Raw genomic sequence first — 56,878 nt, 5'->3', positions numbered from 1 at the left:
TCTGGACGCCCTGGCGCGTGCCGCGCTGTCCGTGCGGCAGGGCACCGACACGGTCGTCTGCGGGGCGACGGAGGCGCCGCTGGCCCCGTACTCGATCGTCTGCCAGTTGGGCTATCCGGAGCTGAGCCGGGCGACGGAACCGGACCACGCGTACCGTCCGTTCACCAGTGCCGCCTGCGGCTTCGTTCCCGCCGAGGGCGGGGCCGTGCTGGTGGTGGAGGCCGAGGAGACGGCGCGGGAGCGTGGGGCCGAGGCGCGGGCGACGGTGGCCGGGCACGCGGCGACGTTCACCGGCGCCTCCCGCTGGGAGGAGTCCCGGGCCGGGCTGGCCCGGGCGATCGAGGGGGCGCTGGCGGAGGCCGGCTGCCGGCCCGAGGACGTGGACGTCGTGTTCGCCGACGCCCTCGGCGTCCCGGAGGCGGACCGCGCCGAGGCCCTCGCACTGGCGGACGCGCTCGGCCCGCACGCGCGGCGGGTGCCCGTCACCGCGCCCAAGACCGGGACCGGACGGGCGTACTGCGCGGCGCCGGTGCTCGACGTGGCGACCGCGGTGCTCGCGATGGAGCACGGACTGATCCCGCCCACGCCGCACGTGTTCGACGTGTGCCACGACCTCGACCTGGTGGCCGGCCGGGCACGGCCGGCCGAGCCGCGCACCGCCCTGGTCCTCAGCCGAGGACTCATGGGCTTCAACTCGGCGCTCGTCCTGCGACGGGGCGCCGCGCCATCCCCCGAGTGAAGGAGCACATCCGCATGACCGACCAAGTGGACTACCAGCTGACCGTCGAGGATCTGTCGACGCTGATGAAGCGGACCGCGGGGGTGCACGTCGACCCGATCACCCTGCAGCGGCAGGCCGAGGCCACCTTCGACACCTTCGGTCTGGACTCGCTCGGCCTGCTGGGCATCGTGGCCGAGCTGGAGAAGCGGTACGGCTTCGGCCTGCCCGAGCAGGCGGAGCGCTGCAAGACGCCCGCGGATTTCCTCGCGCTGGTCAACGGCGCCCTGAAGACAGGAGTATGACATGGCCGGACACACCGACAACGAGATCACCATCGCCGCGCCTCTGGAGCTGGTCTGGGACATGACCAACGACATCGAGGGCTGGCCGCGGCTGTTCAGCGAGTACGCCTCGGTGGACGTGCTCGAACGGGACGGCGACAGCGTCACGTTCCGGCTCACCATGCACCCGGACGAGCAGGGCAAGGTGTGGAGCTGGGTCTCCCGGCGCGTCGCCGACCCGGTGACCCGCACCGTCCGCGCCCACCGGGTCGAGACCGGTCCCTTCGAGTACATGAACATCGTCTGGGAGTACGCCGAGACCGCGGAGGGTACCCGGATGCGTTGGGTGCAGGACTTCGCGATGAAGCCGGACGCGCCCGTCGACGACGCCTGGATGCAGGACAACATCAACCGCAACTCGCGTACGCAGATGGCCCTGATCCGGGACCGGATCGAGCAGGCCGCGGGCGAGCGGCGGACCGCCGCGGCACTCGCCGACTGACCACGACCGAAGGACGGCCTCCCCATGCACCACACCCTGATCGTGGCCCGTATGGCACCCGACTCGGCACCCGCCATCGCGAAGGTGTTCGCCGAGTCCGACCGTGGCGAACTGCCCCACCTGGTGGGCGTCACCGGGCGCAGTCTCTTCCAGTTCGGTGATGTGTACCTGCACCTCATCGAGAGCGAGAGCGACCCTGCCTCCACCATCGCGGGACTCACCGGCCACCCCGAGTTCCGCGACGTCAGCGAGCGGCTCTCCCCGTACGTCTCCGCGTACGACCCGGAGACCTGGCGCAGCCCGAAGGACGCGATGGCGCGCTGCTTCTACCGCTGGGAACGCACTCCCGTCGGCTGACGGCCGGTTCACCCACGTCGGGGCTGCCCACTTGTCACGGGCAGCCCCGACGGGCGTATGGCGACGGCTCGCGGACGGCCGCATCGGCCAATGCCTGGCCGTACGGTGGTGCGAGGGGTGATGATCCTGCCATGACCACCACACCGTCCTTCGACCCCCGCGCGCTGCTGGCGCAGAGCCGGCTCGGCGTCCTCGCGACCATCAAGGCGGACGGCCGCCCCCAGCTCTCCCCCGTCATGCCCGCCTACGACCCCGAGGCCGGCGTCATCCGCATCTCCACGCGGGAGGGGCTGGCCAAGACGGCCAACCTGCGCCGGGATCCCCGGGCCACGCTGGAGGTGACCGCCCCCGACGGCAGGTCCTGGGCCACCGCCGAGGGCGTCGCGACCCTCACCGGACCGGGCACGGACCCCCACGGCCCGGAGGTCGAGGCGCTGGTGGAGTACTACCGGGCCGCGGCCGGAGAGCACCCGGACTGGGAGGAGTACCGGTCGGTGATGGTGTCCGACCGCAGGGTGCTGGTCACGATGACGGTGGACCGCGTGTACGGGGCCGACCTCGGCTGACCGGGAGCGGCCGCGGCCGGGCGGGTCGCCCCGAGGGGCTTCCAGGCGCTTCGTGGCGGCCCGGGACGCAGGTTTTACCCGGGGGCGGTGACTGATCCGTGCGCCTCCTGCGTACCTCCTGGCGTACGAGTCGACCGCGTCGCCCCTGGAGGCATCATGCGCCTGTCCCGCAGCAGGATCGGAGTCGTCGTCCTGTTCGCTGCGATGACCCTGACCCTCACCGCGCTGGCCTTCCCGGCCGTGCTCGGCCTGGACGAGGCGGACGGCGACCAGAACCGGGTGATCGCCGGTACCAAGTACGGGCCGGTGACCGAGGCCGACCGGGACTTCGTGGTCAAGGTCCGCGCCGCCGGGCTGTGGGAGTACCCGCTGGGCGAGATGGCCATGGCGCGCGGTACGACGAAGGAGATGAAGGAGGCCGGCGAGCACCTGGTCGTGGGGCACGCCGGGCTCGACGCGATGTGCCGCGAGATCGCCCCCGAGCTGGGCATCACGCTGCCCAACAAGGCGTCCCCGCAGCAGGAGGGCTTCGTTGCGACCGTGGACTCCAAGAGCGGCCGGGAGTTCGACTCGGCGGCGGTCAACATCATGCGCGTGACCCACGGGCAGATCTTCCCGGCCATCGCCAAGATCCGGGCGACCACCAAGAACACCCTGGTGCGGCAGCTGGCCGACCTGGCCAACGACACCGTCCTGGACCACATCACGGTCCTGGAGAAGACCGGACTGGTCGACTACGACCGGGTCACCTTCCAGCAGACCGGGCCGGCGAAGCTCCCGAAGGAGAAGGTCACGCCGCCTCCGCCCCGGCCCGGGGAGCGCGTTCTCGTTCTCAAGCCGCGCCCCGACCTGGACGTGAACACGGCCACGCCGACACCGACCCCGGCGCCCACCGCACGCTGACCCGGGCTCCTCACGCTCCGTAGTCCAGGACCGCCACCTCCGGCTCCCCGGCCGACGCCCGCGCCACGACCTCCGGCTCCCCCGGCCTCGCGTGCCGGCTCCCGCCGGTGAGCCGCAGCAGGGGCTCACGGCGACCGGCGGGGGTTGGTCCGCCGGTCGGCCGGCCTGGACGGTTCGGTGGCGCCCCGGGTGGAAATCACCGCCGGCACGGGAACCTCGGCGGCGCCGGCGTCGTCCATCCCCCCGACAGGGGTCTCACGCCCCGGCGTCCCGTCGTCCTCCACCGCGCCCACCAGGCGGTTCCCGCTCCGGAGCCCGCCCCGCCGGCCGCGCGGGCCGAGGTCCCGGGGCCCGGGGGTTTCGGCCACGCGTGTAGATTCCGTGAGCGCCGGCAGGGGCGGAAGAGTGGTGCCTGGTGATCTCTTCGCGCACCGAGCGATGATCCGGCGGGGCGTCAGGACCGCACCGCCGGCCGAAGGCGCGAGAGCGTGAGAGCGCGAGAGGAAGAGAGGACCGTGACCACTCCCTGGCCGGGCAGCGGCGGAACACCGGAAGAGCCGGACGGCGCGCCCGCCGTCCCCGAGGCGGTGTGGCAGAAGTTCCTCGCGGACAGCGAGTGCGCCATCCGGGCCTCCGCTCCCCGTGAGCCCGCGGCACGGGAGCGGACGCCGGACTGGCGCCCCGAGCCGCCGGTCACCGGCGGGACGGAGGCGGTCGGCGAGCTCTGGCAGGCCGAGGACGTGTGGACCGGCCCGGCGTGGCGCGATCTGGACGGCCGCGCCCGGCTCCGGCGCGTGGGCCGGGTGATCGGTACGGCCGCGGCGGTGACCCTGGCACTGACGGCCTGGTCGCGGTTGTCCACCGACTCGGTCGTCCCGGCCGACGGGCCGGGCGAAACGATCGGGCAACAGCTGGAGGAGGCCCCCGTCGACCTGCCCGCGACGGCCTCCCCTTCGCCCGTCGCCTCCGTGGGCCCCGGCTCGTCCGGGCCGGCGAGCCCCGCCGTCTTCGAGCCCCCGCGGCCCGCCGGCGGGTCCGCCGCCTCGTGGACGATCGACTGACCACGCGGTCCGCGGACGGACCGGTTCCCCCCGGCCCCGCACCGCCGCTGCGGGCCGGACTCAGGCGCTGCGCCTGCGGGACGCCGTCTTCTTCGTGGTGCTCTTGGACCCCGTGCTCTTGGCCGCCGACTTCTTGGCGGTGCCCTTGGCCGCCGACTTCTTCCCGGACTGGTCCGACTTCGCCGTCGACTTCTTCGCCGACGCCGCGGTCTTCTTCGCCGCCGTCTTCTTCGCGGCCGTCGACGTCGACTTCTTCCCGCCGGTCTCCTTCGGGGTTCCCCGGGAGGCCGTCTTGCGTGGCGGAAGCGTTCTGACCTCGGCCTCCTCGGCCGGTTCCTCGCCGCGGGACTCCCGTGCCGCGCGGACGCTGTTCTCCAGGGCCGCCATCAGGTCCAGCACCTTGCCGGGGGCGGACGGCTCCGGTGTCTCGGGCGGCGCCTCACCGGCGGCCTTGGCGGCGATGACCTCCTCCAGCGCCTCGCGGTACTCGTCGTGCAGGTCGTCCAGGTCGATCTCGCCGAGCGTGTCCATCAGGGCGTCCGCCAGGTCGAGCTCCTGGTCGCGGACCGTGACGCCGGCGTCCGGGGCGACGCCCTCGGGGGCGCGCACCTCGTCCGGCCAGAGCAGGCCGTGCATGGCGATGGCGTCGCCCACCACCCGCAGCATGCCCAGCCGCTCGCGGCCGCGCAGCGCGTACTTGGCGATGGCGACCCGGTTGCTGCGCTTGAGCGCCTCGCGCAGCAGCGTGTACGGCTTGGCCGCGGGGGCGCCGCTCGCCGCGAGGTAGTACGCGGCGCCCATCTGGAGCGGGTCGATGCGCTCCTCCGGCACGAAGGCCACGATCTCGATGGTGCGCGCGGTGGGGATCGGCAGGTGGGAGAGGTCGTCGTCGGTGATCGGGATGATCGTGCCGTCGGCGTCCTCGTAGCCCTTGCCGATCTCGCCCTGGGTGACCTCGCGGTCCTCCAGTTCGCAGACCTTGCGGTAGCGGATCCGGCCGCCGTCCTCCGTGTGGATCTGACGGAAGGAGATCGAGTGGCTCTCGGTCGCGTTCACCAGCTTGATCGGGATGCTGACCAGGCCGAACGAGATGGCGCCGTTCCAGATGGATCGCACGTGGAGCACCTTTCCGGTCGATTGCCACCCAGGGCGATTCGTCCTGTTTCGCGAGTTTCGTGCGATTCTCATCGTATGGCGCCCATCACAGAGGTGGAGGGGCGACGGGTGGCCCTCAGCAACCTGGAGAAGGTGCTGTATCCCGCGACCGGTTTCACCAAGGCCGAGCTGTTGCACTACTACGCGACGACCGCCGAGGTGCTGCTGCCGCATCTGCGGGACCGTCCGCTGTCCTTCCTGCGGTACCCGGACGGACCGGACGGCCAGCTGTTCTTCACCAAGAACGTGCCGCCGGGTACGCCCGAGTGGGTCACCACGGCCGAGGTGCCCCGGTCGGAGGGGCCGGCGCGGATGGTGCTGGTGCAGGACCTGGCCAGCCTGATGTGGGCGGCGAACCTGGTGACCGAGTTCCACACGCACCAGTGGGTCGCCGTCGACCCCGGCGAGGCCGACCGCCTGGTGTTCGACCTCGACCCGGGGCCGCCCGCCACCGTCGTGCACTGCTGCGAGGTCGCCCTGTGGCTGCGGGAGCGGCTGGCGGCGGACGGCTTCGAGGCGTTCGCCAAGACGTCCGGCGCCAAGGGGCTGCATCTGCTGGCCGGGGTGCGGGGGTCGTCGTCCGAGCGGGTGTCGGAGTACGCGAAGGCGCTGGCCGTGGAGGCGGAGCGGGCCATGCCGAAGCTCGTGGTGCACCGGATGACGCGCAGCCTGCGGCCGGGCAAGGTGTTCGTGGACTGGAGCCAGAACGCCGCGCGCAAGACGACGGCCGCTCCGTACACGATCCGGGCCCGGGCCGAGCCGGCCGTCTCCACGCCGGTGACGTGGGAGGAGGTGGAACGGTGCCGGCGGGCGGACCAGCTGGTCTTCCGGGCGGGGGACGTCGGACCGCGCGTGCAGGACCACGGCGACCTGCTGGCACCCCTGTTCGAACGACGCCGGGCGGCGACCCTGCCCTGAACCGCCCGGCCCCGGCCTCACCGGACGGGCGCCGTCACACCCGCAGCCAGGTGTTGCGGTCCCGGGCCATCGCGTGCAGGGCCTCGACGTCCGCCGGTTTGAGCACGCCGCCCAGGCGGGCCAGCTCCGGCAGCTCCTCGTCGGTGAGGACGCGCACCTCCCGCGGCGGGGCCGCCAGGACCGTGTCCGCGGGCCCCACCAGGACCAGCACGGCGTGCACCTCGGCGGTCAGGGCGTAGGAGGCGCGGTCGGCGTCCGCGCGGACCCGGTGCAGCAGCGGCCGGGGTTCGCGGCGACCCAGCGTGACCAGGGGGCCGGCGATGCGGACCCGCTGTCTGCGGGCGGGCAGCACGTGCAGGGCGAAGAGGCCGCCGGGGCCGATCGCCAGGTGGTGGATGCGGTCACCGCCGGGGAGCGGGACGGAGTGCAGGGTGCGCCAGCCCGCGCCGTCGAGGCCGTCGAGGGCCCGCCCCGTCGTCTGTTCGGCGGCCAGCGCCCGCCGGCGCGGGTCGGGGCGCAGCCGGTGCGCCGGTGCGGGGTCGCGGTCCAGGGCGATCAGATGTGCCTCGCCGGGCCGGTTGGGGGCGAGGTCGTCGTCCGGGTGGAGGGAGAGCCGGGCCAGCTCGGCGGGGGTGGGGACGGGGGGCGGGCCCACGGCGACCGGGCCGGTGAGGAAGGGGGCCAGGGCTTCGAGCACGTCGTCCCGGCGGTCGTCGCCGAGGAGGTTGACCCGGGCTGCCTCACGGTCGTACCAGGCGATGTTCCTGCCGTCCGGGAGGCAGACGTAGAGCCGTTCCTGACCGTGCCGCCAGGTCGGTATGACGCGCAGTCCGCTCATGCACCATCACCCCATGACCATGGGAACAGGCGGGGTGCTCCGGGGGCAAGAACCGGGCTACCTTTGACAGGAGTTGGGTCTGCCCGACGGGCGGGGATCGTGGGGAGGCGCCGTTGCGCACGCGCGGGAAGGTACCCGACGTACCGGCCCCGGACAGGCCGTGGAGCGAGATCGTGCCCGGTCTGTGGATGGGCGGGCACGAGTTCCGGCGGCATGCCGGGCAGCTGGAGTTCGCCGTGGTGCGGGACGAGTTCGATCTCGTGCAGACCCTGCTGCGGCTGCCCGGGCACGGGCCCGACCCGGGCGTCGAGCACCATGTGTGGCCGATCCCCGACGGACCGCTCGACGGGACCCAGCTCGCGGGCGTGATCCGGCTGGCGGAGGCCGCGGTCGAGGCGCTGGACGAGGGCCGCAGGGTCCTCGTCCGCTGTTACCACGGGTACAACCGCTCCGGCCTGGTCATCGCGCACGCCCTGATGCGCCGGGGCGGCACGGCCGAGGAGGCGATCCGGCTGATCCGGTCCCGGCGGTCGCCGTGGGCCCTGCACAACGAGCTGTTCGTGGAGTACCTGCGCGCGGGCCTGCCCACGGCCCGGCTGCTGGAGGAGCTGGCCGACTAGGCGTGTCCGAAGTGCCGGCCACGAGCACGGCCGCGCCCCCCGCGCACGCAAAATGGACTTCCGTACGAATAGGGTGTGCAGGGCCACCGACGCCCCCCGAACCGCAGGAGTGCAGTGCTCCCCAGCCGCCGCGGGCGCGCAGCCCGCGTCACCGCCGCCCTCGCCGTGTTCCTGGTGACGGCGACGGCCGGTGCGGCCGTGGCCGGGTGCGGTGACACGGGCGGGCTGCGCAGCGCCGGCGCGACGCCGACCGCGGTGAGCCCGGCCCGGCTGTGGCCGGACCTGACGCCGGCGTCGAGCCCCGCCTACGACATCGGCGAGGTGGACCACGAGGTCGTCAAGGGCGTCGCCGTGCCCGGCGGGGACATCCGCAGGGCGGACGCCGTCGCCGCCGTACGGGCCGAGATCGCCGAGCACCCGGACGACTACGCGGGCGCGAAGGCGCCGTACCGCGAGACGGCCCGGCGGATGCCCGACTGCGGCCCGGAGGGGCAGCGCGGCCGGTGCCCGGTGCTCACGCCGTACTTCCGTGATCTGACCGGTGACGGGCACCCCGAGATGACGCTGGGGTTCCGGCTCCTGCCGGAGAACATGACCGCCGTGCGCGTCTACACCGTCGAGCGGGGCCGGCTCGTGCGGGTCATGTCCTACGAGGACGCCGTCAGCGCGGTCGAGCTGGCCGGGCGGTCGCTGATCGTCCGGTCGCCGTCGGAGGTGGCGGGGTACGAGTACCGCCTCCAGTGGACCTGGGACCCCGATCAGCGCGCGATGCTCCTCACGCACGACGAGATGCTGCGCACCGCCGGCGGGAAGCGGTCGAAGCGTCCCACCGCCCCGCCCTCGCCCTCACCCTCGGCCGCCCCGTCCGCGTCGGCGTCGGCGAGCGGGCCATGAGACTCGCGCTGCCGAGGTGGGCCGGCGCGCTCGCCGTGAAGGCCGCCGCCTTCATTACGGTGATGTGCTGCGCGCTGGCCGCGCTGCTCGGTGTCCTGGTGCACGTCTCGGTGACCGACCAGACCGTGGACCGGGCCCGCGAGGCCGCCCTCGCCCGGCTGCGGGAGGCGACGCAGGCGTACGAGGCCGGGGACCCGCTCGGGCCGGGCGCGGGCGTCGATCCGCCGGGGCTGCCCGGGGGGCTGCGGGAGCTGGCCGCCAGGGGTGAGCGCGGGACGACGGTCGCCGAGCACGACGGCCGGCCCATCATGTGGGCGGCGGGCCCCGCCGACGGGGGCCGGGTCCTCGCGGCCGAGGTCGACTACTCGCAGGGCAAGGGCACGATCGACGGGCTGGACCGGGCGATCGTGTGGTCGTCGGCGCTGGCGATCGGGGCGACGCTGCTGGTGGGCGCGTTCGCCGTGACGCGGGTGACCGGGCGGCTGCACGCGACGGCACGGGTGGCACGGCGGATCAGCGCGGGCGACCTCGACGCCCGGGTGGACGACCCCCGCGCGAAGGACCCGACGCGGCCGCAGGACGAGGTGGCCTCGGTCGCCGCCGCGCTGGACTCCATGGCGTCGTCGCTCCAGGGCAAGCTGCTCGCCGAGCAGCGCTTCACGGCGGACGTGGCGCACGAGCTGCGCACTCCGCTGACCGGACTGCACGCGGCGGCCGAGCTGCTGCCGCCGGGCCGCCCGACCGAGCTGGTGCGGGACCGGGTGGCCGCCCTGCGCACGCTCACCGAGGACCTGCTGGAGATCTCCCGGCTCGACACCGGGCGGGAACGGCTGGAGCTGGACGCCGAGGCGCTGGGCGCGCTGGCCGAGCGGGTGGTGCGGGGCTCCGGCACCGACACCCGGGTGGACGTCGTGCGGGACGCGTGCGTGGAGACCGACCGGCGGCGGCTGGAGCGGGTGCTCGGGAATCTGGTCGCGAACGCGCACCGGCACGGGCGGGCGCCGGTGGTGCTGACCGTGGACGGTCCGGTGGTCACCGTGCGGGACCACGGGGACGGGTATCCGGAGTACCTCCTCGCGCACGGGCCGCAGCGGTTCCGCACGGAGGGCGGGACGCGGGGGCACGGGCTCGGGCTGACGATCGCGCTCGGGCAGGCGGAGGTGCTGGGCGCGCGGCTGGAGTTCGCGAACGCCCCCGACGGCGGGGCACTGGCGACCCTGACCCTGCCGCATCAGCCCTGACGCCCGCCTGGCCACCCTGACGTCCCGTCAAGCCGCCCCGACACGCGGCCGGGCCGTTCCCCGATGGCGCAGTGCGGCGGGCGCACCCCGCCCGGCGCACCCTAATGTGGCGATTGGTCAGCTATGACGCGTTCGTCAGGTTGGAGGTACTCCCATGCCCCCGTACCCGTCGTTCCGCCGCCGTGGCGGGCGAAGCGCGGGGCGGGGACTCCGGCGCGCCGCGCTGATACCGACGCCGACGACCGGCAAGACGCACCATTTGGGTAAGTTCCGGACATGATGAAGGCCGGAACCGGAATCACCGTGGCAGCGGCGGACGCCCCCGCTCCCGTCGGCCGCCTCCCCCGGCGGCGCGGCATCGAACTGGCGCTCATCGTGGTGGCCGTCCTGCTGTCGGTGTACGGCTACTGCAACGTCGGCCTCGCCCAGCACGGCACCCTCCCGCCGGGCGCCGCCGGCTACGGCGCCGGTCTCGGGGTGCTCGCCCTCCTCGCCCATCTGGCGGTGCGGCTGCGCGCCCCGTGCGCCGACCCTCTGCTGCTGCCCATCGGCGTGCTGCTCAACGGCCTCGGCCTGGTGCTGATCTACCGGCTCGACCTGGAGACGCCGGGCGACCGGGCGGCCCCCACCCAGCTGGTGTGGTCGACGCTGGGCGTCGGGCTGTTCATCGTGGTCGTACTGCTCCTGCGCGACCACCGCGTCCTGGCGCGCTACGCCTACGTCTGCGTGGCCGCCGCGCTGGTCCTGCTCACACTGCCGATCCTGTTCCCGGCCGTGAACGGCGCCCGCATCTGGATCAGGGTGGCGGGCTTCTCCATCCAGCCGGGCGAGTTCGCGAAGGTGCTGCTGGCGGTGTTCTTCGCCGCCTACCTGGCGGCCAACCGCAGCGCACTGGCGTACGCGGGCCGGCAGGTGTGGCGCCTGCAGCTGCCCACCGGCCGGGTGCTCGGCCCGATCGTGGCGGTGTGGCTGGTCAGCGTCGGCGTCCTGGTCCTGGAACGGGACCTCGGGACCTCGCTGCTGTTCTTCGGCCTGTTCGTCGTCCTGCTGTACGTCGCCACCGGCCGCACCGGCTGGATCGCCGTCGGCCTGCTGCTGGCCTCGCTGGGCGCGGTCGCGGTGGGCTGGCTGGAACCGCACGTGCACGGCCGGGTGGAGGACTGGCTGCACCCCTTCGCGTCGATCGAGGCCGGTCAGGGGCCGAACCAGCTGGCCCAGTCGCTGTTCGCGTTCGCGGCGGGCGGCGTGACCGGGACGGGCCTCGGCCTCGGGCACTCCGTCCTCATCGGCTTCGCCACCAAGTCGGACTTCATCCTGGCCACGGCCGGGGAGGAACTGGGCTTCGTCGGTCTCTCCGCGATCTTCCTGCTGTACGCCCTGCTGGTCGAGCGCGGCTACCGGGCGGGCCTCGCCCTGCGCGACCCGTTCGGCCGGCTGCTCGCGGTGGGCCTGTCCTCGATCGTGGCGCTCCAGGTGTTCGTGATCGCGGGCGGGGTGACCGGGCTGATCCCGCTCACCGGGATGGCGATGCCGTTCCTGGCCCAGGGCGGCTCCTCGGTCGTGACCAACTGGGCGATCGTGGCGCTGCTGATCCGGGTCAGCGATGCGGCGCGCCGTCAGCACGACGGGCGGGGGCCGGCGTGAGGGACACGGCCGCGGGAGACGGGGAGGACACGTGACACGGCACATCCGGCACGCCGCCGCCTTCTGCGCCCTGCTGCTGGTCGCCCTGCTGGTGAACGCCGCCCGCGTGCAGATCGTCCAGGCTCCCGGCTACGACGCCAACCCCGCCAACCGCCGCCCCGACATCGCCCGCTACCAGCAGCCCCGCGGGGACATCCTGGTCGGCGGCGAGGCGGTCACCGGCTCCCGCGACACCGGTGAGCACCTGCGCTACGAACGGACCTACCGGGACGGCCCGATGTACGCGCCGGTCACCGGCTTCGCCTCCCAGGAGTACGGGACCACCCTGCTGGAGCACGCCGCGGACGGCCTGCTCTCCGGCGCGGACCCGGTGCTCGCGCCGCTGCCCCTGTGGAACGACGTCACCGGCGCCCGCAATCCGGGCGGCGACGTCGTGACGACGATCAACGGGGCCGCGCAGCGGGCGGCGTACGAGGGGCTCGGCTCGCACAAGGGGGCGGTGGCCGCGATCGAGCCGTCGACCGGCCGGATCCTGGCCCTGGTGTCCGCCCCGTCGTACGACCCCCAGCGGCTGTCCGGGAACGGCGCCGCCGCCACCCGGACCTGGCGGCGGCTGAACGAGGACCCGGACAAGCCGATGCTCAACCGGGCCGTGCGCCGGACCTATCCGCCGGGTTCGACCTTCAAGGTGGTCACCGCGGCGGCGGCGCTCGACGCCGGCGTGGTGCGGGATCTCGACGCGCCGACCCGCTCGCCCGACCCCTACAGGCTGCCCGGGACACGGACGTGGCTGACGAACGAGGGCGGGGGCTGCAGGAACGCCTCGCTGCGGCAGGCCTTCGAGTGGTCCTGCAACACGGTCTTCGCCAAGCTGGGCGTGGACGTGGGGCCGACGGACATGGCGGCCACCGCGGAGGCCTTCGGCTTCAACGACGACGGCCTGCGGATCCCCTTCTCCGTCTCGCGGAGCACCTTCGACACCTCGGTGGACAGGGCCCAGCTCGGGCTGTCGTCGATCGGGCAGTACAACACGCGGGCCACGCCGCTGCAGATGGCAATGGTGGCGGCGGCCGTGGCGAGCGGCGGGCAGCTGCGGATGCCGTACCTGGTGGAGCGGACGGTGCGGGCGGGCGGCAGCCTGGTGGCGGCGGCCGGGTCGAGCCCCACCCGGCAGGCGATGCGGCCGACGACGGCCGCGCTGCTGAAGGAGCTGATGACCGGCGTCGTGGAGAACGGCACCGGCTCGAAGGCGGCGATCCGCGGTGCCGTCGTGGGCGGCAAGACCGGCACCGCGCAGCACGGCCTCGGCAACTCGGGCACGCCGTACGCCTGGTTCGTCTCGTGGGCGCAGAGCGAGAGGGCCGCGGAGCCGGAGGTCGCGGTGGCCGTGGTGGTGGAGGGCTCGGCGGCGGACCGCGACCGGGTCAGCGGGGGCGGGCTGGCGGCGCCGATCGCGCGGGCGGTGATGGAGGCGGTGCTCGCTTCGTGAGGCTCGGGGGCAGGGCGGTGCCTTCCAGCCCTACGGCAGCTCCGGGGGAGGACCAACCGGCGGTCGGCGGTTGATGGCGGTGAGGTCGATGGTGATGGGGAACGGCGCGCTCACCTTCAGTCGGTCGTGGTGGATGCCGGTGCCGCTGTAGGTGTTCGTGGAAGGATCGAGCTCGTAGGTGTAGACCACGGGCAGTCCTTGGTTCTGCTCCACCCGCCAGAAAAACGGAATGCCCGCCGCTGCGTACTTGCGGGGCTTGACATCCCTGTCGCGCTCCTCGGAGTCGTCGGACACGACTTCGACGGCCAGGATGACGGAGTCCGAGTGATGCCACGTCTGCCCCGGTCCGGTGTCGGCATCCGCCCGGTACACCAGCAGATCGGGCTCCGGTCGGTTGCGCCGGTCGAGCTTGACGCTGAACTCCCGGTCGACGTCGTACGCATCGGGGACCTGACTGAGCAGGGCGTACTCCAACAACCGGATCGTGCGTAGGTGAAAACGGGTCTGCGGACTCACGAAGACAAGGCTCCCGTCGATCAGCTCCGTGTGCGGAGGGAGGTTCGGGAGTCGGTCCAGGTCATCGGCCGTCCAGCCGCCGTGCGGCGGACGGGGCCACTCGAAGTCCTCGTCCAGTCCGTACTCGCGTGCGGCGCTCATGATTGCTCCCATGCGGCGGAGTCTGCCTGGCAGAGTCAGCGTACTCAGCAAGAACGGCGACTCGACGCTCTGCCGAGTGATCCCCGAACGTGCCGTTGACACCCGCCTCCACCTTTACTCGCGGTCAACAAGTCGCGCGCAAGGGATTGACGAGCTTGCTGACAGGCAGTCTTATAAGAGCAGCGAGTGACCGCGGGTAACACGACGGTTCCGGACGCAATCCCGTACGACGAGGTGGGACAGCCATGACGACCCTGACGGAAGCCGACGCGCTCGACGGCCTGCGCGACGCGCTGGGCCTGCTCAAGGACAGGGAGCAGGTGGCCGAACGGCTGCTCGACTCTTCCGCCAAGCACTCCTTCGACCCGGACAAGGAACTGGACTGGGACGCGCCCTTCGAGGAGGGCAAGTGGTTCTGGCCGCCGGAGCTCGTGTCGCTGTACGACACCCCGATGTGGAAGCGGATGAGCGAGGAGCAGCGGATCCTGCTCTCCCAGCACGAGGCCGCGGCCCTCGCCTCGCTCGGCATCTGGTTCGAGCTGATCCTCATGCAGCTCCTGGTCCGGCACATCTACGACAAGTCGGCGACGAGCGCGCACGTGCGGTACGCGCTCACCGAGATCGAGGACGAGTGCCGGCACTCGAAGATGTTCGCCCGGCTGATATCGCGCGGTGAGACCCCGTGGTACCCGGTGAGCCCGGTCCACCAGCACCTGGGGCGTCTGTTCAAGACGATCTCCACCACGCCCGGCTCCTTCACCGCCACCCTGCTCGGCGAGGAGGTCCTGGACTGGATGCAGCGGCTGACCTTCCCCGACGAGCGGATCCAGCCGCTGATCCGGGGCGTCACGCGCATCCACGTCGTGGAGGAGGCCCGTCACGTGCGGTACGCGCGCGAGGAGCTGCGCCGGCAGATGGTGACGGCCCCGAAGTGGTCGCAGGAGTTCACCCGCATCACCTCCGGCGAGTTCGCCCGCGTCTTCTCCGTCGCCTTCATCAACCCCGAGGTCTACACGAACGTGGGACTGGACAAGCGGGAGGCCATGGCCCAGGTCAAGGCCAGCGGGCACCGCCGCGAGGTGATGCAGACCGGCGCCAAGCGCCTGACCGACTTCCTCGACGACATCGGCGTACTGCGGGGCGTGGGGCGCCGGCTGTGGAGGTCGTCGGGCCTGCTGGCCTAGGACCCGGCCGCGGGCGGTCGTACGCCGCCCGCCCCGCCGGCGTACGGGGTCACGGAACCGCACCGGTTACCCTGCGTTCCATGACCCCGCAGGCCCCCACCCCCGCCTACCGCCGGCTCAGCGTCGAGGAGCGCCGCGGTCAGCTGCTCGACGCCGCGCTCACCCTCTTCGCGCACCGGCCGCCGGAGGAGGTCTCCCTGGACGACGTGGCGGAGCAGGCCGGGGTCTCGCGCCCCCTGGTGTACCGGTACTTCCCGGGCGGCAAGCAGCAGCTGTACGAGGCGGCGCTCCGGTCGGCCGCCGACGAGCTGCGGCTGTGCTTCGACGAGGCCCACCACGGCCCCCTGACGGCCCGCCTGTCCCGGGCCCTGGACCGGTACCTGGCCTTCGTGGACCAGCACGACACCGGCTTCAGCGCCCTGCTGCGCGGCGGCAGCGTGGCCGCGACCTCGCGGACCACGTCCATCGTGGACGGCGTGCGCCGGGCCGCCGCCGAGCACATCATGAGCCACCTGGACGTCGACGAGCCCGGCCCCCGGCTGCGGATGACCGTCCGCATGTGGATCACGGCCGTGGAGGCGGCCTCGCTGATCTGGCTGGACGAGGACAAGCAGCCGCCGGCCGAGGAGCTGCGGGACTGGCTCGTGGAGCAGTTCGTGGCCGTGCTGTCGGTCACCGCGAAGCGCGACCCGCAGACCGAGGCGCTGGTCGAGGCGCTCGCGGCGGATGTCTGACACTGGTGCCGTGAAGAGCGAAGACACCCCCTTCGAGGGCGGCCCCATGGACGGGCGGGTGCTGCCGGTGCTGGTCGGGATGACCGGGCACCCGCCGAAGACGTACCGCATCCCGGTCCCGGCCCCCGACGGCGGGCCGCCCACGGTGCTCGTCTACCGCCGCGTCCCGCGCGACCGCGGCCGGGTCGGGATGGCCCGCTGGAAGTACGCGTACGACCCCACCGGGAAGAAGGGCGCCCGCCGGAAGTGGCCCTGGTCCAAGCCGGACAGCACGCCGGGCGGCAAGCCGGACGACGCGGACGGGTGACGCGCTTACGCCGAACCGCGCACACTCGGCACACGAAACCCGCCCATACGTCTGATGATCACCCTGCGGAGCGGACGGGCCGCCCCGCAGCGGAGGTGATGACGTGTCAGGAAGGCTTCTGCGTCTGGTGTGCACGGCGGCGGTGGCGGCCGGGATCGTCCTCGCACCCGTGTCCGCGGAGGCGGACCCCGAACCCGAAGAGCGCCCGGTGGCCGAGCTTCTGACCGATCTTCAGCGGCTGTACCGGGAGGCCGAGAAGGCCACCGAGACCTACAACGGCACCGAGGAGCGGCTGAAGAGGCAGCGGGCCGAGGTGCGGCGGCTGGACGCCGAGCTGGCCCGGACCCGGCTGTCCCTGCACGACAGCCGCAGCGCGGCGGGACGGCTGGCCCGGCAGCAGTACCAGAGCAGCACCGGCCTCTCCCCCTACGTACGGCTGCTGCTGGCCCGCGACCCGCAGCACGCCCTCGACCAGGGCCATGTGATCGGCCGGCTGGCCCGGGAGCGGGCCGAGACGGTGGGCCGGCTCACCGGTGACGAGAAGAAGGCCGACGAGGTGGCGCGGCGGGCCCGCAAGGCCCTCGACGCGCAGTTCGCCCTCGCCGAGCGGCAGAAGAAGGAACGGGACGCCGTGCAGGACCGGCTCCGGGACGTCGAAAAACTGCTCGCCTCGCTCACCCCCGAGAGGCTGGCCGAGCTCGCCGCGTTCGAGAAGAACGGCATCGCCACGGCACAGGAACGGTTCATCGCGTCCGGGGCGCTGGGCGCCGGCGGCAGGCCCTCCGCGCAGGGCGACCGGGCGGTGCGCTTCGCGGTGGAGCAGATCGGGAAGCCGTACCAGTGGGGCGCGGAGGGTCCGGCGTCGTACGACTGCTCGGGTCTGACGTCCCAGGCGTGGGCGCGGGCCGGCACGCCGATCCCGCGGACCAGCCAGGAGCAGTGGGCCCGGCTGAAGCGGGTCCCGCTGAACCAGCTGCGGCCGGGTGACCTGGTCGTCTACTTCCCCGAGGCCACGCACGTGGCGATGTACCTCGGCGACGGCATGGTCGTCCAGGCGCCCCGTCCCGGTGCCCGGGTCAAGGTGTCGCCGATCGCCGCCAACCCGGTGCTGGGGGCGGTGCGGCCCGACCCCGGCGGGGAGCCGGTGCGGCGGTACGTGCCGCCGAGGCTCCCCGCCGGGGCGACGGACGGATCCGACGAGGGCTACGCCTCCGCCGGCGCGCCGGCCGCGCCGGTGACCTCCGCCAAGTAGGCCTCGGTCTTCTGCGGCTCGTAGAAGAAGTTCTCGAAGTCGGCCGGGTTGTTGAAGCCGTTGGCGAAGCGGTCCGCGACCGGCTGGAGCTGCCCGGCGGCGCCGATCAGGTTCAGGACGTGCTCCGGCGGCGGGGCGAGCATGGCGTTCGTCCACTTGGTGACGTGCTGTGCCGTCTCCCAGTAGCGGTCGAAGGTCGCCTGCATCCACTCCTCGTCGAACGGCTTCTCGCCCTGCTCCAGGATCGAGGCGAGGTAGGAGGCGGCGCACTTGGAGGCGGAGTTCGAGCCCTGCCCGGTGATCGGGTCGTTGGCGACCACGACGTCGGCGACCCCGAGGACCAGGCCGCCGCCGGGCAGGCGCCCGATGGGGTGGCGGACGGTGGGGGCGTAACGGCCGGCGAGGGTGCCGCCGGCGTCGGTCAGTTCGACCTTGGTGGCCCGCGCGTACTCCCAGGGGAGGAATTTCTCCATGAGTTCCAGGGTCAGGGAGAGGTGCTCCGCCGGGTCCTTGACGTCCTTGAAGGCGTCGAGCGGGCCGCCGGGTATGCCCTCCCAGAACAGGATGTCGGCGCGGCCGGACGTGGTGTAGGTCGGCATGATGAACATCTCGCCGACGCCCGGGACCAGGTTGCAGCGGACGGCCTCGGTGTCCGGGTGCTCCGGGCGCGGGCCCAGCCCGTGGACGTAGGCCACCGCGAGCGCGCGCTGCGGCTCGCTGTACGGGGAGCGCGAGGCGTCCCGGCCGAACATCTGCACCAGCTCGCCCTTGCCGGCCGAGACCAGCACGAGGTCGTACGCGCGGGAGAAGTAGTCCAGGTCGCCGACGGCCGCGCCGTGGATGACCAGCTGGCCGCCGCGCTGCGCGAAGGTCTCCATCCAGCCGGCCATCTTCACCCGCTGGTCGACCGACTGCGCGAACCCGTCGAGCCGGCCCAGCCAGTCGATCGCCCGCTGCGAGGGACCCGGGTCGAAGGAGCCGGGGGCCGCCACCGAGACGCCGAGTCCTTCGATCTTCGGGGCCTGGGACTCCCAGAAGTTCAGCTGGAGATCGCGCTCGTGCTGGAGTGCCGTGTGGAACATGCACTGCGTCGACATGACCCGGCCCGTACGGATCTCGTCCGCGGTCCGGTTGGACATCAGGGTGACCTCGTACCCGTGCGACTGGAGGCCGAGGGCGAGCTGGAGACCGGACTGCCCGGCTCCGACGACGAGTATCTTCCGCATGCGGGGGACGCTCCTAAGGGGACTGCTCGGGGACTACTCGGGGGTTTCGTCGAGCGCGTGGCCCACGAGGGACAACAGGGTCTCGATGACCGAGATCCGACGGCGCGCATCCATGATCATTACAGGTATGTGCGCGGGGATGGTCAACGCCTCCCGCACGTCCTCCGCCTCGAACAGCTCGCTGCCGTCGAAGTGGTTCACCGCGACGACGTAGGGCAGTCCGCAGCTCTCGAAGTAGTCGAGCGCCGGGAAGCAGTCCTTCAGGCGGCGGGTGTCGGCCATCACCACGGCGCCGATCGCACCGCGCACCAGGTCGTCCCACATGAACCAGAACCGCTGCTGGCCCGGCGTGCCGAACAGGTAGAGCACCAGGTCGTCGTCGAGCGTGATGCGGCCGAAGTCCATGGCCACCGTGGTGGTGAGCTTGTCCGGCGTGGCGGTGAGGTCGTCGGTCTCCTCGCTCGCCTCGGTCATCAGCGCCTCGGTCTGCAGGGGCGTGATCTCCGAGACGGAGGTGACCAGCGTGGTCTTGCCGACACCGAATCCGCCCGCCACCACGATCTTGGTCGCGATCGGGGCGCGGGTGGCGTCCGTCTGCCAGGGCTGCACGGGCTCGTCGGGCTCGACGAGCGGGGAGACGCCGAAGGCGGCGGCGTCAGAGACGACGGAGTCCACTCAGCACCCTTTCCAGCAGAGCGCGGTCCGGACGGCCCGTGCCATGGCCGGTTCCGGTGCCGTATACACGGATCTTTCCCTGGTCCGCGAGGTCGCTGAGGAGCACGCGGACCACGCCGAGCGGCATCTTCAGCAGCGCGGCGATCTCGGCCACCGTACGCATACGGCGGCACAGCTCGACGATGGCCCGCATCTCCGGCATCACGCGGGAGGTGAGTCCACCGTTCGTCAGTTCCTTGCGCTCCTCGGCGGCTTCGAGCGCGGCGGTGGTCCCCACGAAGGTCTCGACGAGGAGCACGTGACCGAAGCGGGTACGGCCGCCGGTGAGCGAGTACGGGCGTACGCGGGCGGGTTTGCGGTCCGCGCCGCGTACGGGGAGGGTCTTCCTCGGGCTGCTGCTCATCGGGCGCTCCCCGTCGACTCGGACTCCAGTGACTTCCGCAGCTCGCTGCGGAGTTCGGGGGTCAGGACGTGGCCGGCGCGGCCGACGAACAGCGCCATGTGGTAGGCGACGACGCTCATGTCGCAGTCCGCGGAGCCGTGCACGCCGAGCAGCGAGCCGTCGCTGATCGACATGACGAACAGGCTGCCCTCGTCCATCGCGACCATCGTGTGCTTCACACCGCCGAAGTCCATCAGCCGGGCGGCGCCGACCGTCAGGCTGCCGACGCCGGAGACGATGGTGGCCAGGTCGGCGGCGGAGCCGCGCGGACCGGAGCGCCGCTCGGCCCGTACCTGCCGGGCCGCGTCGTTGTGTTCGGGATCGGAGGAGAGCAGCAGCAGTCCGTCGGAGGAGACCACCGCGACCGAGAGGATGCCGGGCACCTCCTCGACGAGGTTGGTCAGCAGCCAGTGCAGATTGCGGGCTTCACTGCTCAGTCCGAAGGTACTGGGCGCGGTCAACTGCTTGCCTCCTCGACAGTGCCCCCCGTGGCTTCCTCGGTTGTGCCTGTGGCGGTCGGCGCCTGGTGCTGAGCTGTCCGGTCGGCGATCTCCGCCTCGACGTCGCGCCGCCCGGCCTCCGCCCCCCGGCGGAAGCCGCCCAGGCGGCGGCGCAGTGCCTCGGCGTCGACGGAACCCGTGCGCGGGCGCGGCGTCGACGCGGGTGTGCTGAGCTTGGGGGTCCGCTTGGGCAGCCCCTTGTCGGTGACGGGTTCGGCCGGCTCGGCGGCCTCGTCCGGTGTGCGGTCGTGGGCGTCGGGGCCGATGGCGTAGGGGTCGGGTGCGGGCGCCGGCTCGGGCGCCGGGCCGGACCCGGATGCGGCTGCGGGCCCGGGTGCGGGTGCCGGTGCCGGCTCGGGTGCCGGAGCGGGTACGGGTGTCGGGCCGGACCCGGACCCCGACGCGGGCTCGGGTGCGGGTGTCGGTCCCGGCTCGGGTGCGGGGTCCGCGGCCCGGGCGGGATCCCGTTCCGTCGCCTGGGCCGGGATCAGCAGCTCCATCGTGGTCTCGTCCGGGAGACCGCCGGCGGCGGGCCCTCGCGTCCCGCGGGCCTCCGCGTCCTCGGCGGTCTTCGGGGCGGCCGACTCCTCCGCGGGCGCCTCGCCGTCCTCCGCGCGAGGCTCCGGAGCCATGTCTCCTTCCGCCGGCGGAGTCTGCGGCTCCGTGACGGCTTCGGCGTCCTGCTCGGCCCCGGCGTCATCCCGGGCCTCGGCGTCGGCCTCGGCCTCTGCGCGTCGTACGGCCCGCTCCGCCGAGGCGACCAGCGGGTCGACGCCCTTCTCCACACGGCCGTGCAGGACGTTGGAGTTGGCCTCCGCGTCGGCTCCCGGCAGGGAGAAGGTCTGGGTGCCGTCGCCCCTCGGCGTGGCGGACGCGGCGACGGCGGCCGGCGGTGCCGCCGCGAGCAGCGTCTTCGGCAGCACCACGACGGCCGCGACACCGCCCTGCTTCTGCTCCCTCAGCTGCACCCGGGCCCCGTGGCGGTGGGCGAGCCGGGCCACCACGTACAGGCCGAGACCGAGCCCGTCCTCGCCCTCCTGCTCGTAGGGCGCGTCCGGGTCGAAGTCGGTGAGGCGGGCGTTGAGCCGCTCCAGCCGCTCGCTGGTCGTGCCGATGCCCTCGTCCTGCACGGAGAGCATGACCTCGCCGTTCTCCAGCAGCCAGCCGGAGACCTCGACGGGCAGGTCCGGGGGCGAGAACGTGGTGGCGTTCTCCATCAGCTCGGCCAGCAGGTGGGAGAGGTCGTCCGCGGCGAACCCGGCCACGTGCGCGTGCGGCGGCAGCGCGGCGATGCGGACCCGCTCGTACCGCTCGATCTCGCTGACGGCGGCCCGCACGACGTCGACCAGCGGCACCGGTCCGGCGCTGTGCTGGACGTGTTCGGTGCCGGCCAGCACGAGAAGGTTCTCGCTGTGCCGGCGCATGACCGTGGCGAAGTGGTCGAGCTTGAACAGGGTGGACAGGCGCTCCGGGTCCTGCTCGCGCTCCTCCAGGCTCTCGATGACGGCCAGTTGCCGCTCCACCAGGCCGAGCGTGCGCAGCGCGAGGCTGACGAAGGTGCCGCCGATGCTCTTGCGCATGACCTCCAGCCGGGCGGCGGACTCGGCCAGTTCGGCGCGCAGTTCCTCGCGGGCGTCGGCCATCTTCTGCCGCTGGCCGACGAGGTGCTTGCGGTCGGCCTCCAGCGTGGTGACGCGCTCGGCGAGGCCGGCGGCGTGCGCGTGCAGGGCGTTGACCGAGCGGACGACCTGGGCGAACTCGTCGTTGCGGCCGGTGAAGGCGACGGGCTCTTCGGCGGCCGGGTCCTCCGCCCCGGCGAGCCGGGCCGAGCCGCGGCGCAGCACCGAGAGCGGACGGGTGAGGGTACGGGCCATGGCGGTGGCGATGCCGACGGCGATCAGCATCAGGGCGCCGAGGGCGGCGATCCGGATCTCCAGCGCCGTGACGTCGTCGTCGCGCAGCTGCTCCAGGTCCTTGGTGCGCTTGTCGTAGAGCGCGGACTCGGCGCCGCGCATCGCGTCGACGCGGGCGGAGAGCGCGGCGTCCAGCCGCTTGACGCTGGTGCGCAGGTCGTCGTCGGAGAGGGTGGACTCGTCGGTGAGGCCGGCCAGGTACTTCTCGGCGGAGTTGACCTCCGGGCCGGTGACCGCGGCGTCGTAGCGGTCCCGGGCCTCCTTCGGCGCGCCCTCGCGGAAGTCGGCGAGCGCGGCGTCGGAGCGCACCCGGGCCTGCTGGGCGGCGGCGGTGAGGGCGTCGCGCTGCTCGGCGTCGGCGTCCGAGGCCGTGGTCGTCTCCGTCGGCAGGCCGGTGATCGGGTCGATGACGGTCTGCGTGGTGCTCGGCACGTTGAGGGCGGCGAGCAGCAGGCCGCGGGTGGCGGCGGCCTGCTGGACGGCGGTGTCCAGCTCGGCGAGGGCGTAGGCCCCGGCGCCGGCGCGGGGCGGCAGCCGCTCGGCCAGTTCCTCGGCGAGCGCGTGGAGTTCGGTGATCGCCTCGGAGTACGCCTGGTGCGCTTCGAGGGCGGTGGACTTGCCGGTGAGGGCGGACCGGCGCAGCGACGCGATGGCGTCGAGGTCCTCGCGCAGGGAGGCCGGTGTGTCGGTGTCCGCGCGCAGCTCCTCCACCTGCCGGTCCACGCGTGCGCTGCGCTGCTCGGAGGGCGCCTTCGTCTTGGGGCGGCCGGCGGCGACGTAGGGGACGACCTCGTCCCGCTCGTCCGCGAGGGAGTGGGCGAGGGTGAGGGCGTCCTGGGTCCGCCCGGCGAGGGTCACCAGTTCCTGGGTGTCGCTCAGTTGCCCCGAGGCGGCGACGACCGAGGGGGCGCCGGCTCCGGCGATGGCGGCGGCCACGACGGCCACGGCGACGATCAGCCGGTTGCGCACATGGGTCGGGCGGCCCTTGCCGACCGGGGGCGCCGGTGTCGCCGGGGCGGTGGCGCCGGGGGTCCGCTCGGCGCCCCCCGCGGGGGTCGTCTGCTTGCCTGTGCGACGAGGCCGCGTCTTCTGCACCGGTGCTCGCATTCCTGACTCGTGTACCCGTGGGCCCGGGTGGCGCTCCGTCAACTGGCCGGTCGGCGCGTGCACCCTCCCCCAAGCTCTCGGCGGCTCCCCCGCACCCGACTGGGCATCGAGCGGGGAGATCCCATGAGCAGGGCAGGATCCCCCAACCGGTTCCCGACCCTCCCAGTGCCGGTTGACGGTGGGCGTGCATCACCTGACCCGCCACCCGAAGGAGTGAACATCGGACGGGAGTTGGGGAGCAAGTTCCCATGGCTCATGCGCCCCGCCCGCGCGGCGTGCCGGTTGGACGTCTGCGGCGGGCGGTGGCACTATGTGCCGCCACGCGTTCCCGGAGTGAAGCATTCCAACCCAAATCCGGCGCCTGACCTGCGCTGCTGCGCCGGTTCGGCAAGGGTTGCCAGCCTTTTGCGGAGGCTGTGAAGGGGTCGTGCAGACTGGCTGGATGCGCACGGAACTCGTCTCGGAACCCGGCAACCCCGACCACCCCAACGAGGACTTCGCGAGCGTCGGACTTCCGGCCTCGGGACAGGGCGGTTCGCTCGTCGTCCTGGACGGTGTGACGCCGCCGCCGGGCGGGACGGGCTGTCTGCATTCCGTCCCCTGGTTCACCGCGCGCCTGGGCGGCGCGCTGACCGAACTGACCGTTTCACTCCCCGATGTTCCTCTCACCGAGGCCCTGTCCCGTGCCATCGCGCGTACCTCGGCGGCACACGCCGAAACCTGTGACCTTTCTCACCCACGGACACCGCAGGCGACGGTGGTCCTGGCCCGCTGGTCCCCGGCCGTGGTCGAGTACCTGGTCCTGTCGGACTCGGCGCTGCTGGTGGAGGCCCCCGACGGCACGGTCACGGCTCACCTCGACGACCGGCTGGCCCGGCTGCCCCGCTCGGCCCTCGCCACGGACGCCCTGGTGGACGCCAACCTCCGCAACAAGGAGGGCGGCTTCTTCACGGCGGCGGCCGACCCGGCGGTGGCGGCGCGGGCGGTGACGGGGGTGCTGCCGCGGGGCGGGGTGCGGGCCCTGGCCGCCCTGACGGACGGGGCGTCGCGGTGGGTGGAGACGTTCCGGGAGGGCGACTGGACGGACTGCTTGCGCCTCGTGCGCAAGGAGGGCGCACAGGCGCTGGTGGACCGGGTCCGGCACCTGGAACGCGAAGACGCCGGGGGCGCGCGGGCGTTCCTGGGCCGCGGCAAGACCCACGACGACGCGACGGTGGCGTACGCGGAACTCTGACGCGCCCCCGGGGGAGGGGGCGACGGCTACTTCTCCATGCCGCGGTTGAGTTCGTGCAGCAGGCGGGCCAGTTCCGCGACCTCGCGCGGGTCCCAGTCGGCGAGCCGGCGGGCGTAGCGGGCGCGGCGGGCCTCCCGTACCCGGCCGACGCGTTCCTGGCCCTCCGGGGTGAGGGTGACCAGCCAGGCGCGGCCGTCGGCGGGGTCGGGTTCGCGGGTGACGAGGCCCAGGTCCTCCAGTGCGCGCAGCTGCCGGGACATCGTCGCCTTGCCGACGCCGATGTAGGCGGCCAGTTCCGTCGCCCGCTGCCCGCCGCACTCGCCGAGCCGTACGAGGAGCCCGTACGCGGACGACTCCAGGTCCGGGTGGACCTCCCGTGCCATCTCCCCCTGGTTGGCCCGGGCGCGTCGCAGCAGCACCGTCAACTCGCGCTCCAGCGCCAGGAATTCCGGCTGGTTCACACCACTACCCGTCACGCCGGATTCGACTCCGCGACCGCCGCCGTTTCCGTCTTCGTGCACGTCAGCCCCTGCCTGAATTTTCCCGGTCCTGAAAGTTTCCGCCACGGGCCGCCATCGCCGCAGCTCCGCAAGTATTTCGCAGGCTTAGACCAACGGCAGCTCCCGGACCCTCTTCCCACCGGGCGTTCTACGTGCGTAGCTTCTTTACCGGTCACTGAATGGCATGCTCACGCCATCCATTCCCCCACCGTGCACCACCGAGCCTTCGGAGGCACGTTCATGCCCGTGCACAGATCCGGACCGGCCCGCGGCCGACGCCTCACCGTCACCGGGATCCTGCTCGCCGCGTTCTCCCTGCTCCTCACCGTCCCCGCCCAGTCCGCGTCGGCCGCCGACACGCCACCGCGCGGCTCCGCCCACATGGGCATGGGCGTCGTGGAACACGACGGGCAGCACGGCACGCCCGTCCCCGGCGACGCCACCCAGACGGAGGGCGTCGACGTCTCCAGCCACCAGGGCAACGTCGCCTGGTCGACCCTGTGGAACAGCGGGGTCAAGTGGGCCTACGTGAAGGCGACCGAGGGGACGTACTACACGAACCCCTACTTCGCCCAGCAGTACAACGGCTCCTACAACGTCGGCATGATCCGCGGCGCGTACCACTTCGCCACCCCCGACACCACCAGCGGCGCCACGCAGGCCAACTACTTCGTCGACCACGGCGGCGGCTGGTCGCGCGACGGCAAGACGCTGCCGGGCGCCCTCGACATCGAGTGGAACCCGTACGGGGCCGCCTGCTACGGCAAGACGCAGAGCCAGATGGTCTCCTGGATCCGCGACTTCCTGAACACCTACAAGGCCCGCACCGGCCGGGACGCCGTGATCTACACGGCCACCAGCTGGTGGACCCAGTGCACCGGCAACTACGGCGGCTTCGCCGCCTACAACCCGCTGTGGATCGCCCGCTACGCCTCCACGGTGGGCACCCTGCCGGCCGGCTGGTCGTACTACACGATGTGGCAGTACACCTCGTCCGGACCGACGGTCGGCGACCACAACAAGTTCAACGGCGCGCTGGACCGCGTCGTCGCCCTCGCCAACGGCTGACGTACGGCGAAGGCCCGGGCCTCCCTCACGGGACCCGGGCCTTCCCTCATCCGGCAGCGTCCGTCACGCCGCCACCGGAACCTCCGGCACCGCGCCGCTCGTGGCCGGCGCCAGCGCCAGCTCCAGGACCTGGCGGACGTCCGTGACGGTGTGGACGTCGAGCTTGTCCAGCACCTCCGCCGGGACGTCGTCCAGGTCGGGCTCGTTGCGCTTGGGGATGATCACCGTGGTGATGCCCGCCCGGTGCGCCGCGAGCAGCTTCTGCTTCACCCCGCCGATCGGCAGCACGCGCCCGGTCAGCGAGACCTCGCCGGTCATCGCCACGTCGGTGCGGACCAGCCGGCCCGACAGCAGCGAGGCGAGGGCCGTCGTCATCGTGATGCCGGCGCTCGGTCCGTCCTTGGGGACCGCGCCCGCCGGGAAGTGGATGTGCACGCCCCGGTCCTTGAGATCGGCCACCGGCAGCTCCAGCTCGGCGCCGTGGCTGCGCAGGAAGCTCAGCGCGATCTGGGCCGACTCCTTCATCACGTCACCGAGCTGACCGGTCAGCGTCAGGCCCGCGGCGCCCGTCTCGGGGTCGGCGAGGGACGCCTCGACGTACAGCACGTCGCCGCCCGCTCCGGTCACCGCGAGGCCCGTGGCCACGCCCGGCACCGAGGTGCGCCGCTCGGCCGGGTCCTGGGCGGACTCGGGCACGTGGTGCGGCCGCCCGATCAGGGCGCGCAGGTCGCCGTCGGTGACGGTGAACGGCAGCTCCCGCTCGCCCAGTTCGTGCTGGGCCGCGATCTTGCGCAGCAGCCGCGCGACGGACCGCTCCAGGTTGCGCACGCCCGCCTCGCGCGTGTACTCGCCGGCCAGCTTGCGCAGCGCGCTCTCGTCCAGGGTCACCTCGTCCCGGTCCAGGCCCGCCCGCTCCAGCTGGCGCGGGAGCAGGTGGTCGCGGGCGATGACGACCTTCTCGTCCTCGGTGTAGCCGTCGAGGCGGACCAGCTCCATACGGTCGAGCAGGGCCTCGGGGATGGCTTCGAGGACGTTGGCGGTGGCGAGGAACACCACGTCCGACAGGTCGAGTTCGACCTCCAGGTAGTGGTCCCGGAAGGTGTGGTTCTGGGCCGGGTCGAGCACTTCGAGCAGGGCCGCGGCCGGGTCGCCGCGGAAGTCGGAGCCGACCTTGTCGATCTCGTCCAGCAGGACGACCGGGTTCATCGAGCCGGCCTCCTTGATCGCGCGGACGATACGGCCGGGCAGCGCGCCCACGTACGTACGCCGGTGGCCGCGGATCTCGGCCTCGTCGCGGACGCCGCCGAGGGCGACCCGGACGAACTTGCGGCCCATGGCGTGCGCCACGGACTCGCCCAGGCTGGTCTTGCCGACGCCGGGAGGGCCCACCAGGGCCAGTACGGCGCCCCCGCGCCGCCCGCCGACGACGCCGAGCCCGCGGTCGGCGCGCCGCTTGCGCACCGCCAGGTACTCGGTGATCCGCTCCTTCACGTCCTCCAGGCCGGCGTGCTCGGCGTCGAGCACGGCCTTGGCGCCCTGGATGTCGTAGGCGTCCTCGGTCCGCTCGTTCCACGGCAGTTCCAGGACGGTGTCGAGCCAGGTGCGGATCCAGGAGCCCTCGGGCGACTGGTCGGAGGCGCGCTCCAGCTTGTCGACCTCCTTGAGCGCGGCCTCGCGGACCTTCTCGGGCAGGTCGGCGGCCTCCACGCGGGCGCGGTAGTCGTCGGACTCCTCGCCGTCCTGCTCGCCGTTGAGCTCGCGCAGCTCCTTGCGGACGGCTTCGAGCTGGCGGCGCAGCAGGAACTCGCGCTGCTGCTTGTCGACGCCCTCCTGGACGTCCTTGGCGATGGTCTCGGCGACGTCCTGCTCGGCGAGGTGGTCGCGCAGGTGCTTGGTGGCGAGCTTCAGGCGGGCGACCGGGTCGGCGGTCTCCAGCAGCTCGACCTTCTGCTCGGTGGTGAGGAACGGCGAGTAGCCGGAGTTGTCGGCCAGCGCGGAGACGTCGTCGATGGCCTGGACGCGGTCCACGACCTGCCAGGCGCCGCGCTTGCGCAGCCAGGCGGTGGCGAGGGCCTTGTACTCCTTGACCAGTTCGGCGACCTGCCCGGGCAGCGGCTCGGGGACGCTCTCGTCGATCCGCGTGCCCTCGACCCACAGCGCGGCGCCGGGGCCGGTGGTGCCGGCGCCGATCCTCACCCTTCCCCGGCCGCGGATCAGGGCGCCCGGGTCGCCGTCGGCGAGGCGGCCGACCTGCTCGACCGTGCCGAGGACGCCGGTCCGGGCGTAGGTGCCGTCGATGCGCGGGACCAGGAGGACCCGGGGCTTTCCGGGTTCCGACCTCGCTGCGGCCTGGGCGGCCTCGACCGCTGCCCGCACATCGGAGTCGCTCAGATCCAGCGGGACCACCATCCCGGGCAGCACGACCTCGTCGTCGAGCGGCAGCACGGGCAGGGTGAGCGGTGTGAACGCCGTGGACTCAGCAGCCATGATCTCCCCTTCGGCAGTCAAGTTGAGTTATGCCGACTCAATGCTTGGCGCTCATGGATTGTTCCCCACCCCGTGTTCGCTCTGAGCGATCATGACTCCGGCGGGCTCGCGGGCCGGGACGGCGGGCGGGTTCCGGGGACCTGGGCGGGATCCGGGCGACGACGGTTCCGCTTTCACCAGCACGGGCGGTCCGCCGGTAATTCCGCCCGCCATACCCGCCCCGCCTGCCAGGATGGGCCGATGTCCACCACCTCGTACGACACACCCGAAGTACTGGACCGTCGCGAGGGCCCGCACGGCGAGGTCGTCCTGCGCCGGCACGGGACGCTGCTCCAGATCATCGCGAACGGCTGCTTCCTGATGGACACCTCCGACGGACGCTCCGAGCGGCGGCTCGTCGACGTGGCGGCCGAGGCGCTCGGCGAGCGGACCGCGCCGCACGTGCTGATCGGCGGACTCGGCGTCGGCTTCTCGCTCGCACACGCCGCCGCCGACCCCCGCTGGGGCCGCATCACGGTCGTCGAACGCGAGCGCGCCATCATCGACTGGCACCGCGACGGACCGCTGGCCCCGCTGTCCGCCGACGCCCTGGCCGACCCCCGCACGGACATCGTGGAAGCGGATCTGATCGCATACGTCAATGAGACATCCGCCACGTACGACGCCCTGTGCCTCGACATCGACAACGGCCCCGACTGGACCGTCACCGAGGGCAACGACGGGCTGTACTCACCGGCCGGACTGGCAAGCTGCGCAAGGGTGTTGAGGCCCGGCGGAGTGCTCGCGGTGTGGTCGGCCCACCCCTCTCCGGAATTCGAAGAAACCTTGTGTAATGCCGGGTTCCAGCAGGTGCGTACCGAAGAGATCCCCGTTGCCCGGGGCGTTCCGGACGTCGTCCACGTCGGCATCGGACCTGGATAGCAAAGGCCCGGTGAATCCCCGTACGCTGCTGCCTTGGCGCGGATCATTCAAGCGTCAATCGCAGTCATGGGATCACCCCACGGATTCCGGAAAGCACACCTCAGGGGCGGGCGATGGAGCAGACACACACCTCCCACAACGGCACGGCGGCGGCCACCCCGGGCGCACAGCGCCGGGTGCTGGTGGTCGAGGACGACCAGACGATCGTGGACGCCATCGCGACCCGCCTGCGCGCCGAGGGATTCCTGGTGCAAACGGCGGGCGACGGTCCGTCCGCCGTCGACACGGCCGAGGCCTGGCAGCCCGACCTGCTGATCCTCGACATCATGCTGCCCGGCTTCGACGGTCTGGAGGTCTGCCGCCGCGTGCAGGCCCAGCGGCCGGTGCCGGTGCTGATGCTCACCGCGCGCGACGACGAGACGGACATGCTGGTCGGGCTCGGCGTCGGCGCCGACGACTACATGACGAAGCCGTTCTCGATGCGCGAGCTGGCCGCGCGCGTCCATGTGCTGCTGCGGCGCGTGGAGCGGGCCGCGCTGGCCGCCACCACGCCGCGCAGCGGCATCCTGCGGCTCGGCGAGCTGGAGATCGACCACGCGCAGCGCCGGGTCCGGGTGCGCAGCGAGGACGTCCACCTCACGCCCACCGAGTTCGATCTGCTGGTGTGCCTGGCGAACACCCCGCGCGCGGTGCTCTCCCGCGAGCAGCTGCTGGCCGAGGTGTGGGACTGGGCGGACGCCTCCGGCACCCGGACCGTGGACAGCCACATCAAGGCGCTGCGGCGGAAGATCGGCGCCGAGCGCATCCGTACCGTGCACGGCGTGGGCTACGCGCTGGAGACGCCGACGCCATGAGCCGAGGGCGGGAAGCCGCACGGAGGAGCCCCGGGGAGCCCTGGGGCGGCGTACGCCCGTTCTCGATCAAGACCAAGCTGGGTGCGCTGGTCGTCACGTCGGTGCTGATCACCACCGGGCTGTCGGTGATAGCGGTGCACACCAAGACGGAGCTGCGCTTCATCACGGTCTTCTCGATGATCGCCACGCTGCTGATCACGCAGTTCGTGGCCCACTCGCTGACCGCGCCGCTGGACGAGATGAACGCGGTGGCCCGGTCCATCTCGCACGGCGACTACACCCGCCGGGTGCGCGAGAACCGCCGCGACGAGCTGGGCGACCTGGCCGTCACGATCAACCGGATGGCCGACGACCTGGAGGCCCAGGACCGCCAGCGCAAGGAGCTGGTGGCCAACGTCTCGCACGAGCTGCGCACGCCCATCGCGGGGCTGCGCGCGGTGCTGGAGAACATCGTCGACGGCGTCACGGAGGCCGATCCGGAGACCATGCGCACGGCCCTGAAGCAGACCGAGCGGCTGGGCCGGCTGGTGGAGACGCTGCTGGACCTCTCCCGTCTGGACAACGGCGTCGTACCGCTGCGCAAGCGGCGCTTCGAGGTGTGGCCGTACCTGTCGGGCGTGCTCAAGGAGGCCAACATGGTCGCCTCGGCACGCGCGGGCATCGCCTCCGGGTCCGGCAGTCACACCCGCAAGGACGTCCACCTGGCCCTCGACGTCTTCCCCCCGGACCTGACCGCGCACGCGGACCCCGAGCGCATCCACCAGGTGGTCGCCAACCTCATAGACAACGCGGTCAAGCACAGCCCGCCGCACGGCCGGGTGACGGTCAAGGCGCGGCGCGGAGCCCTTCCGGAGTCGCTGGAGCTGGAGGTTCTCGACGAGGGCCCCGGCATTCCCCGGTCGGAGTGGCACCGGGTCTTCGAGCGGTTCAACCGGGGCGCGGTGTCCCGGCCGCACGGTCCGGGCAGCGACGGCGGCACCGGGCTCGGCCTGGCGATCGCGCGCTGGGCGGTGGATCTGCACGGCGGCCGGATCGGTGTGGCCGAATCCGAGCGGGGCTGCCGGATTCTCATCACCCTTCCGGGCCTGCCGTCTTCGCCAAGTTGACGTAAAGTTCGAAGCGGAGCCCCAAGATCCACAGGCGTCCGCCCTGACGGACACGTGTGATCAGCCACAGGCCCGCGCCACGTCCGCGCCGGGTCCCGGTGAGCCCTTCCCATCTGAAGCAGAACCTCGCTAGTTTCCCGCCATTTCCAGCCCTGAAACGCGGTCTGCAATGTGACTTACGCGACGATGAACGGGCCCGACCTGACCTTCCCGCTCTGGGAGGCGTAGCCTTTATTCCCGCTGTCCATCACCTTGTGAAGCGGAAGAGGGCGGTTGCCGCCGTGTCGCCACAGTCCCCCAGTAACTCGAGCATCTCGACCGACACCGATCAAGCGGGCAAGAACCCCGCTGCGGCGTTCGGCCCCAACGAGTGGCTCGTCGACGAGATCTATCAGCAGTACCTCCAGGACCCGAACTCCGTGGACCGTGCCTGGTGGGACTTCTTCGCCGACTACAAGCCGGGGGCGGCCGCCGCCCAGGCTGCGTCGGGCACCGCGACCGCGGAGACGCCGAGCGCGCCGCAGGCCGCCCCGGCCCCGCAGGCCCCGGCCGCGGCTCCGGCCGCCCCGGCGCAGCCCGCCCAGGCCCCGGCCGCTCCCCAGCCGGCCGCCGCCGCGAAGCCCGCCGCCCCGGCCGCCAAGCCCGCCGCGCCCGCCGCCCCGGCCGCGAAGCCCGCCGCCAAGGCGCCGGCGAAGGCCGAGCCCGCGAAGGAGGCCCCGGAGGGCCCCGAGCTGGTGACGCTGCGCGGACCGGCCGCCGCGGTCGCGAAGAACATGAACGCCTCGCTGGAGCTGCCCACGGCCACGTCCGTGCGCGCGGTCCCGGTGAAGCTGCTGTTCGACAACCGCATCGTCATCAACAACCACCTCAAGCGCGCCCGGGGCGGGAAGATCTCCTTCACGCACCTGATCGGCTACGCGATGGTGCAGGCCATCAAGGCCATGCCGTCGATGAACTGGTCGTTCGGCGAGAAGGACGGCAAGCCGACGCTGGTCAAGCCGGCGCACGTCAACCTCGGCCTCGCCATCGACCTGGTCAAGCCGAACGGCGACCGCCAGCTGGTCGTCGCGGCGATCAAGAAGGCCGAGACGCTGAACTTCTTCGAGTTCTGGCAGGCCTACGAGGACATCGTCCGCCGCGCCCGCGAGGGCAAGCTGACGATGGACGACTTCACCGGTGTCACGGTCTCCCTGACCAACCCCGGCGGCCTCGGCACCGTCCACTCGGTGCCGCGCCTGATGCCCGGCCAGTCGGTGATCATGGGCGTCGGCTCCATGGACTACCCGGCGGAGTTCCAGGGCACCAGCCAGGACACCCTGAACAAGCTCGGCATCTCGAAGGTCATGACGCTCACGTCGACCTACGACCACCGGGTGATCCAGGGCGCCGCCTCCGGCGAGTTCCTGCGCCAGGTCGCGAACCTCCTGCTCGGCGAGAACGGCTTCTACGACGAGATCTTCGAGTCGCTGCGCATCCCCTACGAGCCGGTCCGCTGGCTCAAGGACATCGACGCCAGCCACGACGACGACGTCACCAAGGCCGCCCGCGTCTTCGAGCTGATCCACTCCTACCGGGTCCGCGGCCACGTCATGGCCGACACCGACCCGCTGGAGTACCAGCAGCGCAAGCACCCCGACCTGGACATCACCGAGCACGGCCTCACCCTGTGGGACCTTGAGCGCGAGTTCGCCGTCGGCGGCTTCGCCGGCAAGTCGATGATGAAGCTGCGCGACATCCTCGGCGTGCTGCGCGACTCGTACTGCCGCACCACCGGCATCGAGTTCATGCACATCCAGGACCCGAAGCAGCGCAAGTGGATCCAGGACCGCGTGGAGCGCGCGCACTCCAAGCCGGAGCGCGAGGAGCAGCTGCGCATCCTGCGCCGCCTGAACGCCGCGGAGGCCTTCGAGACCTTCCTGCAGACGAAGTACGTCGGCCAGAAGCGCTTCTCCCTGGAGGGCGGCGAGTCCGTCATCCCGCTGCTGGACGCGGTCCTCGACTCGGCGGCCGAGTCCCGCCTGGACGAGGTCGTCATCGGCATGGCCCACCGCGGCCGGCTGAACGTGCTCGCCAACATCGTCGGCAAGTCGTACGCGCAGATCTTCCGCGAGTTCGAGGGCAACCTCGACCCGAAGTCGATGCACGGCTCCGGTGACGTGAAGTACCACCTCGGCGCCGAGGGCACCTTCACCGGCCTGGACGGCGAGCAGATCAAGGTCTCCCTGGTCGCGAACCCCTCGCACCTGGAGGCGGTGGACCCGGTCCTGGAGGGCGTCGCCCGCGCCAAGCAGGACATCATCAACAAGGGCGGCACGGACTTCACCGTCCTGCCGGTGGCGATCCACGGCGACGCGGCCTTCGCGGGCCAGGGCGTGGTGGCCGAGACCCTGAACATGTCGCAGCTGCGCGGCTACCGCACCGGCGGCACGGTCCACATCGTCATCAACAACCAGGTCGGCTTCACCGCCGCCCCGGAGTCCTCCCGCTCGTCGATGTACGCGACGGACGTGGCGCGGATGATCGAGGCCCCGATCTTCCACGTGAACGGCGACGACCCCGAGGCCGTGGTCCGCGTCGCGCGGCTCGCCTTCGAGTTCCGCCAGGCGTTCAACAAGGACGTGGTGATCGACCTCATCTGCTACCGCCGCCGCGGTCACAACGAGTCGGACAACCCGGCCTTCACCCAGCCGCTGATGTACGACCTGATCGACAAGAAGCGCTCGGTGCGCAAGCTCTACACCGAGTCCCTGATCGGTCGCGGCGACATCACCCTGGAAGAGGCCGAGCAGGCGCTGCAGGACTACCAGGGCCAGCTGGAGAAGGTCTTCACCGAGGTCCGCGAGGCCACCGCGCAGCCGTCGGCCGTGGAGCCCTCCGACCCGCAGGCGGAGTTCCCGGTCGCCGTGAACACCGCGGTGACCGCCGAGGTCGTCAAGCGGATCGCCGAGTCCCAGGTCAACATCCCCGACCACATCACCGTCCACCCGCGTCTGCTGCCGCAGCTGCAGCGCCGGGCGGCGATGGTCGAGGACGGCACCATCGACTGGGGCATGGGCGAGACCCTCGCCGTCGGCTCCCTCCTGCTGGAGGGCGTCCCGGTCCGGCTCGCCGGCCAGGACTCCCAGCGCGGCACCTTCGGCCAGCGGCACGCGGTCATCATCGACCGCAACACCGGCGAGGACTACACGCCGCTGCTGTACCTGTCGGAGGACCAGGCCCGCCTGAACGTCTACAACTCCCTGCTGTCCGAGTACGCGGCGATGGGCTTCGAGTACGGCTACTCGCTGGCCCGCCCCGACGCGCTCGTGATGTGGGAGGCGCAGTTCGGCGACTTCGTCAACGGCGCGCAGACGGTCGTGGACGAGTTCATCTCGTCGGCGGAGCAGAAGTGGAACCAGACGAGCGGCGTGGTGCTCCTGCTGCCGCACGGCTACGAGGGCCAGGGCCCGGACCACTCCTCGGCCCGCCCGGAGCGGTTCCTCCAGCTCTGCGCGCAGAACAACATGACGGTCGCCATGCCGACCTCGCCGTCGAACTACTTCCACCTCCTGCGGTGGCAGGTGCACAACCCGCACCACAAGCCGCTGGTCGTCTTCACCCCGAAGTCGATGCTGCGCCTGAAGGCGGCGGCCTCGAAGGCGGAGGAGTTCACCACGGGCCAGTTCCGCCCGGTCATCGGCGACGCCTCGGTCGAGGCGGCCGCGGTGAAGAAGGTCGTCTTCTGCGCCGGCAAGGTCTACTACGACCTCGACGCCGAGCGGAAGAAGCGCGGCGTGACGGACACGGCCATCATCCGCATCGAGCGCCTGTACCCGCTGCCGGGTGCCGAGCTCCAGGCGGAGATCGCCAAGTACCCGAACGCCGAGAAGTACCTGTGGGCCCAGGAGGAGCCGGCGAACCAGGGTGCCTGGCCGTTCATCGCGCTCAACCTGATCGACCACCTGGACCTGGCGGTCGGCGCCGACGTTCCGCACGGCGAGCGCCTGCGCCGCATCTCGCGCCCGCACAGCTCGTCCCCGGCCGTCGGTTCCGCCAAGCGGCACCAGGCCGAGCAGGAGCAGCTGGTGCGTGAGGTGTTCGAGGCGTGAGCCGCTGACCGGCCTCGCCGACATGCGAAGGGGCCCGGCCCCGAGTCCTCGTGACTCGGGGCCGGGCCCCTTTCTCCGTGGTCCGGCTTTTCCGTGGTTCAGCCGAGATAGGGCTCGAAGTCCCAGTACGGCCGGATGCGCTGGCGGGCGGAGAGGGTGTGCGGATGCTGGGCGCCCAGCGTACGGGTCAGCGCCAGCAGTGCGTCCTCCTCCAGCTTCCCGGCCTCCTCCTGCTCCCGCCCCGCCCGCAGGTCCGCCGCCAGCGCCACCTGGCAGGACAGCGTCAGCGGATGCTCGTGGCCCAGCATGTGCCGGGCCCTGCGCAGCGTGTCCCGGCTCAGCTCCACGGCGTCGGCGATCCGGCCGTTGAAGTTCCGCGCGCTCGCGGCGTTGAGCGCGCAGCCCAGCACCCAGGGGTGGTCCGGGCCCAGCGTGGCCGTGAGACCGGCCAGCGCGGACTCGAACATCGACATCGCCTCGGCACGCTCACCGGCCACCTGCATGACCAGCCCGGTGTTGGCGAGCATGCCGGTCGCGACGGGGTGGGCGGGGCCGAGGAGGGCACGGTAGCCGACCTCGGCCTCCCCGATGAGGTCGCGGGCCTGGCTGAGGTCGCCGTGCTCGCGGAGGTAGTTGCCGTAGTTGGTGATGAAGGCGAGGGTGCGGTAGTGCTCGCGGCCGTGCACCTGCTCCAGCTGCTCCATGAGCCCGGCCATCAGTTGGCCCACGTCCTGGGTGTGGCCGCCCTCTCTGCGGTAGCACATGGCCAGCCGGGAGCGCGCCTCCAGCGTCTGGGGGTGCTGCGCGCCGAGCACCTGTACGTGCATCCGCACCACCGGCTCCTGCCGGGCGAGCGCGTCGCGGTAACGGCCGAGGAGACGCAGATCCTCGGCGACGCCGCTGGCCGAGTTGAGGGTGCTGATGTGCCGGGCCCGCAGCACGCTCTCCCGCCGGGCGAGGACCTCCAGGTCGACTTCGTACGCCTCGGCGTACCTGCCGAGGAGCCGCAGGCTGACGCCGAGGTTGTGCCGGTCGATGAGCGTGGTGACCTCGTCCGGACCGAGCAGTCGCACGTTGCCGTCGAGGACCTCCTGCTGCAACCGGTACGCCTCCTCGTACCGCCCGAGCTGGCGCAGGCTGCTGGCCATGGCGCCCTTGGTGTTCAGTTCACCGAGATCGTCGTGCCGGTCGGCCGCCTGCAGCTTCTTGAGGACGCCGCGGTCCAGCTCGTACGCCTCGCGGAACCGTCCGCCGGCCCGGAGGATGTTGCTCTCCTGGGTGGTCAGGTCGAGCATGGGCTGGGCGAGCGGTTCCATCGTCTGCGCCCAGTGGTCGCGGACCCGCTGGGCCAGTTCCAGACCGGCCGTGTACTCACCGCTGCGGAAGCAGTAGCGCAGGCAGTTCAGCACGGTCTCCTGGACGCGGGGATCGGTACTGCCCAGCGCGCCCGAGGGCTCCAGGTGCGGCAGCAGTTCGGCGTACCGGGGCCAGTTCCTGCTGTCCATGGGGTTGCCCGGGTCGGCCTGGGCCAGCAGGGTGTGGACGGCCCTGCGGTGGACGGCACGGCCGTCCTCGCTGATGAGCTTGGAGACGATGTCGTGGACGAGTCGGTGCATGTGCACGGACTCCTGGTGCGGGCCCATCTCGACACCGGCCGGGCCACGCGTCTCGCGGGTCAGCACCGAGTAGTTGACCAGGGTGTCGAGCGCCTTCGTCCAGGCGGGCAGGTCGCTCGCCATCCACCGGAGTCCCTCGGGGAGGTCGGCCTGCGGGTAGGCGCGGATGAGGCCGAGCGGGATGCGCCCGGGCGCGAACGACGTGCACAGCCCCAGGATGTCGATGGCCCGCGGCTGTGCGTTGCGGAGGCGGTTGAGCAGTATCGACCAGGAGGTCATGGACGACTGGGGGAACCCCTCGCCGGTGGCGGGTTCGTCGACCGTGGACAGTTTGCGCTCACGCACCATCCGCAGGTACTCGGGCACCTCCATGCGCGACTCGCCGAGCCAGGAGGCGGCCTGGACCAGCGGCAGCGGCACGTCCCCGAACTCGGCGGCGACCTCGTCCGCCTCGTCCGCGGTGATGTGGGGGGCCCGGCGCATGAGGTAGCCGGTGGACTCGACGCGCACGAAGGCCGGCACCTCCAGTACGTCGGTGTGTTCGCTCCAGGCGCGGTTGCGGGAGGTCACCAGCACGTGGCCGGGGCCCTGCGGGAGCAGCGCGTTGACGGAGTCGATGTCGTCCCAGCCGTCGAAGACCAGCAGCCAGTTGGCGTGCGGCTGACCGCGTCGCAGGGAGTCGCGCACGGCACGGATGCGTTCGCCGGGCTCGCTGCCGATGGGCAGGCCGAGTTCCACGGCGAGTTCGCCCAGGCGGTCGCGCTGGATGTTGCGGTCGTCGGAGTTGACCCACCACACCAGGTCGTAGTCGGTGCTGAAGCGGTGAGCGTACTCGGCGGCGAGCTGTGTCTTGCCGATGCCGGACATGCCGAGCAGTGTGCAGGCGGCCGCACCGCGCTCGGCGTCGGCGAGTCGCTGGTGGAGATCGGTGAGCAGGTCGTCGCGGCCGGTGAACCGCGGGTTGCGGCGGGGCACCTCGCCCCAGATCTCGCATCGTGTCTCCGGGTAGCGGACACGGGCCGGGAGCACTCTCGGTACGCGGCGGCGTTCCAGTCCGAGGCGGCTCAGCAGCCGCTCCTCGGCGGCTTCCTCGCTCAGCCCCCACAGACTGGCCGGTTCGAGGACCGCGGTGGCGGGCAGCAGCGGTCGGTTGGTCAGGTTCACGGCGCAGAACCGGTCGGCGTGGGCGGCGACGAATCCGCGCAGCACGTCGTTCCATTCACCCGCGGGACGCGGACCGAGCTCGAAGAACCAGTCGTTGAGGACCAGGAGCACGCGTCCGCTCGACAGCAGCAGGTCGCCGAGCGCGTCCTCCAGGGGTACCTCACGCGGCGGGTCCCAGCGCTGCAGGGTGGTCCGGTGGCCGTGGCGTTCCAGTGTCTGCGCGATCCACGCCGCCCATGAGCGGTGATAGCCCGGGAAGACCACGAGGAAGTGCTCTGGTGCCGGCGCACCCTTGTCGGCCGACCGCCGCTGTTCCGCCATTGCCGCTCCCTGTTCCGGCGTCTGTCGCACCCTCGGACAGATCGTGCATAACTTAACGCAGCCACCCGGCCCCGGAGCGTTACACGCAGCTCCGGGCCGTCATCCCGAGGATCTCGTGATGCCGGGCCATCCGACGGACGAATTCCCGTCCCGCACTGGTCAGTTCATCGGATTCACGGAGGATCGACAAGGCCTTCCCGACCTGTTCGCGGTAGTCCGGGAACTGCCCCGCGGCCCACCGCCGCAGTGCCGACGGAAGAACACAGCCCCTGAGCATCCGGCTGGAGAAGTCGGTCAGTGCCAAATGCGCGTACGCCCCTTGGAGGACGGCCGGTACGGGCCGCGGGTCGGGACGCCAGCCCACGTGGTGCAGTGCGGTCCCGTCCGGACGGCACAGGGGCAGGAGCTCGTTGAGGGCGGCGAGCTTCGTGTGGTGGGTCTCGTGGACGAGCGACTCCGCCAGCTCCCGCCCTCCGGCGGGCAACTGGGTCAGCACGGCACAGGGAGCGGCTCGGAGCGTCGCGCTGACCGGCGCCCCGTCCGCGGGCTGGGGCGGCGCCAGGGGCACCACGGCCCGCAGCACCGCCCCGATCTCGGCCGCTCGGTCCGGGTCCGCGGCCGACATGAACGCCTGGGCGGCACGCCACCGCTCGAACCACAGGCGACGGGCGGAGGGGTGGCGCTCGGCCGCGGGAAGCGCCGAAGGCCCTATCCCGGGTGCCGGGACCCGGTAGGGGTCCAGGTCGTCGAGGACGACGGTGCCGCCCGGGAACGTCCCCAGCCCCGACCACCCCGCGTCCTCGCTCTCCGGCCGCTCCGCGACCGGCGTCCCGTCGGCTTCCGGGCGGGACAGCACCACGCCGGTGCCACCCGTCCCGTCCACGATGCGCACGCGGCCGTCCCGGCCGACCAGGCGGGCGCGGCCCGAGGGACAGCTCAGCACGCCGATGCCGGGCAGCGTCAGGGCTCCGGCCGGCACGGTGAGGGTCCGGTCGACCTCGCATCCGGCGCGGACGACGGCGGCGGCGGTCACGCCGCTCAGGTGCGCCAGGTGCCTCTCGAACTCGGGGCCCGCTGGAGCGGCCAGGGCTTCGGTGAGCCAGGCGCCGGTCATGGGGTAGTCGAGGACGTCCCGGACCGCCGCGGGGTCCGCCCGTTCCGTCCGCTCCAGCGTCGCCCAGTCCTGCTCGAATCGCCGGCGCGCGGCGGGGGTCAGGGCGGGGCCGTGCCGGTCGACCCTGACCAGCAGGGACTTGACGAGCAGCATGCGACGCGCGTGGACCGCGGCACGCAGTGCCGTCACGGCTGCCGGCCGCGGCCGGGTACTCGCGAGTTCCGACAGGATCTCGGATGGCGCAATCGCCATCAGGCCGGCTCCTGGGGAGGTTCGCCCGTCGGCACGAGTCCGGCCGAAAATACGCGCTTCCGTCCCTCGTCGGAGTACCAGATCTCGTCCGGCCCGCGGGCTCCCTCGAAGACCTGCTCGACAGCCGCCATGAGGGCCGGTTCGTCCATGGCACGCAATGTCCGCAGGTCGACGTCGGTGAGGCCGGGCAGGAGCGTGGTCCGACCGGCGACCCCGCCGGAACCAGCCACCGTGTTCACTTGCTCCGCCACCTCGGCTCCTCCCCACCCATGTCCGCCCCGCGCAGTGTCAACAGTTGCCCAGTTCTTCCCGACCGGCCGGGAGCAGAAACCCCGCCAGGATCAACTGTGTTCAAACTCGGCCGAGTTGGCCTGCTGCTCCCACGGGTGCCAGGGCGGTGCGAGCCGCCTCCACTCCTCCTCGGGCATGGCCCGGGTCGGTGCCACCGGTGCCCGTCCCGCCGCGAGCTCCTCCTCCGCGCGGCGGGTCAGCTGCACGTCGTCCCAGTCGACGTCCCGCAGCGCCCCCGTGAGCCGCTGCCACTGCTCCCGCGCCGCCCGGTAGGCCGCCCCGGCGGCGTTCGGCCGGCCGAGGAGCACCAGTACCGTCCCGCGACCGTGCCGTGCCCGCGCCGCCGTCACGGACCCCGGCCGGACGCCGTACACCGCCTGTGCCTCGCGCTCGGCGTTCTCGTAGGCCTGCAACGCCTCGAACAGGACGGGTGCCCCGGCCCGGTACCACCCTTCGAGCCGCACCCTGCCGAGCTGCAGCCACGCCTCGGCGCGCACGCCGACGTCGGCCGCCGCGCGCACCGCCTGGACCAGCAGGTGCCGGCTCTCGAACAGGTCGGGCAGGAAGCCCAGGTGGCGGAAGCGCTGGGCGAGGGCGCTGCCGACGAGTGCCTGCAGCCGGCCCCGCTGCGCGGAGCGGGCGGGCAGGGCCTTCAGCGCCTCGCGCAGGACGTACTCCGCGCGGTCCACCAGGCCCGCGCCGTCCCTGCGGGAGGCGCGGCGCAGCAGCGACTCGCCCCAGGCGGTGAGGAGTTCGCCGCGCCGGGCGCTCTCAGAGGGGGCGAGCATGACGGCCGTCTCGTAGGCCTCGTCGGCCTCCCGTGTCTCGCCCGCCGTGTCGTGGAACGCGGCGCGGGCGGCGAGGCAGGGCAGCCGCAGGGCCGGGTCGTCGCCTGCGGCCTGTTCCGCGCGCAGCAGCGCCTCCCGTGTCGCCTGCTCGTCCGATCCGGCGCCGCGCAGTGCCCGCGCCAGGTCGAGCAGGGCCCGGCTGCGTACGGCGGCGGAGGCGCCGGCGTCCTCCAGCAGGCCGCAGGCCGGGCGCAGGTCGGCGGCGGCCTCGCCGTGGCGCCCCAGGTCCAGGAGGAGCCGGCCGCGGCGCAGCAGCCGGGTCCGGTGGGCGGTCCGCCAGGTCTCCGTGCGTCCGTGCTCCGGCGCGGCTTCGGCCCCGGTGGGCGTCGCGGCCCGGCGGGCGGCCGTGGGCCAGGGCGCCGCGTCGGGTGCGAGGACGGTGAGCGCGGCCGTCAGGTGGGCCGGGTCGCCGGTGACGCGCCACAACGCGTGCAGTCCGGCGGCGAGTTCGAGTGCGGCCTCCGCCTGCGCGGTGCTGTCGGCCGGTGCCGCGCGGTGGGCCGCGGCCAGTTCCTCCGCGGCCGAGGCGAGGAGCTCCGCCCGGCGCTCCCCGGCGCGGGCCGCCACGGTGTCCGCCTCGGCGCGCAGCACCCGGCCGAGGACCAGCCGGGCCCGTACGCCGTCGTCCGGCACCGCGGCGGCGTCCGCGGTCCGCACCGCGGCCTCGGCGTGTTCCCTCGCCCGGTGCAGCACGTCGGGGTCGGCCAGCGTCCGCCACTGGCCGAGCAGCCGCTCCGCCTCCGTCACGGGCTCGGGTGTCGCGAGGTCGGGCAGGTAGAAGCGCAGCACGCGGGCGGGAATGCGGGCGAACAGCTCGGACTCGGCGCTGTCCGCGCTCCGCGGTCCGGGGTCGTCCGGGAGCGGCCCGGTGTCGTCGCCGGAGTCGTGGCCGGCGAGCCGGACGGCGGCGAGTGCGGCGAAGTTGCGGGTGCCCTTGCCGAAGCGGCGTTCCACGTACGCCGAGCAGTGTTTGAGGACGAGTCCGGCCGCGTCCTGGTCGAGGGAGCTGAGCAGCAGGTCCTGCACCCGACCGGGGTAGGTGAAGCACGGCTGCTCCTCGGTGCCGGGCACCTGGCGCAGGAGCCCGCCCAGGAGGACCTCCGCCAGTTCCATGGGCCCGGTGTCGGGGAGCATGGCCCGCTGGACGAGCTGCATGACGGGCAGGGTGAGCGGTGCCGCGGCCAGGTACACGGCGAGGCGGAGCGCGCCGGGCGAGGCGGTGGCCCGGAAGGCGCGCAGGAGGTCGTCGTCGCTGCGTGCGGCGGTGCCGGGGGCGACGGGGACGGCCGGCGCGGTGCCGGGCCTCGTCCAGGCGGCCCAGGCCCGCTCGCTGGTGGGCCCGGTGCCCGACAGCAGGCGTGCCCAGGTCTCGAACGCCTCGGGGGTCGGCTGGAGCACCGGTACGGCCGTGGCGGCGGCGTCGGGTTCCTCCCACGGCTCCTCGTCCGGCCGGAAGACGAGGCGTCCGCCGAGTTCGGCCGGCCGGAGAAGCAGTCCGGGTTCGGCGGGCAGGGCCGTACGGCCCCACAGGCGGGGTGGCAGCGGCTGGACGACGGCCAGGGGGGATGAGCGCGGCCAGTCCCGCAGGAGCCGCTGCGCTCCGCCGCTCTGCCACAGGGGGCCGACGCAGTCGCTGATCAGCAGGGTGACGGAGCGGCCCGTGGGGTCGTGGAGTTCGTCGGGCGAGCGCAGCCGGGGCCGGCGGCCGGGCCTGGGGGCCGTGCCGATCACCGGGTTTCCGGCCGCGTCGGCGTAGAGGTGGTGGACGCGGACGGCGGCGAAGGCGCCCGACTGCTGGCAGGCCTGCCGCAGCTCCTCGACCAGTTGTCCCCACACGGCCATCGCGGGGCCGGTGTCCATCAGGAGCCGGATGTCGCAGCGATGGCTGCGGGCGGGCTTCAGGACGGGCAGCACGATGCCGCCGGCGGCGGCGCGCTCGGCGGTCGCCTCCTCGTCGATCCCGCCGTCCCCGGTGGCGGCGGTGACCCGGTAGCGGCCCAGGATGCGCAGGGCCTTCTCCAGGCCGTGCAGGCCGGGCAGCGCCGTGGCGGCGGGGGCGCGCACCGGGAAGGTGGCGTGTGCGCCGTCGCCGTGCGGCCGGCCGGTGGTGCCGACCGGGGTGCGCAGCGGCACCGGCACGGACGGCGCGGGGCCGGTCGCGGCCGGCCGCGGTGCGCCGTCCGTGCCGGGTGCCGGCGGTGCCTGCGGCGGCGGGGTGTCCGGCCCGCTCCCGGAGGAACCGGACGGTGCCGGTCCGGGCCGGTCGGCGGCGCGGGGCGGTGCCCCGCCGAGCCGCCGGGCCAGCCAGACCGCGTCCGCGACGTCCTCGGCGGTGAGGTCGAGGCCGGCACGGCGCAGCCTGCCGATCAGCTCGTCCAGGGGCGCCCCATGCATCCGGCCCTCACCTCGACCGGTCGAGCGGCTGCATGAGCATGTCCGCGATCCGCTCCCGGGTGAGCCGTTCCGCGTGGGGGGTGTGCTGGGTGAGGAAGAGGGCGTTGAGCAGCTGGTCGGCGGCCATCACCTCGCCGGGGTCGCGGTCGAGGAAGCGGCCGATCAGCTCCTGTCCCGCGGCGACGCCCTCCTCGCCGAGGTGCGCCTCGACCATGGCGGTGAGCTGTTCCTCGCCGGGCGGCTCCAGTTCCAGCTGGACGCAGCGCCTGAGCAGTGGGGCGGGGAAGTCCCGCTCTCCGTTGGAGGTCAGGACGATCACCGGGAAGGCGGTGCAGGCGATGCGGCCGCCGTGCACGGCCACCCGTCCGCCGTCGTGGGTGAGCACCTCGACGACGGGCTCCCGGTCGGCGACGCGCTCCAGCTCGGGGATGGCGAACTCGCCCTCTTCGAGCGTGTTCAGCAGGTCGTTGGGCAGGTCGAGGTCGCTCTTGTCGAGTTCGTCGATCAGCAGCACCCGGGGCCGCTCGGACGGCAGGAGCGCGGTGCCGAGCGGTCCCAGCCGGATGTAGGCCCCGATTCCGGGCGCCTCGGCATCGGCTGCTCCCCGGGCGCGCTCCAGCTGGACGTCCTGGAGGCGGCCGATGGCGTCGTAGCGGTACAGGCCGTCCTGCAGCGCGGTCCGGCTGACGATCGGCCAGCGCAGCACCCGGCCCAGTCCGAGTTCGTGGGCGACCGCGTAGGCGAGGGTGGACTTGCCGGTGCCGGGGTTGCCGGTGACGAGGAGCGGGCGGCGCAGGTACAGGGCCGCGTTGACCGCGTCGACCTCGGCGGGCCGTGGCGCGTAGTTCTCCACGAGGCGGCGCCGGACGCCGAGCCGGCGGGCGCTGCTGGGGTCCTCCGGACCGGTCTGCGTGCCGCCGTCCCGCGCCCGTGCGAAGTCGCGCCAGGGGGGCGGCTCCGGTAACCGCTGTAGGCCGTCGTGCGGCTGACCCACTCCGCGGTAGATCCGCCAGTCGTTCACCATGGGCTCCTTCCGGCTCTGGTGATCTTGCAGCGGGCCCGGGCGGTTCGACGTACGACGTTACCGCCCGGCAGCCGGGCCTGCCGAGGTTCCCGGGCGGTACGGTGTTGCTTCCGGTCGGCGAACGCCCTGTCGGGCACGGACACTGACGGTTCGCTAGGCGGGTGCCGGGCCGGCCATGGGAGGCGGCCGCATCATCTCCGTTCCGTACGGCGGACGATCGGGTGGGTCGTAGAGTACGGCGATTCTGCCCGCGAGGCCCTCGCTCAGCGCGTTCTCGGGGTCCGAGACGCCGATGCGCAGGTCGCGCACGTGGCGGTGCAGGCCCTCGGCGCGGCCGGCGAGCCCCAGCAGTCGGGCGGCGCTGCGGTGGAAGGCCCGGCACTCGTCGTGGTCGTGTCCGTCCCTGCGCCACAGCACCAGGGGGTGCCCGGCCGCGAGGGCGACGGCCATGGCCTCCCGGCCGGCGCCGCTGCCGACGGGACCGCAGAAGACAGGGACGCAGGCGTCGCCGCTGCTCGACAGGCGGCCGTACGCGGCGAGTCTGCTCTCCCGGCGGCCGTCGGGCGGATGCCCGCCGTCCGTCGCCTCTCCGCGCAGGGGTACGCCGGTCAGCGGGCCGCGCACGGCGCCCGTCCAGCGGCGGCGCCATTCGGGCGTGGGCGGGCGGGCGTTGCGGCGGCGGTCCCGGACGAGGACCGTCCGGCGCAGTCCGAGCGGCATGGACTGCTCGTCGAAGAGGTCGGCGTCCTCGTCGTCACCGGCGTCGTCGGTGTCGTCGGCGACGAGCCGCCACTCGTCGAGCGGTTCGTCGAACAGGGCCCGGGGCAGGAAGGCCTCGACCACGGCCAGGTGTTCACCGCGGTCACCCAGCCGCAGGGCCTCGGCGAGCGGTTCCCTCAGGTACTGCTGGAGTTCGTGGCGCCGCACCCCGAGGTCGTTGCTGTAGACGGGGGTGACGTCCCGGCCGTCGTACAGGAGGCGGACGCTGAGCGGATAGCGCTCGCCGTAGACGGGTTCGCCGATGTCGAGGAGGACGTCGGCGCCGGCGCGGGGCGGCTCCTCGCGTACGAGGACGGGGCCGGCCGGCCGCCCCGCGGCGCGCTCGCACAGGCCGGACAGGAGCCCGTCGATGTCCTCGCGGATCGCCGCGTGGGCGTACAGGGTCGCCTGCTCCTCGATCCACCGCGTGAAGCGCCCGAGCCGCTCCGGCTCGGTGTCGGCGGCGCGTTCCAGCGCGGTGTGCCGGGCCACTTTGGCCGCGTAGAGCAGGACCGCGTCCACGTCCAGTTCGGGCCGGCTTCCCTTGTCGCTCAGGTCGCGCAGGCCGTGCAGCAGGCCCGCGCCCTCCCGCCAGGTGCGCGGTCCGTGCGCGAACGGGGAGCGGTAGTCCTCCTGCACCACCCGGGACTTGACCTCCTGGACGAGGTCGGTGACGTCCGCCGGGCCGTCGGGCGGCGGCAGGTGGGCGAAGTGGCCGTAGAGGTGGACGCGCAGCGCGGGGGCGAGCCCCGGGGCGCCGGGGCCGCGCAGCCGGGCCTGGGTGCGGGTCCAGTCGGGGTCCGGGCCGGGGCGGGTGAAGCGCGCGAGGTGGTGCAGGTCGTGCTCGCGCATGACGGTGTGCAGGATGTCGCCGCCGCGCACGTCGTACAGCTCGCGCAGCGCGGTGATCGGTACGGCGGCTCCCTCGGTGCGTCCGACGCCCTTGTTCATGGCGATGACCGAGCCGTAGCGCCGGTCGACCACGGGTCCGCCCGAGACGCCCTCGACCGGCAGGCTGCCGGTGAGCAGCAGGGCCTTGCCGTCCAGGGTGCTCGCCTCGCCGATGCCGTGCCGCATGCCGAGGGCGCCGGTCTGCCGCGACCAGCCGTGCAGTCCGACCGGCGCGGGGATGGTCGGCGCGCGGTCGCTCAGCCAGACGCAGCGGGCGTCGTCCGCGCCGTGCACCCGGACCAGCGCGATGTCCGGGAAGTCCCAGCGGCCGCGGCCCGTCCGGGACGGCTCCGGCCGCGGCTTGGCCAGCACGACTTCGCCCGTGGTGGTGCCGCCCTGCCAGGTGACACCCACGGGACTGCGACTCCGCCACACCTCCGCTCCCCCCTTTCCCACGACGTGGGCGCAGGTCAGCAGCCAGCCCGGAGCGATGAAGAACCCCGATCCCCAGTACTCGCCACGGTCCGGTGCATACCCGTCACCCGGTGCGACGATGCGCGCGAGCGAGGGGCGCACCACATCTTCGAGGGCGCTCATGCGGCACCGGCGGCCGACGGCCCGGGGACGGCGGCACCACCGCCTTCCGGTTCCGGTCCCGGTACGCCGGCCTGCCGGGCGGGTTCCGTCCAGGTCAGGGACACCGTCAGCGAGGCGGTCCCGCCGCCTCCGGCGATGGCGCCCACCACGCTGCCGGCCTGCGCCGACAGTTCGATCCCGAAGCTGACGGCGACCTCCACGGGCTCCGGGGTGTCCAGCCCGGCGCGCAGGGAGCGCACGACACCGCCGACCGTGCCGGCCAGGCCGCCCGCCATGTCGATGACGCGGTCGCGCACCCCGGTGTCGCGGAAGCCGTCCTCGTCGGCCGCGTCGTCGGCCGCGCTGACTCTGGCCCATACGACCGTGCCGTCGTCGAGCCGTATCTGTTCGATCCCACCAGCCACGGCGCCCCCGTCCGTTCGCTTCCGGCTCCCCCGGTCCTGGGGAAGTCACCTACCCCAATGGGAGGAGAAGGCTAACCCCGGACGGTGCGGAGTGCGAGGGCATGATCCGGCCGCGCCACCGCCGGCCGGACCACCGGGGATGCGGAGCGGGGCCGGGGCGCGGAGCAGCCGGGGCACGGAGCAGGAGGGTCTACTCGTCGTCCTCGTCGTCCAGCCGGGCGAGCCAGGTGGCGAGGCGCTCGACGGGCACCTCGAAGTCCGGGTTGAGGTCCACGAACGTACGCAGCTGCTCGGCGAGCCACTCGAAGGTGACCTCTTCCTCGCCGCGCCGCTTCTCCAGTTCCTCGATACCGCGGTCGGTGAAGTACATGGCCTGTGTTCTCCTGCGTGCGTCCGTGTTCCGACTGCGCCCCAGCCTATGCAACGTGCGCCGCGCGTGGTCCGGGGCGTGGTCCGGGGGCCGGTGAAGGGCCGCCGGCCACGGCTCACCGGAACGTGCGTCTTGACTTCCCGCCTCCGCGATATATCGTGATTGCCAGGGACGCGATATGGCGCGTTCGGTCGAGGAGGTCTGCACCATGTCCGAGTGGTCCGTCGCGGAGCCCGGGAAGCTCACCTTCGACGAGCCGGTGAGCGAGCTCCAGGTACGCATCGTGAACGGGACGGTGAACGTGGTGGGCACGGACGAGACGTCCGCCCGCCTGGAAGTCTCCGAGATCGAGGGGCCACCCCTGATCGTGACCCACGAGGACGGCACGCTCACGGTGGCCTATGAGGACCTGCCCTGGAAGGGCTTCCTCAAGTGGCTCGACCGCCACAGCTGGCGCCGCAGCGCGGTGGTGTCCCTGGCCGTGCCGGCACGCACGCGCGTGGAGGTCGGTGTGGTCAGCGCGTCGGCCGTGATCTCCGGAATCGCCGGACGCGCCGAGGTGAAGGGGGTCTCCGGGGACACCACGCTGGTGAGCCTCGCGGGCCCGGTCCGCGCCGACACGGTCTCGGGCAGCGTGGAGGCACAGGCCCTCACCGGAGACCTGCGCTTCCACTCCGTCTCCGGGGACCTGACCGTGGTCGAGGCGGGCTCCTCCGTCCGGGCCGACTCGGTGAGCGGTTCGATGATCGTCGACCTGGACACGGCCGGCGGACCGACCGACATCGGTCTGAACAGCGTCTCGGGCGAGATCGCCATCCGGCTGCCGCACCCCGCCGACGCCGAGGTGGAGGCGAACACGGCCAGCGGCACCGTCTCCAGCGCCTTCGAGGACCTCCGGGTCACCGGCCAGTGGGGCGCCAAGCGGATCACCGGACGGCTCGGCGCGGGCAACGGCCGGCTGAAGGCCACCACGGTCTCCGGCTCGATCGCCCTGCTGCGCCGGCCGCCGACGGAGGACGGGCCATGGCCCAGGGAACCGGAGGACGCCGGTCCGGCGAGCGGCGCACCGGACGGCTCGCGGGACAATTCCGCTTCCGGCCCTGGCGCCACCGGAGCCCCGGCCGACGGTACGACCGACAAGAAGGTGCTCTGACATGCCCCCCGTCTTCGCCCACGGCCGCCTCCGCCTCTACCTGCTCAAGCTGCTGGACGAGGCCCCGCGCCACGGTTACGAGGTGATCCGCCTCCTCGAAGAGCGCTTCCAGGGGCTGTACGCGCCCTCCGCGGGCACGGTGTACCCGCGCCTGGCCAAGCTGGAGGCCGAGGGCCTGGTCACCCACACCACCGAGGGCGGCCGGAAGGTCTACTCCATCACGGACGCGGGCCGCGCCGAGCTCGACGGCCGCCGCGGCGAGCTGGCCGATCTGGAGCTGGAGATCCGGGAGTCGGTGGCCGAGCTGGCCGCGGAGATCCGGGCCGACGTCCGCGGTGCGGCCGGCGACCTGCGCCGGGAGATGAGGGCAGCGGCCAGCGAGGCCCGCCGCTCCGGCCCGGGTGGCGAGCAGGGCGGCACCGAGGCCGCGGACGCCGGCGAGAGGGAGTCCTGGCGCGCGGCCAAGGAGGAGATGCGGCGCGTGAAGCAGGAGTGGAAGGAGCAGGCCCGCCGCGCCAAGGACGAGAGCCGTCGCGCCCGCGAGGAGGCCGAGCGGGCCCGGAACCAGGCCAGGGAGGCCCAGGAGCGGGCGCGGGCCCAGGCGCAGGAGGAGGTGCAGCGCATCGCCAAGCGGGTCCAGGAGCAGGTGCAGGACCACTTCGCGCGGGGCGACTGGCCGACGGGGCTGCGCGAGGGGCTGAGCGAACTGGCCAAGGAGGTCGGCGAGTTCGGCAAGGACTGGGGCTTCGGCCGCGCCGGCACCGACACACCGGCGGCCCAGCCGGAGTACTCCCGCACCCCCGAGGACTTCCCCGCCGATTACACCCCGTCCTGGGCCCACGAGAACCCGGCGGACTCCACCGGCGACCCGGCCCGCGACCTGGACCGCCTGCTGGACCGCTTCCGGGACGACATCCGCGACGCGGCCCGGGACCACGGCATCACGAGCGGCCAGCTGCGCGACGCACGCCGCCACCTCTCGACCGCGGCGGCGCACATCGGGGCCATACTGCGGCCCCCGAAGCACTGACCGCCGGAGGGGGTGCCCCCGCGCGGCGCCCCCTCCCCCGGGAGCGCCGCGTCAGGCGCAGGCCTCCCCCGCCCCTCCCAGCACCCTGGTCAGCGACTCATGGGTCACCCCGTGATCGGCGAGCACCTCGGCGGGCACGCCGGGACGGACGGTCAGCGCGAGCAGGATGTGCTCGTCCCCGATGTGCCGTTCGCGCCGGGCGAGGGCGACCCGCAGCGCCTTCTCCAGCACTTCCTTGGCGTCCCGCGCGAAGCCGGGCCGCCCCGACCGCCGGCCCACGCCCTTCGGGCCACCGGCCATCGCCCCGACGCCGTGCGTCTCCTCCACCCGGGCGACGACCTCCGCGACGTCGATTCCCAGTCCCGCGAGGGCGTCGGCCTCCGCCTGCGACAGCCCGGCCCGCCGCCGCGCGTCCTCCAGCGCCTGCCGCACCGACTCCTTGCGCTCGGCGACGCCGAGAGCGGCCAGCGCGAAGGAGCCACGGCTGACCTCACGCTCCAGCAAGGCGAGCAACAGGTGTTCAGCCCCCACCACGGGCGCCTTCACCCCCGCAGCGCACTCGACGGCCCCCTGCACCACGGCGCGGGCATCCTTGGTGAACCGCTCGAACATCAATGCCTCCCGTACTTCTTGTGCACGGCCTGCCTGCTGACCCCGAGCTCCGTGGCGATCTCCTGCCACGACCACCCCTGATTGCGCGCACTGCGCACCTGCACCGACTCCAGTTGCTCCAGCAGCCTCCGCAGCGCGGCGACGGCCCGCAGTCCGACCCGAGGATCGCGATCCCCCGCACGTGCGGCGAGATCCGTAGCTTCAGTCATGCTGTCAACATAGATTGACAAACCGCACCCGTCAACCCAAGTTGACAACTCGGACCGAAAAAACAGCGGGCCCGGCATCACCGGACCCGCCGCGAGACCTCGCAGAACCGCTCAGGAGCCGCTGAGCACGATCTTGCCGAACTGCTCCCCCGACTCCATCCGCTCGAAGCCCTCACGGGCCCGCTCCATCGGCAGCACCTCGTCGATGACGGGCCGCACGCCCGTGGCGGCGCAGAAGGACAGCAGATCCTCCAGCTCCTCCTTGGTGCCCATCGTGGACCCGACGACCTTGAGCTCCAGGAAGAAGATCCGGGTCAGCTCGGCGTGCGAAGGCCGGTCACCGCTCGTGGCACCCGAGATGACGACCGTCCCCCCGGGACGCAGGGACTTCACCGAGTGGGACCACGTGGCCGCCCCGACCGTCTCGATCACGGCATCGACCCGCTGCGGCAGCCGCGCACCCGGCTCCACCGCCTCCACGGCCCCCAGCTCCACGGCCCGCTTCCGCTTGGCCTCGTCCCGGCTGGTGGCGAAGACACGCAGTCCGGCCGCCTTCCCCAGCACGATCGCGGCGGTGGCGACCCCGCCCCCGGCCCCCTGCACCAGCACCGAGTCACCGGGGCGCACCCCGGCGTTGGTGAAGAGCATCCGGTACGCCGTCAGCCAGGCCGTCGGCAGACAGGCGGCCTCCTCGAAGGAGAGCTCCTTGGGCTTGGGCAGGATGTTCCAGGTCGGCACGGCGACCCGCTCGGCGAACGTCCCCTGATAGCGCTCGGTGAGAATCGACCGGGGCTCCCGGGGCCCCACCCCGTACCCGCTCTGACCGATCACGGAATGCAGGACGACCTCGTTGCCGTCCTCGTCGACCCCGGCGGCATCGCAGCCGAGGATCATCGGCAGCCGGTCCTCGGGGAGACCGACGCCGCGCAGGGACCACAGGTCGTGGTGATTGAGGGAGGCGGCCCGGACGTCGACGACACTCCAGCCGGGGCGGGCCTCGGGAGCCGGGCGCTCTCCCAATTCCAGTCCGGAGAGCGGCTGGTCGCGGTCGATTCGGGCGGCGTAGACAGCGAACATGACCTTGACGATAGGTTCCACACCGCTCATCCGAAACCAGGCGGCCCTGTGACACACGCCCTCTTGCCAGGCCGGCGCCGGTCAGGTGCGGCGCCCGGCGTGGGTGCGGGCCGGGGGTGGGTCGCGCGGCCCGGCGCTGCCGGGGTGCCTCCCAGGCCGTTCAGGCACTGGGGGAGGCACGACTGCCCGCAGCTACGGCAGCTACGACGGGCCGGCAGTCGCGTACGGCGGGAAGGGGACGTGTCGGGGGGTGTCCGCCCGCAGCGGTTGGCGCGTCAACGCCAGTCAGCTGATCACCAACCGATTCCGCGCCGTTCCGAGGACGGACACCCCCCGACACGGCCCCGACCCACAACACAACCGAACGCGCTACGCGCACCCCCACTCACAACCACAGGCCGCCGCAGGCATCCGCACCCACCACACACCCCCCACACATAGAAAAACGGCCCCGCCCACCCAAGGACGGGACCGTTCACCTGCACACCGTCACCGACGGGCGACACCCTCCGCCCGAGCGGCCGCCGCCACCGCCGCCGTGACCGCGGGAGCGACCCGCTCGTCGAACGGGGACGGGATGACGTAGTCGGCCGCGAGATCGTCACCAACGACCGACGCCAGCGCCTCGGCCGCCGCGAGCTTCATGCCCTCGGTGATCCGGGACGCCCGCACCTGCAGCGCCCCCGCGAAGATGCCCGGGAACGCCAGCACGTTGTTGATCTGGTTCGGGAAGTCCGACCGCCCCGTCGCCACGACAGCCGCGTACTTGTGCGCGACATCCGGGTGCACCTCGGGATTCGGGTTCGCCATCGCGAACACGAACGCCCCCTCGGCCATCGAGGCCACCGCCGGCTCCGGCACCGTACCGCCGGAGACCCCGATGAAGACGTCGGCACCCGCGAGCGCCGCCTCCAGCGACCCGGACAGCCCGCCCTTGTTCGTAAACCCGGCCAGCTCCCGCTTCACCGGCGTCAGATCGTCCCGGTCCGCCGAGACGACCCCCTTCCGGTCGGCCACCGCGACATCACCGATCCCGGCCTCGACGAGCATCTTGGCGATGGCCACCCCGGCCGCGCCCGCGCCCGAGATCACCGCCCGCAGCTCACCCAGCGTCCGCCCGCTCAGCCGCGCAGCGTTCCGCAGCGCCGCCAGCGTCACGACCGCCGTGCCGTGCTGGTCGTCGTGGAAGACCGGGATGTCCAGCCGCTCCTGCAGCTTCCGCTCGATCTCGAAGCACCGCGGCGCCGAGATGTCCTCCAGGTTGACCCCGCCGAACGAGGGCGCCAGCCGCACCACGGTCTCGACGATGTCATCGGCGTCCGTGCAGTCCAGCGCGATCGGGACCGCGTCCACACCGCCGAACTGCTTGAACAGAATCGCCTTCCCTTCCATCACCGGAAGAGAGGCCTCGGGCCCGATGTCCCCGAGCCCCAGAACGGCCGTACCGTCCGTCACCACCGCCACGACCGACGACTTCCACGTGTAGTCGTGCACGAGCTCCGGCTGCTCGGCGATCGCGCTGCACACCTTCGCGACGCCGGGCGTGTACGCCAGGGACAGGTCGTCCTTGTCACGGACCGGCACCGTGGCCTGCACGGCCATCTTGCCGCCGCGGTGCAGCGCGAACGCCGGATCGAAGGTGTCGAGGGGCTCCGCCCCCGCCTCCGCACCGGCGTCGCTGTCGCTGCGAGGATTGACGATCTCCGCTGCCACTTCGTTTTACCCCTTAAGTGTTCATGGTTTGAGGGTTTGTCCACTCCTGGTGAGGAATGGGCGGGCACCGCGCAGGAACCTGGCCGTTGATGCACACGGCCCCGCGCGACGGGCGCGCCGCACACGCGCCCTGAGCCCCTGATGAGGGGTGTAAAGAACCTTCTTACCCGACGGACGCCCCCTGCGACGAGTCCGTTCAGTGCAAGCTCACATGCCGGACCCCGAACGTCATATGTCGGTGACATGACTCATAGACAGGTATCCGGACAACTTCTCGGCACCTCTTGACAAACCCCCGAAACAGCCCCCGAACGGCCGCACAGATCGGCCGGCAATGACCGCATACCGAGATACGCCGAAGATCTTCCGGCCGGAAGGGCGGATTCCCGCAAAGGTTCGGTCGTGATGTACCGACCTGGTGCGGTTCGGACCGCCGCGGGGCGTCACCCGTTATCCGATTTTGACATTGCGTCCCCCTCGAATGGCTCAGTCCGAATGGCAAGATGCCGTAATCACACGAGGTCGCGACACTCGAAGGCGTGTGCTCTCGTCGACCCACGGCACCTGCCGATCGACTCGGCCGGCGCCCCCGCCCCATCGGCAACTCCATCTTCCGCCGGAGGAACCACCATGACCGCAAGCTCCACCCGTCGTACGACCGCCGCGTACTCCCGCATTTCCGCGGTCGGTGCGATCGCGGTCGCAGGCGCCCTGCTGCTCACCGGATGCGGCGACCAGACCGAGGACGGCGGCTCCAAGGAGAACCAGTCCACGAGCGCGGCCCCGCTGGCCGACAAGCTGCCGCAGTCCATCCGCGACAAGGGCGTCATCAAGGTCGGGTCCGACATCGCCTACGCACCCGTCGAATTCAAGGACAGCTCCGGCAAGACGGTCGGTATCGACCCCGACCTCGCGGACGCGATGGGCAAGCAGCTCGGCGTGAAGTTCGAGTTCGAGAACGGCACGTTCGACACCCTGATCACCGGTCTGCGCTCCAAGCGCTACGACATCGCGATGTCCGCGATGACCGACACGAAGGACCGCCAGGAGGGCATCGACTCCGACACCGGCAAGAAGGTCGGTGAGGGCGTCGACTTCGTGGACTACTTCACCGCCGGCGTCTCGATCTACACCAAGAAGGGCGACGACCAGGGCATCAAGACCTGGACCGACCTGTGCGGCAAGAAGATCGTGCTCCAGCGCGGCACGGTCTCGGAGGACCTCGCCAAGTCCGAGAACGAGAAGTGCCCGGCCGGCAAGAAGATCTCCATCGAGGCCTTCGACAACGACCAGCAGGCCCAGACCCGCCTGCGCGCGGGCGGCGCCGACGCCGGCTCCTCCGACTTCCCGGTCGCGGCCTACGCGGTGAAGACCTCCGGCGGCGGCAAGGACTTCCAGCTCGTCGGCGAGCAGGTCGAGGCCGCGCCGTACGGCATTGCGGTCGCGAAGAACAACACCCAGCTGCGGGACGCCCTGAAGGCGGCCCTGGACGCGGTCATCGCGAACGGCGAGTACAAGAAGATCCTCGACAAGTGGGGCGTGGCGGACGGTGCCGTCACGGAGGGCACCATCAACGGCGGCAAGTGACCGCGGGGCGGCACTGAAAGGCATCACCCGTGACTGTTGACATCGACAAGACGGCGGGCGGCCCGGCCGGCACGCCCCCGGCCGGGCCGGAGGCCATCAAGGCCATCCCGGTCCGGCACTACGGCCGGTACATCTCCGCCGTCATCGCGCTCGCGCTGCTGGCGGCGGTCGTCTACGCGTTCTCCCAGGGCAAGATCAACTGGGGCGCGATCCCGGACTACTTCTTCGACGACCGCATCCTGTCCGGCATGGGCAAGACGCTCCTGCTGACCGTCCTGGCCATGCTCATCGGCGTCGTCGGCGGCATCCTCCTCGCCGTGATGCGCCTGTCGAAGAACCCGGTGACCTCCTCCATCGCCTGGTTCTACATCTGGTTCTTCCGTGGCACGCCCGTGCTGGTGCAGCTGGTCGTCTGGTTCAACCTGGGCCTGGTCTTCGAGTACATCAACCTCGGCCCGTTCTACCGGGACGAGTGGTCGGACTTCATGACGCCGTTCCTGACGGCGCTGCTCGGCCTCGGTCTCAACGAGGCCGCGTACATGGCGGAGATCTGCCGCGCCGGTCTGCTCGCGGTCGACGAGGGCCAGACCGAGGCGGCGCACGCGCTCGGCATGAGCCACGCCAAGACGCTGCGCCGGATCGTCGTCCCGCAGGCGATGCGCGTGATCGTGCCGCCGACGGGCAACGAGGTCATCAACATGCTGAAGACGACCTCGCTGGTGTCGGTCGTCCAGTACTCCGAACTGTTCCGCGTCGCCCAGGACATCGGCCAGACCTCCGGCGCACCCGCCGAGATGCTGTTCCTGGCCGCGGCCTGGTACCTGCTGCTGACCTCGGTCTTCAGCGTCGGCCAGTACTACCTGGAGCGCTACTACGCCCGCGGCGCCAGCCGCCAGCTGCCGCCCACGCCGTGGCAGAAGGTGAAGGCGAACGTGCTCTCCCTGTCGAGCCGGAAGGGAGCGACGGCATGACCGACAAGCCCAGCAGGACGGACGCCCCCGTGAAGGGCTCCACCGTCCCCATGGTCAAGGCCGAGGGTGTCCACAAGTCCTTCGGTCCCGTCGAGGTCCTCAAGGGCATCGACCTGGAGGTGAAGTCCGGCGAGGTGTTCTGCCTCATCGGCCCCTCCGGCTCGGGCAAGTCGACCTTCCTGAGGTGCATCAACCACCTGGAGAAGATCAACGCCGGCCGTCTGTACGTCGACGGCGAGCTGGTCGGCTACCGCCAGAAGGGCGACAAGCTCTACGAGCTGAAGGACAGCGAGGTCGCCCTCAAGCGCCGGGACATCGGGATGGTCTTCCAGCGCTTCAACCTGTTCCCGCACATGACGGCCGCCGAGAACGTCATCGAGGCGCCGGTGCAGGTCAAGGGGGTGAACAAGGCCCAGGCCAGGGAGCGCGCGATGCAGCTCCTGGACCGCGTGGGCCTGGCTGACAAGGCCGGCAACTACCCCTCGCAGCTCTCCGGCGGCCAGCAGCAGCGGGTCGCCATCGCCCGGGCCCTCGCCATGGACCCGAAGCTGATGCTGTTCGACGAGCCGACCTCGGCCCTCGACCCGGAGCTGGTCGGCGACGTCCTCGACGTCATGCGCGACCTCGCCGAGTCGGGCATGACGATGGTCGTCGTCACCCACGAGATGGGCTTCGCCCGCGAGGTGGGCGACAGCCTGGTCTTCATGGACGGCGGCGTGGTGGTCGAGTCGGGCAACCCGCGCGACGTCCTGACCGACCCGCAGCACGAGCGGACGAAGGCGTTCCTGTCCAAGGTGCTCTGACGGTACGCACGCGAAGGGGCGGTACGGGGTGTGCCCGTACCGCCCCTCGCCGCACCGCCCCTTGACGCGCCCGCGCTACTTCAGCGCCAGCAGCAGCGTGTCCGACGGCGAGCACCACACGGGCCGTACCTCGCCGAAGCCCTTCTCGCGCAGCACGCGCGCGTGCCACGCCGCGGAGGGCATGTCGCCGTCGGCGTGCTCGCCGTAGATCTCGAAACGCCGGGCCGTCGGCT

General features: G+C 72.5%; 51 protein-coding genes (2 of these 51 cut by a window edge). 28 read left to right on the top strand and 23 right to left on the bottom strand.

From position 1 onward, the window contains the following. From H0H10_RS25280 to H0H10_RS25250, 7 genes are all read left to right on the top strand, one after another. Positions 1-739 carry the 3' portion of a ketosynthase chain-length factor gene (locus H0H10_RS25280; protein ID WP_188183396.1) on the top strand. The gene continues 515 nt to the left of window position 1, outside the view, so only the last 739 of its 1,254 coding nucleotides appear in the window; the start codon falls outside the window, past its left edge; it ends in the stop codon at positions 737-739. Positions 740-753: 14 nt separating this feature from the next. Beyond that, positions 754-1,023 carry an acyl carrier protein gene (locus tag H0H10_RS25275; protein ID WP_188183395.1) on the top strand — a complete coding sequence of 90 codons (270 nt, stop codon included), beginning with the start codon at positions 754-756 and terminating at the stop codon, positions 1,021-1,023. A gap of 1 nt (position 1,024) precedes the next feature. Continuing rightward, on the top strand, positions 1,025-1,504 hold the full coding sequence (locus H0H10_RS25270; protein ID WP_188183394.1) for an SRPBCC family protein: 480 nt from the start codon (positions 1,025-1,027) through the stop codon (positions 1,502-1,504). A 24-nt stretch (positions 1,505-1,528) separates the two neighbouring features. Then, the gene (locus tag H0H10_RS25265; protein ID WP_188183393.1) at positions 1,529-1,861 is read left to right on the top strand and encodes a TcmI family type II polyketide cyclase; all 333 of its coding nucleotides are present in this window, start codon (positions 1,529-1,531) and stop codon (positions 1,859-1,861) included. Between the two features lie 131 nt (positions 1,862-1,992). Then, the gene (locus H0H10_RS25260) at positions 1,993-2,427 is read left to right on the top strand and encodes a PPOX class F420-dependent oxidoreductase (RefSeq protein ID WP_188183392.1); all 435 of its coding nucleotides are present in this window, start codon (positions 1,993-1,995) and stop codon (positions 2,425-2,427) included. 156 nt (positions 2,428-2,583) lie between these two features. Then, positions 2,584-3,330 (top strand): DUF4142 domain-containing protein, encoded by a 747-nt coding sequence (locus H0H10_RS25255; RefSeq protein ID WP_188183391.1) that lies wholly within the window; start codon positions 2,584-2,586, stop codon positions 3,328-3,330. A gap of 515 nt (positions 3,331-3,845) precedes the next feature. Continuing rightward, on the top strand, positions 3,846-4,391 hold the full coding sequence (locus H0H10_RS25250; RefSeq protein ID WP_188183390.1) for a hypothetical protein: 546 nt from the start codon (positions 3,846-3,848) through the stop codon (positions 4,389-4,391). Between the two features lie 60 nt (positions 4,392-4,451). Here the strand turns inward: H0H10_RS25250 and ku are convergent, their stop codons facing one another. After that, positions 4,452-5,507 (bottom strand): non-homologous end joining protein Ku, encoded by a 1,056-nt coding sequence (ku, locus tag H0H10_RS25245; RefSeq protein WP_188183389.1) that lies wholly within the window; start codon positions 5,505-5,507, stop codon positions 4,452-4,454. Between the two features lie 75 nt (positions 5,508-5,582). Between ku and ligD the strand changes: the two genes are divergently transcribed. Beyond that, positions 5,583-6,464: a non-homologous end-joining DNA ligase gene (ligD, locus tag H0H10_RS25240; RefSeq protein WP_188183388.1), complete on the top strand. Its 882-nt coding sequence runs from the start codon at positions 5,583-5,585 to the stop codon at positions 6,462-6,464. 34 nt (positions 6,465-6,498) lie between these two features. Here ligD and H0H10_RS25235 read toward each other — a convergent pair whose 3' ends face one another. Continuing rightward, a complete protein-coding gene (locus H0H10_RS25235) occupies positions 6,499-7,302 on the bottom strand; it encodes a nuclease-related domain-containing protein (RefSeq protein ID WP_188183387.1) in 804 nt (267 codons plus the stop codon). A 113-nt stretch (positions 7,303-7,415) separates the two neighbouring features. Between H0H10_RS25235 and H0H10_RS25230 the strand changes: the two genes are divergently transcribed. The 5 genes from H0H10_RS25230 (at position 7,416) to H0H10_RS25210 (ending at position 13,190) form a co-directional block, all read left to right on the top strand. After that, positions 7,416-7,922, top strand: coding sequence for a protein-tyrosine phosphatase family protein (locus H0H10_RS25230; protein WP_188183386.1), 507 nt, complete (start codon positions 7,416-7,418; stop codon positions 7,920-7,922). A gap of 114 nt (positions 7,923-8,036) precedes the next feature. Further along, complete coding sequence (locus tag H0H10_RS25225) at positions 8,037-8,816, top strand: hypothetical protein (protein WP_188183385.1); 780 nt, start codon at positions 8,037-8,039, stop codon at positions 8,814-8,816. After that, positions 8,813-10,057 carry an ATP-binding protein gene (locus H0H10_RS25220; RefSeq protein ID WP_188183384.1) on the top strand — a complete coding sequence of 415 codons (1,245 nt, stop codon included), beginning with the start codon at positions 8,813-8,815 and terminating at the stop codon, positions 10,055-10,057. Before H0H10_RS25225 ends, H0H10_RS25220 begins: the two co-directional genes overlap by 4 nt. 276 nt (positions 10,058-10,333) lie before the next feature. Beyond that, positions 10,334-11,701: an FtsW/RodA/SpoVE family cell cycle protein gene (locus H0H10_RS25215; RefSeq protein WP_188183383.1), complete on the top strand. Its 1,368-nt coding sequence runs from the start codon at positions 10,334-10,336 to the stop codon at positions 11,699-11,701. Positions 11,702-11,732: 31 nt separating this feature from the next. Next, the gene (locus tag H0H10_RS25210; RefSeq protein ID WP_188183382.1) at positions 11,733-13,190 is read left to right on the top strand and encodes a penicillin-binding transpeptidase domain-containing protein; all 1,458 of its coding nucleotides are present in this window, start codon (positions 11,733-11,735) and stop codon (positions 13,188-13,190) included. Positions 13,191-13,220: 30 nt separating this feature from the next. Here the strand turns inward: H0H10_RS25210 and H0H10_RS25205 are convergent, their stop codons facing one another. Beyond that, on the bottom strand, positions 13,221-13,847 hold the full coding sequence (locus tag H0H10_RS25205; protein ID WP_188183381.1) for a Uma2 family endonuclease: 627 nt from the start codon (positions 13,845-13,847) through the stop codon (positions 13,221-13,223). A 245-nt stretch (positions 13,848-14,092) separates the two neighbouring features. Between H0H10_RS25205 and H0H10_RS25200 the strand changes: the two genes are divergently transcribed. The 4 genes from H0H10_RS25200 to H0H10_RS25185 all read left to right on the top strand — a co-directional run bounded on the left by H0H10_RS25200 (position 14,093) and on the right by H0H10_RS25185 (position 17,324). Beyond that, positions 14,093-15,031: an AurF N-oxygenase family protein gene (locus H0H10_RS25200; RefSeq protein ID WP_188183380.1), complete on the top strand. Its 939-nt coding sequence runs from the start codon at positions 14,093-14,095 to the stop codon at positions 15,029-15,031. A gap of 80 nt (positions 15,032-15,111) precedes the next feature. Next, on the top strand, positions 15,112-15,765 hold the full coding sequence (locus H0H10_RS25195; protein ID WP_188183379.1) for a TetR/AcrR family transcriptional regulator: 654 nt from the start codon (positions 15,112-15,114) through the stop codon (positions 15,763-15,765). Positions 15,766-15,775: 10 nt separating this feature from the next. Further along, a complete protein-coding gene (locus H0H10_RS25190; RefSeq protein ID WP_188183378.1) occupies positions 15,776-16,072 on the top strand; it encodes a DUF8847 domain-containing protein in 297 nt (98 codons plus the stop codon). Positions 16,073-16,175: 103 nt separating this feature from the next. Then, on the top strand, positions 16,176-17,324 hold the full coding sequence (locus tag H0H10_RS25185) for a C40 family peptidase (RefSeq protein WP_188183377.1): 1,149 nt from the start codon (positions 16,176-16,178) through the stop codon (positions 17,322-17,324). On the opposite strand, the gene H0H10_RS25180 is transcribed toward H0H10_RS25185, so the two are convergent. The 5 genes from H0H10_RS25180 to H0H10_RS25160 are packed head-to-tail and all read right to left on the bottom strand — an operon-like array spanning position 17,276 to position 23,175. Then, a complete protein-coding gene (locus H0H10_RS25180; RefSeq protein ID WP_188183376.1) occupies positions 17,276-18,550 on the bottom strand; it encodes a styrene monooxygenase/indole monooxygenase family protein in 1,275 nt (424 codons plus the stop codon). The genes H0H10_RS25185 and H0H10_RS25180 overlap by 49 nt on opposite strands. A 33-nt stretch (positions 18,551-18,583) precedes the next feature. Further along, on the bottom strand, positions 18,584-19,225 hold the full coding sequence (locus H0H10_RS25175; protein ID WP_188183375.1) for a GTP-binding protein: 642 nt from the start codon (positions 19,223-19,225) through the stop codon (positions 18,584-18,586). Continuing rightward, positions 19,206-19,628 carry a DUF742 domain-containing protein gene (locus H0H10_RS25170; protein ID WP_188183374.1) on the bottom strand — a complete coding sequence of 141 codons (423 nt, stop codon included), beginning with the start codon at positions 19,626-19,628 and terminating at the stop codon, positions 19,206-19,208. Before H0H10_RS25170 ends, H0H10_RS25175 begins: the two co-directional genes overlap by 20 nt. Further along, positions 19,625-20,128, bottom strand: coding sequence for a roadblock/LC7 domain-containing protein (locus H0H10_RS25165; RefSeq protein WP_188183373.1), 504 nt, complete (start codon positions 20,126-20,128; stop codon positions 19,625-19,627). Before H0H10_RS25165 ends, H0H10_RS25170 begins: the two co-directional genes overlap by 4 nt. Continuing rightward, positions 20,125-23,175, bottom strand: a complete 3,051-nt coding sequence (locus H0H10_RS25160; RefSeq protein ID WP_309141887.1) for a sensor histidine kinase — start codon at positions 23,173-23,175, stop codon at positions 20,125-20,127. The genes H0H10_RS25165 and H0H10_RS25160 overlap by 4 nt, the downstream gene beginning before the upstream one ends. Before the next feature lie 454 nt (positions 23,176-23,629). Between H0H10_RS25160 and H0H10_RS25155 the strand changes: the two genes are divergently transcribed. Next, entirely contained in the window at positions 23,630-24,421 is a 792-nt protein-coding gene (locus tag H0H10_RS25155; protein WP_188183371.1) for a protein phosphatase 2C domain-containing protein, read from the top strand. A gap of 26 nt (positions 24,422-24,447) precedes the next feature. On the opposite strand, the gene H0H10_RS25150 is transcribed toward H0H10_RS25155, so the two are convergent. Continuing rightward, on the bottom strand, positions 24,448-24,942 hold the full coding sequence (locus tag H0H10_RS25150; protein ID WP_188183370.1) for a MarR family winged helix-turn-helix transcriptional regulator: 495 nt from the start codon (positions 24,940-24,942) through the stop codon (positions 24,448-24,450). Positions 24,943-25,161: 219 nt separating this feature from the next. Between H0H10_RS25150 and H0H10_RS25145 the strand changes: the two genes are divergently transcribed. Beyond that, entirely contained in the window at positions 25,162-25,989 is an 828-nt protein-coding gene (locus tag H0H10_RS25145; RefSeq protein WP_188183369.1) for a lysozyme, read from the top strand. Positions 25,990-26,052: 63 nt separating this feature from the next. Here H0H10_RS25145 and lon read toward each other — a convergent pair whose 3' ends face one another. Beyond that, a complete protein-coding gene (lon, locus tag H0H10_RS25140; protein ID WP_188183368.1) occupies positions 26,053-28,476 on the bottom strand; it encodes an endopeptidase La in 2,424 nt (807 codons plus the stop codon). Between the two features lie 240 nt (positions 28,477-28,716). Here lon and H0H10_RS25135 point away from each other — a divergent pair, with 240 nt between their 5' ends. The 4 genes from H0H10_RS25135 (at position 28,717) to H0H10_RS25120 (ending at position 35,445) form a co-directional block, all read left to right on the top strand. After that, complete coding sequence (locus H0H10_RS25135; RefSeq protein WP_188183367.1) at positions 28,717-29,397, top strand: spermine/spermidine synthase domain-containing protein; 681 nt, start codon at positions 28,717-28,719, stop codon at positions 29,395-29,397. A 113-nt stretch (positions 29,398-29,510) separates the two neighbouring features. After that, positions 29,511-30,251, top strand: coding sequence for a response regulator transcription factor (locus H0H10_RS25130; protein ID WP_188183366.1), 741 nt, complete (start codon positions 29,511-29,513; stop codon positions 30,249-30,251). Further along, a complete protein-coding gene (locus H0H10_RS25125; protein ID WP_188183365.1) occupies positions 30,248-31,357 on the top strand; it encodes a sensor histidine kinase in 1,110 nt (369 codons plus the stop codon). Before H0H10_RS25130 ends, H0H10_RS25125 begins: the two co-directional genes overlap by 4 nt. Positions 31,358-31,638: 281 nt before the next feature. Beyond that, on the top strand, positions 31,639-35,445 hold the full coding sequence (locus H0H10_RS25120; protein WP_188183364.1) for a multifunctional oxoglutarate decarboxylase/oxoglutarate dehydrogenase thiamine pyrophosphate-binding subunit/dihydrolipoyllysine-residue succinyltransferase subunit: 3,807 nt from the start codon (positions 31,639-31,641) through the stop codon (positions 35,443-35,445). 98 nt (positions 35,446-35,543) lie between these two features. On the opposite strand, the gene fxsT is transcribed toward H0H10_RS25120, so the two are convergent. The 8 genes from fxsT to H0H10_RS25080 form a co-directional block, all read right to left on the bottom strand. Then, positions 35,544-38,546, bottom strand: a complete 3,003-nt coding sequence (fxsT, locus tag H0H10_RS25115; RefSeq protein ID WP_188183363.1) for an FxSxx-COOH system tetratricopeptide repeat protein — start codon at positions 38,544-38,546, stop codon at positions 35,544-35,546. A gap of 79 nt (positions 38,547-38,625) precedes the next feature. Continuing rightward, entirely contained in the window at positions 38,626-39,912 is a 1,287-nt protein-coding gene (locus H0H10_RS25110) for an HEXXH motif domain-containing protein (RefSeq protein ID WP_188183362.1), read from the bottom strand. Further along, a complete protein-coding gene (locus H0H10_RS25105; protein ID WP_188183361.1) occupies positions 39,912-40,163 on the bottom strand; it encodes an FxSxx-COOH-like cyclophane-containing RiPP peptide in 252 nt (83 codons plus the stop codon). The genes H0H10_RS25110 and H0H10_RS25105 overlap by 1 nt, the downstream gene beginning before the upstream one ends. Positions 40,164-40,253: 90 nt before the next feature. Next, positions 40,254-43,445 (bottom strand): tetratricopeptide repeat protein, encoded by a 3,192-nt coding sequence (locus H0H10_RS25100; protein WP_188183360.1) that lies wholly within the window; start codon positions 43,443-43,445, stop codon positions 40,254-40,256. A gap of 7 nt (positions 43,446-43,452) precedes the next feature. Next, entirely contained in the window at positions 43,453-44,466 is a 1,014-nt protein-coding gene (locus H0H10_RS25095) for an AAA family ATPase (RefSeq protein ID WP_188183423.1), read from the bottom strand. 156 nt (positions 44,467-44,622) lie between these two features. Further along, a complete protein-coding gene (locus H0H10_RS25090) occupies positions 44,623-46,716 on the bottom strand; it encodes a VMAP-C domain-containing protein (RefSeq protein WP_188183359.1) in 2,094 nt (697 codons plus the stop codon). Then, entirely contained in the window at positions 46,713-47,120 is a 408-nt protein-coding gene (locus tag H0H10_RS25085; protein ID WP_309141886.1) for a CU044_2847 family protein, read from the bottom strand. Before H0H10_RS25085 ends, H0H10_RS25090 begins: the two co-directional genes overlap by 4 nt. Before the next feature lie 190 nt (positions 47,121-47,310). Continuing rightward, positions 47,311-47,490 (bottom strand): DUF6104 family protein, encoded by a 180-nt coding sequence (locus H0H10_RS25080; RefSeq protein ID WP_003992906.1) that lies wholly within the window; start codon positions 47,488-47,490, stop codon positions 47,311-47,313. A 208-nt stretch (positions 47,491-47,698) separates the two neighbouring features. Between H0H10_RS25080 and H0H10_RS25075 the strand changes: the two genes are divergently transcribed. Continuing rightward, positions 47,699-48,643, top strand: coding sequence for a DUF4097 family beta strand repeat-containing protein (locus tag H0H10_RS25075; RefSeq protein ID WP_188183358.1), 945 nt, complete (start codon positions 47,699-47,701; stop codon positions 48,641-48,643). Between the two features lies 1 nt (position 48,644). Further along, a complete protein-coding gene (locus H0H10_RS25070) occupies positions 48,645-49,673 on the top strand; it encodes a PadR family transcriptional regulator (RefSeq protein WP_188183357.1) in 1,029 nt (342 codons plus the stop codon). 51 nt (positions 49,674-49,724) lie between these two features. On the opposite strand, the gene H0H10_RS25065 is transcribed toward H0H10_RS25070, so the two are convergent. The 4 genes from H0H10_RS25065 to H0H10_RS40785 form a co-directional block, all read right to left on the bottom strand. After that, positions 49,725-50,285 carry a Clp protease N-terminal domain-containing protein gene (locus H0H10_RS25065; RefSeq protein WP_188183356.1) on the bottom strand — a complete coding sequence of 187 codons (561 nt, stop codon included), beginning with the start codon at positions 50,283-50,285 and terminating at the stop codon, positions 49,725-49,727. Continuing rightward, complete coding sequence (locus H0H10_RS25060) at positions 50,285-50,494, bottom strand: RNA polymerase sigma factor sigma-70 region 4 domain-containing protein (RefSeq protein ID WP_188183355.1); 210 nt, start codon at positions 50,492-50,494, stop codon at positions 50,285-50,287. Before H0H10_RS25060 ends, H0H10_RS25065 begins: the two co-directional genes overlap by 1 nt. A gap of 111 nt (positions 50,495-50,605) precedes the next feature. Continuing rightward, positions 50,606-51,571 (bottom strand): zinc-binding dehydrogenase, encoded by a 966-nt coding sequence (locus tag H0H10_RS25055; protein ID WP_188183354.1) that lies wholly within the window; start codon positions 51,569-51,571, stop codon positions 50,606-50,608. A 489-nt stretch (positions 51,572-52,060) separates the two neighbouring features. Then, positions 52,061-53,284: an NAD(P)-dependent malic enzyme gene (locus H0H10_RS40785; protein ID WP_188183353.1), complete on the bottom strand. Its 1,224-nt coding sequence runs from the start codon at positions 53,282-53,284 to the stop codon at positions 52,061-52,063. Between the two features lie 630 nt (positions 53,285-53,914). On the opposite strand from H0H10_RS40785, the gene H0H10_RS25045 reads away from it, so the two are divergent. From H0H10_RS25045 to H0H10_RS25035, 3 genes are read left to right on the top strand one after another with little or no spacing between them, the layout of a single operon-like run. After that, the gene (locus H0H10_RS25045) at positions 53,915-54,871 is read left to right on the top strand and encodes an ABC transporter substrate-binding protein (protein WP_188183352.1); all 957 of its coding nucleotides are present in this window, start codon (positions 53,915-53,917) and stop codon (positions 54,869-54,871) included. A gap of 29 nt (positions 54,872-54,900) precedes the next feature. Continuing rightward, positions 54,901-55,842, top strand: coding sequence for an amino acid ABC transporter permease (locus tag H0H10_RS25040; RefSeq protein WP_188183351.1), 942 nt, complete (start codon positions 54,901-54,903; stop codon positions 55,840-55,842). A 50-nt stretch (positions 55,843-55,892) separates the two neighbouring features. Beyond that, the gene (locus H0H10_RS25035; RefSeq protein WP_188183422.1) at positions 55,893-56,645 is read left to right on the top strand and encodes an amino acid ABC transporter ATP-binding protein; all 753 of its coding nucleotides are present in this window, start codon (positions 55,893-55,895) and stop codon (positions 56,643-56,645) included. Between the two features lie 75 nt (positions 56,646-56,720). On the opposite strand, the gene H0H10_RS25030 is transcribed toward H0H10_RS25035, so the two are convergent. Continuing rightward, positions 56,721-56,878, bottom strand: the 3' portion of a protein-coding gene (locus H0H10_RS25030; RefSeq protein ID WP_188183350.1) for a class I SAM-dependent methyltransferase. 616 nt of this gene lie beyond the right edge of the window; the window shows 158 of its 774 coding nt (coding positions 617-774); the start codon falls outside the window, past its right edge — the gene reads right to left on this strand; its stop codon occupies positions 56,721-56,723.

It is taken from the genome of Streptomyces griseicoloratus (assembly GCF_014534645.1).
Classification (GTDB): domain Bacteria; phylum Actinomycetota; class Actinomycetes; order Streptomycetales; family Streptomycetaceae; genus Streptomyces; species Streptomyces griseicoloratus.
Note: the sequence above shows the minus strand (reverse complement) of the source record. Positions and strands in the feature narration are given on the sequence as shown.

Excerpts from the sequence above, each read along its gene's own strand:
- H0H10_RS25275 (WP_188183395.1), top strand. The coding sequence starts at position 754 with ATGACCGACCAAGTGGACTACCAGCTGACCGTCGAGGATCTGTCGACG.
- H0H10_RS25270 (WP_188183394.1), top strand. The coding sequence starts at position 1,025 with ATGGCCGGACACACCGACAACGAGATCACCATCGCCGCGCCTCTGGAG.
- H0H10_RS25265 (WP_188183393.1), top strand. The coding sequence starts at position 1,529 with ATGCACCACACCCTGATCGTGGCCCGTATGGCACCCGACTCGGCACCC.
- H0H10_RS25260 (WP_188183392.1), top strand. The coding sequence starts at position 1,993 with ATGACCACCACACCGTCCTTCGACCCCCGCGCGCTGCTGGCGCAGAGC.
- H0H10_RS25255 (WP_188183391.1), top strand. The coding sequence starts at position 2,584 with ATGCGCCTGTCCCGCAGCAGGATCGGAGTCGTCGTCCTGTTCGCTGCG.
- ligD (WP_188183388.1), top strand. The coding sequence starts at position 5,583 with ATGGCGCCCATCACAGAGGTGGAGGGGCGACGGGTGGCCCTCAGCAAC.
- H0H10_RS25235 (WP_188183387.1), bottom strand. The coding sequence starts at position 7,302 with ATGAGCGGACTGCGCGTCATACCGACCTGGCGGCACGGTCAGGAACGG.
- H0H10_RS25220 (WP_188183384.1), top strand. The coding sequence starts at position 8,813 with ATGAGACTCGCGCTGCCGAGGTGGGCCGGCGCGCTCGCCGTGAAGGCC.
- H0H10_RS25215 (WP_188183383.1), top strand. The coding sequence starts at position 10,334 with ATGATGAAGGCCGGAACCGGAATCACCGTGGCAGCGGCGGACGCCCCC.
- H0H10_RS25205 (WP_188183381.1), bottom strand. The coding sequence starts at position 13,847 with ATGAGCGCCGCACGCGAGTACGGACTGGACGAGGACTTCGAGTGGCCC.
- H0H10_RS25200 (WP_188183380.1), top strand. The coding sequence starts at position 14,093 with ATGACGACCCTGACGGAAGCCGACGCGCTCGACGGCCTGCGCGACGCG.
- H0H10_RS25195 (WP_188183379.1), top strand. The coding sequence starts at position 15,112 with ATGACCCCGCAGGCCCCCACCCCCGCCTACCGCCGGCTCAGCGTCGAG.
- H0H10_RS25180 (WP_188183376.1), bottom strand. The coding sequence starts at position 18,550 with ATGCGGAAGATACTCGTCGTCGGAGCCGGGCAGTCCGGTCTCCAGCTC.
- H0H10_RS25170 (WP_188183374.1), bottom strand. The coding sequence starts at position 19,628 with ATGAGCAGCAGCCCGAGGAAGACCCTCCCCGTACGCGGCGCGGACCGC.
- H0H10_RS25155 (WP_188183371.1), top strand. The coding sequence starts at position 23,630 with ATGCGCACGGAACTCGTCTCGGAACCCGGCAACCCCGACCACCCCAAC.
- H0H10_RS25145 (WP_188183369.1), top strand. The coding sequence starts at position 25,162 with ATGCCCGTGCACAGATCCGGACCGGCCCGCGGCCGACGCCTCACCGTC.
- lon (WP_188183368.1), bottom strand. The coding sequence starts at position 28,476 with ATGGCTGCTGAGTCCACGGCGTTCACACCGCTCACCCTGCCCGTGCTG.
- H0H10_RS25135 (WP_188183367.1), top strand. The coding sequence starts at position 28,717 with ATGTCCACCACCTCGTACGACACACCCGAAGTACTGGACCGTCGCGAG.
- H0H10_RS25130 (WP_188183366.1), top strand. The coding sequence starts at position 29,511 with ATGGAGCAGACACACACCTCCCACAACGGCACGGCGGCGGCCACCCCG.
- H0H10_RS25125 (WP_188183365.1), top strand. The coding sequence starts at position 30,248 with ATGAGCCGAGGGCGGGAAGCCGCACGGAGGAGCCCCGGGGAGCCCTGG.
- fxsT (WP_188183363.1), bottom strand. The coding sequence starts at position 38,546 with ATGGCGGAACAGCGGCGGTCGGCCGACAAGGGTGCGCCGGCACCAGAG.
- H0H10_RS25110 (WP_188183362.1), bottom strand. The coding sequence starts at position 39,912 with ATGGCGATTGCGCCATCCGAGATCCTGTCGGAACTCGCGAGTACCCGG.
- H0H10_RS25100 (WP_188183360.1), bottom strand. The coding sequence starts at position 43,445 with ATGCATGGGGCGCCCCTGGACGAGCTGATCGGCAGGCTGCGCCGTGCC.
- H0H10_RS25090 (WP_188183359.1), bottom strand. The coding sequence starts at position 46,716 with ATGAGCGCCCTCGAAGATGTGGTGCGCCCCTCGCTCGCGCGCATCGTC.
- H0H10_RS25080 (WP_003992906.1), bottom strand. The coding sequence starts at position 47,490 with ATGTACTTCACCGACCGCGGTATCGAGGAACTGGAGAAGCGGCGCGGC.
- H0H10_RS25075 (WP_188183358.1), top strand. The coding sequence starts at position 47,699 with ATGTCCGAGTGGTCCGTCGCGGAGCCCGGGAAGCTCACCTTCGACGAG.
- H0H10_RS25070 (WP_188183357.1), top strand. The coding sequence starts at position 48,645 with ATGCCCCCCGTCTTCGCCCACGGCCGCCTCCGCCTCTACCTGCTCAAG.
- H0H10_RS25065 (WP_188183356.1), bottom strand. The coding sequence starts at position 50,285 with ATGTTCGAGCGGTTCACCAAGGATGCCCGCGCCGTGGTGCAGGGGGCC.
- H0H10_RS25060 (WP_188183355.1), bottom strand. The coding sequence starts at position 50,494 with ATGACTGAAGCTACGGATCTCGCCGCACGTGCGGGGGATCGCGATCCT.
- H0H10_RS25055 (WP_188183354.1), bottom strand. The coding sequence starts at position 51,571 with ATGTTCGCTGTCTACGCCGCCCGAATCGACCGCGACCAGCCGCTCTCC.
- H0H10_RS25045 (WP_188183352.1), top strand. The coding sequence starts at position 53,915 with ATGACCGCAAGCTCCACCCGTCGTACGACCGCCGCGTACTCCCGCATT.
- H0H10_RS25035 (WP_188183422.1), top strand. The coding sequence starts at position 55,893 with ATGGTCAAGGCCGAGGGTGTCCACAAGTCCTTCGGTCCCGTCGAGGTC.